Here is a 57671-nt window from a genome sequence, read left to right as displayed (position 1 = left end):
TTTTCTGTTCTTTAATTTGTTCCATAAAATAGCTCTATATCAAGAATTAAGTTTAATAATATATAAATATAACATTAAATTTATATTTAAACAAAATGATGTACGGTAAAATATTGATCATTTTTAATCAAGAAGATACTATTTCACTATTAAATTGTAGTGAAGTTAAATAAATTAACAAAATGAAAAATAAAGCTTTTACCCCATATTCTCCTACTAAGGTTATCGTAGATAGCCGAGCTTTTTTAAAGAATTTAAGAATAGCACAAGAAAAATTTGATCACACACGAATAATGGCCGTGTTAAAGTCGGATGCATATGGTTTTGGAATTCATAATTTAATTAGTACAATAAAAGAGGCAACGATTAGCTATTGCGGAGTGACTGAGAATAGTGAAATATTTACTCTGAGAGAATATGGTTATGAAAAAAATATTATGAGAGTTAGAACTCCCTCAATCTATGAAGTAAAAGATGTGTTGGAGAACTTTGATAGATATAAGGTGGTTGAAGAGGTTATCGGTAATGCAAATTTAGCAATTAAAGTAAATCATTTGGCTAAACAACACAACAGAGTTATTCCTATTCACCTTAATCTGAATTCTATAGGTATGGGGAGAAATGGACTTGACTTAAGCACAGTTAAGGGACTAAAAGATCTTTCCACAATATTGAGTTTAGAAAATTTAAAAATTATAGGTATTATGTCACATTTTCCTTGTGCAGGAGCAGATAATCTAGATGCTTCAAGAAAAGGGATTAGGCAATTTATAAAAGATGCTAATTTTGTAATCAAAGAAGGAAAATTTATAAGGAATAATATATTGTTACATGCAGCAGCAACTTCTGCGTCATTAAAATTGTCAGAATCTCATTTAGACATGGTAAGATTAGGCTCTTTCATCTATGGTGAAAAAACAGAAGATCAATCTCCTAACGAGTTGGAACCAGTACTTACTTTTAAAAGTCATGTAGCCTCAAAAATGTTTTTTCCACGGGGAAGTACTATAGGATATAACAGTTTAGTAACTCTTAATAGGGACTCTATTTTAGCAAATATTACTTTTGGAAAAGTTAATGGCATACCCTTGGATCTTCAACAAGTTCTGATACAGGGTAAAAGATTTAATACTATAGGGTCAATGTCAATGAATACTACAGTTGTAGATATAACAGGCTATGCAGATAGTATAAATGAGAATGATGAAGTTGTTATTGTAGGGAAGCAAGAAGGAGTGCTAGGAAAAGATCAAATCACATCACAAGAAATAATTGATAATGCAGGCCAAAAGAGCCTATCTATGTTAAATTATTACATTTCTATGGTGAATCATAAATTTTTAGAGTGAAGCCTATAGTCTAAGATATGAGGTTCAGAGAGTATCCCAAAATTTTTAATGATCATCATCGTAGCTAGCTTTATGAGATTTGCCTTCAATATATGATGTAAATGCAATTAGTAATGCTGAAACTACAAATACAATATGAATGGCTGCAGACCATGCTAAATCTCTATTTGATGTTTGAGATACTTCTAAGAATTTTTTAAGCAAAGATATTGATGATATCCCTATAATAGATCCAGCAATTTTCAGTTTTACAGCATTTGGAGAAAGTTTTTTTATCCAAACAGGTTGGCCGCCACCTTTTTTATCAAGATTCATTTTACTAACAAAATTCTCATAGCCACTAATTACGACTATTACAACAAGGTTAGCTACAAGCACTACATCACAGAGAGTCAGAGCAAGTATAATCAATTGGTCTTCATTAAAGCTCTTAAAAGAAGTAAATAGATGATATAGCTCATGATATATCTCATAGATAAAACCAAATAGAACTAGTGATAAAAGTAGGTATATAGGGGCTTGAATCCAACGGATACCAAAGATAAACATTTCGACAATTGATAATAGTTTGTTTATATATTTTCCCATTTAGATAATCCATGTTAATACAAGCTTATATAAATTCAAAGATATCTGAAAACAAAGTTAAAATCAATAAACACTGTTTTATAATAACAGGTTAGGTTGGATAGGCGCTAGCTAATATAGGATAAGTAAAAAAGATAAATTGCCCAATATTAACCAAGTAATGACAAATAATACTTACTTCAATTCTTTTGGTTTTAATATAAGCAAGGCCATAAATAATGCTTGCAACAAAGGCTAATATCGCAAAGTATATACCTGCAAAAATGATATGTATTGAGGCAAAAGCTAGAGAGGTTATTAAAACTGCTAAGGTAGGATTAATATAGTTTTGAATCTTTGTTTGAATAAAACCTCGCCAAAATATTTCCTCTGGAATGCAAGTAAATATTAAATTCACAAAAATAAAAATTAATGTGTAACTAGTTAGCTTAAAATCATACTTTATAAAACTAAATATATAACTTGTTGGTAATAATATTATTATTGCGAGCACCCCATATAAACAACCTAACTTTAGAGTAGATGTTATATTTTTTGGTTTATCTAAAAATTTAATTTCTGATGAAAATATTATTAGTATAAGGTATGTAAGTATTAATGAGTTGTAATTTAAGTATAATGTGAAAGGAATTGCATCCAACGAAATATAAGCATCTTTAATGATACAAATGTTATTAAAACCAGGCAAAATATGTATATAGTTAAAAAGTAAAAATATAGCAGTTATAGTAAATATAAGAATATCTATAACCCCTTTATCTTCTTGTTTAGAGTTTAGGTAAATTAGTATTGTTGATAGAATTACTATTAAAATCCCAATAAAGTCAATTATCCCACTTATAAGAGCTAGGACCAGTGAGATGAGAAATAAAAAAATTCCTACTTTTTTATATTCTTTAAACCATAAGCTAAATAGAGAGAGTAATATTAATACATAAGATGAATATATAAAATAAAAGTTCATTCATTGGAAGCTATTTCTTTAAGTAGTTCAACTATTTCAATATGATTATTAGATTTAGCATTATCAATAGGTTTTCTATTGCGTTTATCTTTAGCGTTAATATCAGCGCCTTTATTTATAAGATATTTAACAACATCTAAGTGCCCCTCTGTAGCTGCTAAATGTAGAGCTGTTCTATTATCATAGTCACCTTTATTAATATCAGCACCTAAAAGAATGACTCTTTTGATTTCTGATATATCTCCAGTGCTAGCTGCCCAAATTAGCTCAAATGTTAGGTTAGACTTTGCAGCCATACGGTTTTCTATAGGGTTGATTTTATTACTACAATCTATGTGATCATAATTATGGAAACTAAACTTATCCACTAGCCTTTTACTAAACTCAACTCCTCTTGCTGAATTATGATTAGAGTCTAAACGAGGTGAAAATAATGCAAAACCACCAACGTTTGGTATAGCGATAACTAAGGCACCAGAAACCCCTGATTTTGCAGGTAATCCAACTGAGAAAGCATATTCTCCAGAGAAGTCATACATGCCACATGAATACATCATTGATAAGCAGTTGCGTACAGTGGTTGGAGAGAAAACTTTTTTATTAGTTAAAGGGCATATACCTCCATTTGATATAGAAGCCATTATTTTTGCCATTTTCTTTGCATTTACTTGTATTGAACATGTCTGAAAATAGAAATCTAATGCAGTATGAATATTTGCACCTTCAGGAAATGCACCAACCTCTTTCATATAGTGTGCTAGGGCATAGTTTCTATCAGCCGTTTCTTTTTCAGAGTGGTATGTGGCATTATCAAAGCCAGTTGATTCACCTCCAGCAAGATCTTTCCAAACTTGAGTTATATATTCAAATCTATTAGCAAGATTCCACTCAGGTTTTATTAGTGAACATGTCATAATAGCGCCTGAATTTATCATGGGGTTATGAGGGAGATTATATTTATTTAATGCAATAGCGTTAAATGTTATACCACTAGGTTCTCTACCAACATGCATATGGACTTTTTCTTCGCCATTTAGTTCTGTAGCAATACAGTAAGTTATTGCTTTTGCTGTTGATTGTACGCAATAGGGTTGAAGATAGTCTCCTAGAGTAATCATCTGACCATCAACACTACAAAAAGCCACTGCAAAAAGGTCTGGATCAACCCTTGCTAATTGAGGGATATAATTAGCATTTTGACCAGATTCATTTTTTTTAGTTTCATTATATATTTCAATAATCTCCTTTTTAAAGTCTCTAAAATCAGGAATTATAAAGCCTTTATTAATCGACTTCTCAATAAGGCTAATACTATCAGAGCTAAAGTCTAAGAAAGTTTCAAAATCAATTTTATCAACACGTGAAAAGCTATCTAGCTTTGTTATAAGCTTTCGTATTCGTGGATCGTCTGTAAGAATACCAGACTCATCTAAAGCATCTAAAATAACGTTTTTAGTAATAAATCCATCTTTATCACAAATAACATTAAAAATATTTTTGCAATAGTCTTCAATAGTTGAGTAACTTGTCATTTTTAGACCTCTCAATTTATAGTAAGATTTTAAAGAATAATAATTGTGTGTATTCTACAGAAAAAAATGGTGTAGATAAGTGTTTTATAATAAATATTAGTTGATAGTCGCTGTTGCAAGAGCTATAGCTACTAGATATGGATCAGAGTTTGCACCTGGTCTTCTATCTTCAAAGTATCCATAACCTTTTAATGCTACAGGTCTTGGTATTCTAATAGAACAGCCTCTATCTGCATCACCAACTTTAAAAGTATTTATATCACAAGTTTCATGGTCACCAGTTAATCTTTCATGAAGATTAAAACCATAGCTTAAGATATCTTTTTTATGATTTTTTTCTAGGTTTTTAACTATATCTGCAATTGCTTGCTTGCCTTGTTGAGGGTCTCTAGTTTTCTTAGTAGAGAAGTTTGTATGCATACCAGCACCATTCCAATCACCCTTGATAGGCTTATTATCAAATGATATTACGATATCATATTCTTCACCTAATCTTTCTAGTAACCATCTAGCAATATGAGTATGATCTGATACATTTAATATACCTGCATCTTCTCCTTCAACACCTCTATAACCAATTTGGAATTCCCACTGGCCAGGCATTACTTCAGCATTAATTCCATAGAATAAAATGCCAGCATCTAAACAAGCTTGCATATGAGCTTCTACTAAATCACGACCGAAAGCTTTTTTTGCACCTGCACTACAGTAGTATGGGCCTTGAGGTCCAGGGAAGCCTGTAGTAGGCCATCCTAATGGGCGCCCATCTTTAAACATAGTGTATTCTTGCTCAAACCCTGCCCACATTTCATGATCTTCATTAGTGTTTGCTAAGATCTCTCTTAATTTAGCTCTATTATTTGTTTTATGAGGAGTTTCTCCATCTGGATTGTACACTTCACATAAAACGATATAACCACACTCTCTTAAAGGATCAATAACAAAATTGACTGGTTTAAGTATACAGTCTGAGTCATTACCTGTAGCTTGGTTTGTTGATGAACCATCAAAGCTCCACTCAGGGAAGTCTTGAGCGCTAGTAATTTCTATAAAAGGTAAAACTCTTGCTTTTGATCTAAGCTCAGGTACTGGATCTGTACCATCAATCCAGATATATTCCGCGGTTATTGTTCTCATTTTTACTTTAGCTTCCTTAACTTTTGTTGGCTCATATAAATAATATCAAGTGTCTAAGAAAAGTAAATGATAAACAACGGTAAGATTATTGAAAAATCATAATTTATGATAAAATACAACCAGAAATTAGCCAAAAAGCTGAAAAGTTATTTCGTTCAATTGTAGTTTTATATTTGCTTTTTTAGCACCTTTTATTGATAGATCTGTATCAAGACACATTTCTAAACATTTAGATATTGTATTTGAATTAATTCTGCTAGCTAAACTTGTATAAAATTTTTGTTTTGACGGCCAAATGTTATTATCTTTAAATATTTTTTGATGATATGTTATTTGTGTGTTTTTTAGTTGAGAAAGGATTCTTAGTTCTTTTTTTAGACACCATAACACTAATGGAGGCTTGTCATTTTCGTTTAAAATGTTGTTTAAGATTTTCAGAGCTTTAGTTCTTTGCTGCATAAGAATAGCTTCAGAAAGATCAAACACATCATAGTTTGCATGCTCATGAAGAAAAGGACGTATTGAGTTTTCATCAAAAGATGGCGTATTCTGCCTTGATAGAAGTTTTAGTATTTGCTTTGTAGCGATAAGATTACCTTCAGTTTTTTGTGCTAAAAGCTCTATCGCTTGTCTGGTGAGATTAAGGCCTAGGCTTGTTACTTCATTCTCAATGATATTTACGGCGTTTGTGAAGTTTGGCTGATATATTTTTATATGTACTGCTTTGTTTGCAAGACTTTGAAACCATTTTGCCGAGGTGTTTTGCTTTTTCATGCCACTAAAAACAAGTAAGTAGACATTTTCATCATCACGTAATAGATTTTCAGTTAGGGCGTTCTGAAGATTTTTTTGTGGTGGTTTTTCAAAATTAAATTGGATAAATTTATCCATTGAAAATAGGCTTAGACTATCTGTTTCATTATATAAAACATCAAGGTTTTGCTCATTTAAGTCATGATAAGATATTTCAAAATCTTTTTGTTTAAATGCTTTGGTTATTTTTTCAATAATATTATGTTTTTGTAGAGGTTCATCTCCAGTTACAATAAATAGCTTATAGCTTGTAAGGTCATTCTTTTTGAGAAAATCAAAGTAACTTAGTTCCATAATATTAAAAATTTTTAACTATTTCCATAACAAGTATTTAGTTTACTATATTGTATGCATATTAAAAATTTAAAAAGTGGTTTAGTTATGAAAAAGTTATTTGTGATATTAGTAAGTGTGGCGATGTTATTGCTTTCTGGGTGTGTAACAAAACCAGATAATATAGAGCCTGTCAAAAACTTCCAAGCAAATAAGTACTTAGGTAAATGGTATGAAATAGCCCGTTTTGATAATAGTTTTGAAAAAGGCATGACAAATGTTTACGCTAAGTATAGCTTAAATCCTGATGGGTCAATAAAGGTAGTAAATAGTGGTATTACTCCTTCTACAGGTAAGAGAAGTTATGCAAAGGGTATTGCAAAGTTTGTTGGAAATAAAAATACAGGATTTTTAAAGGTTTCTTTCTTTAAGCCTTTCTATGGCGCATATGTTGTATTTAAATTAGACGATAATTATAAATATGCGTATGTTGCAGGTGATAATAAAAACTATTTATGGCTACTTTCTAGAACTAAAACAGTTCCAGAAAATATAAAACAGGACTTTATTAAGAAAGCAAAAGAGCTTGGATATAATACCAATGAACTTGTGTGGGTAAAACAGTAGGCTATATAAATAGTTTTGATTTAAATAATTCTTCAAAAATGTAAAAATATACATACGATTTTTCTACTTTATAAGTATACGTGTCTCAATCATATAAATTTAATAAATTTGACTTAAGTTGGCTTGTCGTTAGTATAGGAATGGCAGTAGGGGCCGGAATCGTCTTGGTTCCCGTAAGTGTTGGTGTTGTAGGTTTTGCTGTTTTTATGGTATCAATACTAATAGCCTATCCAGGTATATATCTTTTTCAAAAGCTTTATATTCAAACGTTATTTGAATCTGAAAAACCTAAAGATTATAAAGAGGTAGTGGCGGAGCTGTTAGGGAATAAGTGGTCAGCCTTTTTAGGAGCTCTGTACTTACTTATGATGATAATATGGACAGTAATATATGCTGAGGTTGTTGCAAAATCTTTAGCATCATATTTGTATATGTTTCATCTAACGACAAATCCACATCTTGAGCAGAGTGCTTTATATAGTGCTATTTTAATGGTTGTTTTGATATTTTTAGGAGTTAAAAGCCAAAAGCTATTTGTGCGAATATCAACATTTTTGGTAGTTATATTAATCTTGGCAATTATCGTAGTTTCTATATCGTTAATTCCTTTATGGTCAACTAGTAATCTTTTAGAGCTGCCTGCTAATAGTGGGGAGTTTGTTGCTAAAAGTATTATAATGTTGCCATTTTCATTAACATCAATATTGTTTATTCAGTCATTAAGTCCAATGGTTATTGGTTATAGGTCTCATTATCGTTGTAAGGATAAGAGCTTTATTTTAAATAAAACTCTTAAAACGATGAGTATAGCATTTATTATATTAGTAATTATTATTGGTTTTTATGTATTATCTTTTTCTTTGGTTATTCCAAAAGCTCAAGCTTTAGAAGCAACAGCAAATAATCAATCAGCTTTTATATTGTTAGAGAAGCAGGGCCAATCAAATAATATATTGTATATTTGTGGAATTATTATTAGTCTATGTGCTATTTTAACCTCTTTTCTAAGTATCTTAGCTGGGATGGAGGAATCTTTAAGAGGTATCTTAAAAGAGAGATTTAAAAAGAATGGTTTAGCTATCGAGGGTAAAGACTTGTTTAGTCTTAATACTATAGTCGTAGTTATAATCTTTCTATTAACATGGCTTTCAATAGTCTTTAATGCTCCAATATATAAACTAGTACCTTTATCTGGGCCTATATTTGGAATATTAGGGTGTTTAGTGCCAGCATATATTGTGTTTAAAACACCAAATTTAAAGAAATATCGTACTAAAAGTATTTATTTTATTATTTTTATAGGAGTTGTTTTGGTTATATCGCCACTGTTAACATCGGCATTATCATAGATGTTTTAATTTAAAAGTAAGTCACTTAAGATATAATAGATTGTAAAATTTAAAATGTCCGTATCAAGGTTTTGTTAACAGAATTTAAGTAATGAGAAAAATAACAACAAACTATACTAAGCTTAAAGAGCTTTTAAAAGATAAATATAGCAAGAAGTTAGGGAGTCAAGATGGCGATACTAATTACTCGACTAACAACTACCCTGATATACTAGAGTCATTAGATGATCTTCCTTTTCTAATAGAGAGTTTTTTATTCTGTAATGATAAAGATATTTTTTCTAAGTATTATATTACAAATGAAGAAAGAAGATTTTTTATATTAGTTAAAGCGACTCTGAAAGAGTCTAAAGAAAAAATAATAGTCACAATATTCTCTGATCTATGTGATCAAAATGAATATAGAGATAAAATATTTCTTTTAAGAAATAAAGCTAAAGAAGAACACAAACAATCAACGTATACATATGTTGTGAGACAAAGTGTTCTTAGTGAGATATTACATAGTTTAGATACAGATAAAAACTATGAAAATGAAGAGTTGATTTTACGCTTTGACACTCAGATCAAAGAAGCTATAGCTATGAAAGTGACAGATATTCATTATCGTGTTGGGAAATCTCAAGCTAGAGTAGAATATCGTCTTCATGGTGAGATACAGTACTATACCAATCTTAGTAGTGAACTATGTACTAGCATGATTAGAGCATTATATAATGCTAAAGGGTCAGAAGGACAAAAGGATCAACAGTTTAATCCTAAAGCTAGACAGCAAACAATTATAGAAAGATATATTAATGGAAAGAAATATAGGCTTAGATTTGCTAGTGCTCCAGTAGAAAGTAGCGAAATGAATACTAGCCAAAATGAAGCTATAGACGAGTTTATAGTATCTTTTAGGATACTGTCTACTGATAAGTCAGCTATTCCAAACTTAGATGTACTCGGTTATAACAAATACCAAAAGCAGTTATTAGAGTCTAGCCTAATGATAAAAGATGGGGCAATTATATTTGCAGGCACAACTGGTTCTGGTAAATCAACATCTTTAGCGAGTCTTATTTATAAACTTATTAGTAATTCAAAAAATAAGATTAGAATATTATCTGTAGAGTCTCCGGTGGAGTACATTATAAATGGCGTGAGTCAGCTAATTGTTCATGAGTCAGCAACCATGACTGAAGAGCAGATCTCACTTGAATATAATAATGCTCTTAAAACATTAATGAGACTAGATCCTGATGTTATGATGTGTAATGAAATCAGAAATAAAAACACAGGGGATTTCTTCCAAAAAGGTGTTCAATCTGGCCACCTTATGTTGACAACAGTACATGCTCAGAGCACTTTACAGATAGCAAAGAGACTAATAGCTATTGGTATGGATAGAGATGTCGTGTTGACTACATCTTTTGCTAAATTGCTAATATATCAAAGGCTAGTGCCAATGACATGCAAAAAATGTGGAATTACGGCAAGTGAGTTTAAAGAGTTTGAGCCGGATAAGTATGAGTATATATCTGAGGCTTTAGATAATATTGTATCGTATTACAATTTGTCAGAGTCGATTCTTGATAAAGTTCGATATAGGAATCCTAATGGATGTGAGAGTTGTGCAGGCTTAGGTATCAGTGGCAGAAATGTTGTAGCTGAAGTTTTACAGCCAGATGAGCAAATTATGCAGTACCTTGAGGATAATGCCATTTTAAAAGCACGAGAACATTGGCTAAAAAATTTAAATGGTGTAACAATTGTTGAGCATGGCTTACAAAAAGTGTTTGATGGAGATGTATGTCCATGGGTACTACATGGAACAGTAGGTTCTTTTGAACAGGATTTTTCTATTGGCATAAAGAATACTAAATGGTTATATGCAAAACAAGCTTAGTTTTGTATTATATGGTTACAAATCTACTTATAGGTGATTAAGATCATTGTTTGGTAAAAAAAGAAAAGATAGTTTATATTCACAGTTTAAAATTAATCTTTTAAAAATGCAGTTTAGTGGGGCTGTGAGAGCAGATTTTTATAAAACTATGGCAATGATGCTTGGCTCTGGGTTTGATATTGGTGAGTATCTAGAGAGAAGAAAAGCCTCTATTATCAAATTTAAACGTAAATATTTTGATAATGAGCAATATTTAGTAGAGATAATAGATGATATTTTATTTAGATATAACTCTCTAGGTTTTACATTTTCAGAAGCTATAAAAATATATATAACTAACCATGAGTATATGATACTTAGCTCCTCTGGTGATGGAAATATAGAGCAGTCATTAGAAAATATGATAAGTATTTCAGCAAAACTTAATGAGCTATCTTCAGCTATTATCAAAAGTATGATGAAACCTATATCTTTGACTGCTGCTATTATTGGTTTAATGTATTTTTCAGCAACAAAAGTTATGCCAATTATTGTGAGTAGCATACCGGCAAATAAATTGCCTGCTTTTACAATGTCTTTTTATAAATTCAATAAAGGTTTTCTAGATTTATTACCATTTTCAATAGCAGGAATTTTCTTGATTGTTTTGGGGTTTTATCTTGTGCTTCCTAGGTATAAGGGGGGATTAAGACGCTCATTGTTTGATTTCTTTCCAGTTTTTTCGGTTTACAAGAGTATCGTAGCGATTAGGTTTATGATTTCACTATCACTTTTGTTACAAAATAAGCAAACCTCTTTGAATAAAGCTTTGATGATTATGCATGATAGAGCCAAGCCATATTTGCAGGATTTTATTAAGATGATAATTATGAAGGTATCTCAAGGTACAAATCCTGGGGAAGCGCTGTCACGAGTATCTTTATTTAATCGTAGGATATCTAGTATGATAGATATTTATACAAATAGTGGTAAATTAGAAATAGGATTAAAAGATCTTTCTTATGAGTACTTAGAGGCTCAAATGACAAGTATTAAAGCAAAGTTTGGGGCTTTGAATATTGTAGTAATGCTTTTAACATCATTGTATATATGTGCATTTATGTGGTCAATATATGCTATAGGTATTGGAGCTACGGGATCTATGTAGAATAAGTTATTAAAGGATATTTTTAATTCGAGAGGATAAAAATATTTGAGTACCTTACGAATCATGAGGTTTGTTTTTTTTAAATATATATGTTATATTTATTATCTGTATATTAATATAAATTATAGGGGAGCTATTTAATGAGAAAAACAAAACAAAAAGGCTTTAGTCTAGTTGAATTAATGATAGTTTTAGCAGTAATTGCCTTTTTAGTAATTGCTATTATGACAATTTCTAAAGTTATTTGGGGCAAAACTGACGCGTCATCTATGGAAAATGACATAACAATCCTATCAGAGGATATCCATTCTTTATATTCAGAGACAGGGGGAGATTATACCGGGCTTAATAATAAGATCTTATTAAAGCAGGGTATAGTACCATCAACACTAATTATCAAAAATTCTGATAATAAAATAGGTACGGTATGGCATTCTAGTAATAGTAAGTCACTACTAGACGTTTCTAGTAATAACGATGATGGTGGAAGTGGGTATAATATAACGTTACATCAAATTCCAAAAGGTGGTTGTGTTGACTTAGCAACTCACTTTATGAAAAGTGCAAACATCAAAATTGATAATCAAAAAGCTAGTAATGTTTCTGATATAGCAACCGCTTGTCATGATAATGCTAAATTAGTTTTAAACTTTTCTTAAGACGCAATAACATTTTATCCTTTAAATAGTTAAATATTATGAGAAAAATAAGAGGTTTTTCACTTCTTGAATTAATAATATCTATTTCAGTATTATCTTTTATTATCGCTATTTTATTTGTTTTATTTAAGCAAAGCTTCAAAGATGATTATGTAAATAATCTTTCATATAAATTTGCTGAATATGTCTCAGCAGTTAAAACTAGGGTCCTAGAAGATAAGAAAATACAATCAGGTTTATATTCAGGAACTAAATTTGTAAAGTCTTCTAAAGGTTGTAAGGGTGGTTTAGCAGATAGATCTTACCTTCCTTGTGATTTAAGTATTAAAAGTCACTTGCAAACGAGTATTAAGAAGCAAGATGGTGTTTTAAAGATAGAGGTTAAGTTGAGTCCAAAGAAAAAAAGTAAACTTGAGTTGGCAGATTTATTTTTAGATACCCAAGACTATTTTGAGCAAATTGATTCAGTGACATCTTCAAAAGCAGCTGTTGCATTTAGTGTCAAGGATGATAGTTTGCTTGCTGATATAGTTGTGCCTTATCAAGGAGATACTTGGATAGATATCTATGGTGAGAATAAGCCTTACGCAAATTTATATTTTAGTTTAGATGCCTTAAGTCGAAATATAAGAAATTTATTTGCAATAAAGCTGATTGCAAACCCGGAGAATAATAAATCAACAATAGCGTCATATATGGACCCTAATCAATCTGTTTTAGCTCCATTAACAGTAAAATTCCCACAAATTAGTTTAACATCAGAAAATAGTGAAATTGGAGATAAAAGGACAAGCACAATTAATTTTGAATATAATTCATTAAATTTTGCTACTAATAATAATAGTTATCTTTATTTAGGTTCTAAGAAAAAAGCTAATGTTTTTATGGATGATTTTTATGTTCCTTTTCTTGTTCATAAAGTGCCTTTTAGTCAGCTAGATAATTATGCTGTAAATATACTTTATGTTAATACGCGCAAATTTGTTAAAGCTGACCACCCTTCAATAAAAATTCCTAAAGGCAAGTACCAGAATGAGTGTAAAGATGGTAGTTTAGTGCTTGAAGCAAGTCTTTTAAATAGCCTAACAAAACTATCACCAATAAGTTTACAGAAATATAGTGATGAAATTAAAATAGACAATGTTAGTGATGTAAGTTTTTTTAAAAAAGATACTATATACGCTATGCCTATATCGTCACAGAGAAATATAACAGTCAATCAGAATAACTTTAGTATTAATATACCTGATGATATAGTATCGGGACAGCTACAAATCGTTGTGTATTGTAATCCTAATTAATTAAAGATATTGTATAAATTATTAGATAGCTATATAAGAAATGAACCAGATTAGAAATATAAAGAAAATATCGCAAATTAAAGGTCTATCTTTACTAGAAATATTAATAATTTTGGGAGTGATAACATTCTTTATATTTCTTAATTATAGATATTATGCGAGTGTCGAGCTACGTAGAGAAGCCGATCAAACCACTGAGCAGCTGATACAATATGTGGATGCAGTTGAGACATATTTATCATTAAGTACATCTAGGCCTACCTATCAAAATGGAGTGAAGTGGCTTAAAGTTAGAAAACTACTTCCTAAAAACTATGAGTTAAAATCATTTTTTCTTAAGAAAGATAGTGTAGAAGCATATGTTACAAGATTATCAAGAGATAGCCTTGTTGCAAATATAAAGATAGGACCTTTTAAATATAAAGATAAGTCCAATGCTATTGCTGAGCGAGTATCTGAATTATTAAATAATCATTTCTTAGCGGACAAACTGTCAAGCGGGGTCAGTTCTATTTTAGCCAAGCAAAATTTTATTAAAATAAAAATAGTGTTTCGACAGCTAAAAGACCCTTGGCTAAGAGTAGATGGGGGTAATAGTATGAAAGGTGATCTGACTTTCAACGGACAACAAAGTACCATCTCAAATATGACAGATTTGGACTTTGTAGGTGGAGGTATGGCAGCCATTACATCTGTAAATACTGATAGTAAGGGTCAGCAAGAAATAACGATGTACGGCGAGCCAACCTTTAATATCTCCTCAAATAATATATATTTTAATACAAATAAGAATATTGAGTTTGATATTTTACATGCAAATATTGGAGCAGATGCTGAGAAGGTCTATTTCTCATCAGATAATAAAATTAAATTAGGAGATGTTAGGTTTGATGTATTTGAAAAGCAGAGTGAAAATCAAAGAACTTATCTGAGTGATTTTTTATCACTTTTTGATGCTCAAAAAATTCAGAAAGTGACATTAACTCGTGATAAGCCATCCATGACAATTTCATCAACTTGTAAAAAAAATCAAGAATCCTCGTTATTTGTATATGTTACAAATTATAGCCAAAATACTCATAACTATGGCTGGAGTGATTTGCGTATTGATTTACCTATTGTTTCTGATGATAACTACGTTGGTAAAGGAGTTCAGGTTGATAAGGTTGGTAAAGGCTTTAAGGTAGAAATGTTGAAAAATAAGCAAGGTGAGTATTATTATAGTAATGTGGAACTTTCTGCCATATTAGTTTGTAAGTATTTAATTTATGGTGGATAGTTTGATGTTTAAGTTTGCTAAGAAAAAGGGATTTTCCTTATTAGAGATAATAATAGTCCTTGCAGTTTTATCTTTCTCACTTTTAATTTTTTATAGAATTTTAGTAAATGTGAATATCAATAAACAAAATCAAGCATTAAGCCAACAAATTTTGAGATATGTGTCTTTAGTTGAAAAAGAGGTTTATTCGCAAAAGAATTTTGAAAGTATTAGAGCAATTAATTTTAAAAATAAGTTAAATTGCAAAGTGAATCATAATGGTTTAGATAAAATACAGTGCATGATAGATATTAAATCTGAGTTACTAAAAAAAGGTTCGATGTTGACATTATTTAACCAAAAAGAATCAAATCTTCCAAATCAAAACCAAAGTATAGTAGTTGCACAACTAAAATTTGATATTGATAATGATAAGACTAAAGAGGGTGATTTAGATGCTAGCCTAGTTATGAAATATCTTAATAGGCAAAATTTTGTAACTATCAACTTTAAAACGAAAAAGAGTATAAGGCTAAAAGATAAGCATATTGTGATAATAGAGTTAGTCGGTAAAACAAATGCCGATAACTGGCTTGATGTGTCAGGCAAAAACTCTATGCAACAATCATTAGAATTTTTGTCAAATGATCAACCTCACTATATAAAAAACGTAGCAAAACTTCTATATGGAAACCAGTCAGTTTCTTATATAAAAGGCCAGGGAGAGACAGATATACTATCGTCATCTCTTAATTTAGACTCAAAAACACGAACATCAATAAGCGCTAAAAACCTAAATGTAAACGCTAATAATATTAACTTTAATGGTTTAAATCAAAAGAGTGAGGTTGAGATAGCAAACAATCCAGGTGAGCGTGGTAATGAGCTAGCAATGTATGATCTTAATGTTAAAGAGAAGGGTTCTAGTAAGAAGTTTTCTCAAAGTAAGATTGTAAAAAGAAAAATAGTTATTTTAGGTACTAAAGAGTATGATAATGTTTCGCCTGATAAGATTCTTCCGGTGCAGAGGTATAATGAGAAGTGTGATGAGAATACTGGTGGTGAATTTAAGCTAATTGTAAACATACTAAGCTCTAAAATATATACTTCAAAATATATAATCAAAAGAAAAAAACATGCTTCAAAGACAGTTTATACGCCGAAAATTACAAATTCTGATAATAATATTCCAAAGACTGAGTCTGGTGTTTTAGTGACCTATACCCATGGTATGATTCTTATTAAAGCAATAAATGGAATCTATAATATTCAAACAATATCAGTATGTGACTATTCTAAATCTTGATAACTGATTATAGTATGTTTTAACAAGTTTGATAATTGGTTATATTGCGATGAATCCATCAAAGGAAAATGTATCACAAAAGAGTTATTATGGATGCGTTATAATAGAAAGAAAAGCTTAGAGTAGCTAATCAATTTGATTCTATTGTATCTTTATCTAAAGACTGGGAGTCAAAGAAATGAAAAACCACATTTTTGAAGTCATTGACTGTAGTTTCAAATACTTTATCATCCTTAATGATAAGATAATTAAAACATAAACCAATAATATATGTATCTAATAGGTGTAATAAGCGTTGCTTTCCCTCCTTGGAGAGGCTGGGCGTAAATTTAGCAGGAAAGTTAGCTGTCCACTCATCAAGTGAAGTTTGAATAATATTATTAAATTTAGCTCTATATTTTTTATTATGTTGACAGTGCCCAACAAAATAAAAAATTAAAGCAGCATATTCAGGAGATTCTTTTAACAGGTTAACAAAGTAGTCAATATAATCATTAATGAAATTTTTAAGATTTTCAAATTTTTTTAGAGTAGGTTCTTTTTTAGACACTACTTCGCTGGAGGTTTGTTTTATAAAACAATCAAGGATATATAAATATAAATCTTCAATCTTTGGGAAATAATGAAAAAATTTACCTTTGCTAAATCCACAGGTTTTAATGATTTTAATAGAAGATATAGCATGGAATCCTTCATCTTTGGCTATTTTATATGCTGCTTGAAGTATTTCTTTTTTTGTTTCTTCAGCTTTACTCTCTTTTTTTGCTGCAGTCATAGATTCTTTCCGTATTTATTTCCTTTGTATGAAATGGTGTTATGTTTTCCGATATGTTTTTCAGAAAAAATTATCCTTAATTTATCATAGTTAGATAGAAAAATCTCTATGCGTTATAAAAATATTTCAAGTTAACTTTATTAGAAGGGCAGTGAGTAAAACGACAAAACAGTTTTCTTCATAAAAAGCTTTCATTTTATTTAGTTATGAGGTGGTATAAACTTCACTTCAGAATAGACCGCTCGGTCTAGATGTTTTTTGAAGTGTGTGAATCTGTAAATCTAAAATAGGGAAAATATAATATGAAAAAAAAATTAATAACAATCGCTGTATCTTCAGCTCTAGCGTTATCAACAGTTAGTATTGGTGTTGCTGATAATTTAAGCCAAGCTTCTAATTCAGTAAACTCACATTCACAAGTTTCTAAATATCATAATATTTCAATAATAGCAAAACAATCTCCAAACAATCCGGCTGAATATAGTTTTGGAATTGATATTAAAGGGACTAAGCTAGAAACTTATGGTATGACAAGCCGAAAATGGTTTATTGATGATAAATATGTTTCTGGTTCAGACATTCATGACTATATATTCAAGAAAGCTGGAGAGCATACTGTATCTGTCCAAGCGTCATCAGTTGTTGAGGGTCAACCACCAATATCTTACTTTACAAGTACTACAATAAATGTAAAAACTAGTCGACCTACAGAAGCGACATGGACAGTAGATCCATCAATAGGGACAACAGCATCTGCAATAGCAGCAGAGTTTAATTCAGCATCAGAGAAAGAACAGGCTGGTAAGAGTATTAGGTTTAAAGTAACTGCTGAAGGGAATAAGCTACATTTTGTATGTAATCCAGGAACATTTGTTACTCCTGCAGCTGCGAATCTTCCAGCGGGCTCTGAAATTAATACAAACAAAACACCAGACACGATAAAGGAAATTGTTCCAGGTGTTCAATATATAAGTAAAGGTGCACTTAAAGGTTCTTTACTAGTACTAGATTTAGGACCCGGACAGGCTTCAAATGCTTACAAAGAACATGATACATCTAAGTCATATGAATGGGCATTTAACTGTCTTAAACCACAAGCAACTCAAGCTACGTATACAGTAGATCCATCTACTGGAGCAACAGCTGCTGGTGTTGTTCATGAGCTATATAATCATAAAACTGATGATCCAGAAGTACCGGGAATAGGTGAAGGCGTTGCTTCTGCTGTAGCTAAGGGTAACAATATAGTATATACATGCAAGTCAGGATATCATATTTCTGAAGTAGCGGCTAACCTACCTGTAGGTAGTCAAACACATAAGAATGGTGATTTGAGAACAGAAAGTATATACCCTATGGTTGTGTATGTCCCTGGTTCTAATTATTATGGCGCTGAAACATTTAGATCAAACTTTGCATCGAATGGTCATAAAGCACCTGCAGGAGCTCACCTGTGGGGAGTCGACTGTATAAAATAAAATTTTATCTAATTTTTAAAAAAACAAACCAAAAGAGTTGCTTTTTGTTTGCTTGTTAGGTAATATTATCACACCTTGATAGACCGACCGGTCTATCTTGTGTAAGATTGTAATAAAATACATAAATTTTAAAAGGGAAAAACTATGAAAAAAAAATTAATAACAATTGCTTTATCTTCAGCTTTAGCATTATCAACAGTTAGTGTTGGTGTAGCTGAAAACTTTAATCAGCCATTTAATTTACCTGGCTCACAGCATGGATATAATAATCTTACTATAGACACAAAGCAGTCGCAGACTAATCCAAATGAGTATACTTTCAAAGTGATTAATCCTGAAGGAAATGTTCATTGGTCTATTGATGGGCATAACCTTGATGTGGATGGAAGTTCTATAACACATGAATTTACAACTCCTGGTTCCCATAAAGTGTCAGTGAACTCGGTAGAAATGAAGCCATATAGTGGTGGAGTTGAAATGTTTACAGGTAGCACTACAGTGAATGTAAAACCATCAACTCCAGCAAGTTTACCAGATCTTACTACGCAAACAGTTACTCCTATCGGTGTGAATCAATCTATTTATAATGTAACGGCAAATGTTTCTGGTACGAAGGCACAGGCTTCTGGTTGGAAATATTATTGGGTAATATCTATAAATGGTAGCAAACCTAGGGTTTCTGAAGCTAACGTAGTTAATGGTTCAGCTCAAATACAAATGTATGTTAATTATGGTGTTAAACAAAATGTTTACTTTAAGGCTGTTGGTCCTAATGGAAATGTTATGCAAACAAAAGCTAAAAGGTTAGATTTTAACTCTGTAGAGCAAGATCTAAAATTAAAAACTAGCAGATATGAGCATAACCCTAACGGACATAAGTATGATGTTTACGAGTTAGTAGTTAACTTAGAAAAAAATTCAGTACTTACTCCTGGCGATCATGAAAGTTTTAAAGGATATACTCTTTATAAATATAAAGAAATGCCAAGCGGTAAGACTGTAACAGTAAAGGATCCAATTAATTATATTAAGGATAAGAACCAGTTCTTATTTGGAACTTATGTAAGTGCTAAGCGTCCTTCTGCTTCGGTTCAGTTTGTTTTTGAAAGTGTTGCAAAAGCACCAAATGGTCAACCTTTAAAGACTATAACGTCAAACGTTCAAGTCCTTAAATATAAGTCTGCTAAGCATGCTACACAAGTAACTTACTCAGTACCAGCAAATGCTAAAGAACCAGGAAAAATTGCTGAGTTAATAGCTACGGAATTTAGTGAGAGTGCCCTTAGACAGTCAGCGCATATACAGAGTGCGAAAGCAGAGGGTAAAAATATTGTATTGAAATGTTCTCCTGGATATTATGTAACGCCTGCAGCTGCTAATTTAGCTGTTGGAGAGTATACTAATTCGAATATAAGTAATAAGCAAAATGTGTATGGCACTCAGAGCTTAACAGTATCATTTAGTAAATTATCTCCTTCAGGACTTTTGGGTGAAACGAATGATAGATATGGATTCGCTAGTAACGGAGCTTCACAAGGTGGGAATTATAATTGGGCTCTTAACTGTGTGAAACCTTTGGCATAATTCAAATAGTATAGGTAATCAACATGTTTAGCAGAGTAGATCAATATATTGAAATGCTAAATGTGCTGAGAGTACAAGTGCTAGCCAACAACAATTTATATTTCACTTCTAAATCTTCTTTTGAAATCTCTCTATTTAGTATATTTTGCTGAGTATAACTAACCTTAAAGTAGAGTTTAGTTATTTCTCTAAATATATTATACTATTCCTTAGTTTGGGTAATATAGAGTTTGATGTCAAGTGTAGATTTAATGTTTGTAATTTATATCTATATTTGAATAATTTTGAGAATTAAATTTAAAGAGTTAATATTGTGCGAAAAATTAGGAATGTTGTTTTATTATCTTGTGTGATAGTTTTTGTAGCTTCATGTACTACAAATAAAGCACAAGAAAAAGCTTATGAGCAGGGTGAAAATTATAAACCCACAAAAGTAATCCAGGTAAAAGTTAAAAAAGATACTATAACGACTCCTAGCTCGCCAAATATTAGTGTTGAGTGGGTAAATTCTGATAATGTTTCTTTGTATAGTCAAAAAGGCATTACCGAGCAGTATAAGCCTCAAGATGTTATAAAAAAGGCTCTAGATAGAAGCTATCAGGTCAGGATCTCTGAGCTACTACAGAAACAAATAAATGCTAATAAAAAAATATCAAAAACAGTTTCGTATATAAATCTAAAGGATGGCATTATAGCGTATGCTAAAAATAGAAAAACAGCACAAGCACTAGCTAATAAAGATAGAGAAGTATTTTTTGGCTTTAAGGGTGATAGTGTTAAAGACACTCTTAATGTATGGGCAAAAAGTGTTGGGTATTCTATTATTTGGAATGTTGATTTTGACTATAAGATTTCTCAAGATTTTACAGCATATGGTAAGCTTACCGCCGAAGGAGGAGCTCTAGAGCAAGTGCTAATGTCACTACAAAGTACAGATAATCCAATCCGTGCTACTATCAAATCAAATCATGCTATCTTGATACAGACGCTTGGTTATAAAATGTCAGCAGCTTCTTATTAAGTAAGGATGTATAAACTGTGAAAAAAATTAAAACTTTATTAATTTTGACAACTACCATATTTTTTGTTTCATCTTGTCAAAATATGGAAGAGGCTGAGAAGCTTACTAATAAAGGTATATCTAATGCTGAAAAAGCTATGCAGCAGTCAAGAACTAAAACAAGATCATCTTTGATAACTAGAGAAGATCAGATTTTAATAGCTACAAAAAGCTACAAAGTATTAGAAAAGCATGAAAAGCTTCCCGCTGTTTTTAATAAAAAATTTACATTTAATATTTCCAAAGAAACTCCTATTAATAAAATACTAGGCGAACTTGCTGTAAGTAGTGGTATTGGAATGCAGCTATCTGGAGATGCTCGTGTATATCTAGGTTATATTGATGAAAGTTCGAAGAAGCGAACTCGACCAGATAAGAGTATTTCTAGTTTTAAAATATCGTATGCAGGTACTTTAAAAGGAGTTCTTGACTATATTGGCAATACCGTTAATTTAAACTGGGAATATCATAAAGATACTAATCAAGTTGTGTTTTTCCGCACTCAGACAAAAGTCTTTCAAATGAATATGTTACCAGGAAAAACTACAACTAAGACTGATATATCATCAGCCGCAAGTGTTAAAAAAGGAGATGGGCAACAAAGTTTTAATACTAGTTATGATTATGGTACTTATGATTCTTGGACGACAGCTGAAAAAACGATAAAGAAAATACTAGGTTCTGAAGGAGAGGCTATAGTTAGTCCAGCAATGGGTACTATAACTGTAACGGCAACTCCTTTTATTATGACGAAGATTGAGAAATATATTGATAAAGTTAATCAAATTGCAAAAGAAAGAATAGCTGTAAAAGTTGAGGTTTATAACGTTACAACTAATGATTCTACAAAGCTTGGACTAAACTGGGATGCCGTGTTTAGTGCCACAAGCAGTAAACTGCAATGGAAATCAGAGGTTCCTGATGTTACTCCAGATCCTTTTGGCACAGTGCTGACAGCAGCTCAATTACCTGGTTTTACAGCAGAATTTACTAATGGTCCATTTTCAGGGACAAAATTAATAGCAAACTCATTAAATTTGCTTGGTAGAACTTCATATGTAACAGGAACTACTCTTTATACAGTTAGTGGTAAACCAGCTCCTATTCAAGTAGCAAGAACAACAGACTATGTGAAACAGGTACAGATGACTATTTCTGGTGTGGGTGGATTAGCAGAGGCATCGGTTCAGCCAGGAACAATAAATACAGGCTATTCGATAGTTGTAACACCTAAGATACTTGATGGTAGTCAGATGTTGGTAAATATAAGCTTGAATATGTCAAACCTAATTAAGCTTAGAACCTTTGAAGTTTCAAGTGTCCAAGCTCCTAGTGGTAGCTCAATTAGACAGCCATCTCAGCGAATAGAGTTACCGGATGTTCAGAATAAAACATTTATGCAAACAGTGCCTTTACAAACAGGTCAAACAGTTGTTTTAGCTGGGTTCCAAGAGGAGCTTGATAGAGACTCGACAAACTCTGTAGGACCAGCTTGGACTTGGTGGTTCTTGGGAGGCAAAAAAGCAACAACTAAAGAGCTAAGAACAACAGTTGTTATTGTTACTCCATATATTATAGAATAGGGTCAATATAATGTTTTTGCATGATAATATTATTTGTGGTTTAGATTGGAAATTAAATTTATCTACAAAAAAATCAGTATTGCAAAAGCACAAGAATCATTATGGTCTGTACATAGATTCTTTAAATACTTATGCTATTAGTGATTCTATTGATTTTTCTCAAAAAAAGATATCAGCAGCAGCATTCTTAGCAACTAAATACAGTAATTGTCTAGTAGTTGCACAAGTACCGAATCAAGAAGAGAATTTTTGGGTATGTTTTATTGAGGATGGTTATATCGCTCCAATTGGGTCAGTTATTAATGATATTAACCTAAGAACTTATATGCATAAAAAGAAATATAAGTTGAGCAATGAAGATGTTTATTACTCTGGAGATATGGTAGTTTCATTAGAAGAGTTGGTAGAGTTATTACCTTACTTTAAAGAAAAAATAGCTATGAGTCAGGATAAAGGGGATGAGTATCATTTAATGATAGATACAAGAGCTCCTGAGTTTGCTAACTTTTTTAACAACGTTAATTATGTTGAAAATATTTTAAATTCAATTTCCCAGGATGTATTAACTTCAAACATAAAAGTTTTAAAAAAGATAACTTTACGTAAGTTTTCACATAAGAGCAAAAAACTATATATTGGTATTCCAATAGTTTCTGTGATTTGTATTTCTCTTTTAGTTTATTATTATATTTCATACGAGAACTCTCTTGAACAGGAGAAGAAAAGACAGCAGTTCATGGCGTTTCAACAAACGATGATGGCCGAGAGAAAGAAAAAAGAGTATAACGAATTTGTTGAGAAGTTCAAAGTCAAAAGTATAGCAAGGACAATTTTAATTACTAATTTGTTGTTAGAGAATGAGAGGCCTCTTGTATATGGCTGGCAAATTAGCAGTGCTACTATATCCTTTGGTAGCACTGACAAAAGTAATAATAGCGACATAGAAACAGATACAAACTCAAATAACTCCAAAGATGATCTAAAGCTTGAGCTTGTTTATAAAAGAAGAAGCTATTCAAATATTGATCAAGTCCCGAGAATAAAAAGAGTTCTACAAGCAGACAGTTATACGATCAGTAAGGATAATAATTATGCTTCGTTTATAATGCACAATAGCTTATATGATGTCAATCAGAAGATTAATAAAGTCTTTTTGAAAGATAAGAAACAAAGAAAAGATAGTATGGATTATTTAATCTCTGAATTACAAAGTGAAAATATTAATTTTGAGATTTTGGATAGTAATTCATCAGATAAAAAAACAAAACTAAAAGCTATAGAGTTCTCTGGGTACTCTAGAAGCCAACTTTTTAAACTTTATCTGATAGTTAAAAATGTTAATAATGTCGTAGTAGATAAGATATCACTAGATTTTGATAAAATAGGGAATGTAGACTCTTGGAAAATAACAGGTGAATTTTATGCTTAAAAAAATAGTGATTGTTTTAAGTGGTTTAAGTTTTTTTGCGATATCTAATGCTGAAACACAAGCACAGAAAAATGGTATTGATAGTCTTAATAGATACATTGAGCAGACAGATAAATATACAAGGGATATAGAGTTAGAAAAACTCAAAACTCAGCTTAACTCTTTGAGATTGCAGAATAAGCAGTTTCAGGATAAATTGGGCTACTCTTCACAAATAAGTACACCTTCAGATATGCCTGCAGTTTCAAGTGAAACTACTAAAGAATCAAACTTTGAAGAAGATAGGGATTCATCAAGTTCTAAAGGTAATCAAAGTCAGCTAAATTATGAGTCTAATTCTGATGAGAATAATTCTTCTGACTCTAGAGAAGCATTAAATCAGAGTCAGACTAATAGTAAGCACTTATCTGTTGACCCTAAGGTAAAAAAGAAGCTTAAAAAGAAAATTGCTTATTCGGCTAGTGCTGTGCCATCTAATTACAATTTAATAAAAGTTACTGGATTTGATGATGACCTTTGTGCTGAGTTAAGTGCTGGAGGAGTTTCTTTAGATGTGCATGTTGGTCAGAAAATATTTAATCAATATGAAATATTAGAGATACATGAAAATTATATAAAAATTGAGAATCTTTCATCATCAACATATAAAAATGTCTATATTAAAGGCTCTTCTAGTAATCAGAGCGGATATGGAGGATATGGAGGTTATAACTAATTGAGTAAAAGAAGTTTCATATTTTTATATTAAGACTTTTGTTTATTTAATGTCTAAAATGTCTCATTCCTGTGAAGACCATTGTTATACCCGCTTTATTAGCAGCATCGATAACTTCTTGATCATTTTTAGATCCACCTGGTTGAATTACCGCAGTTGCTCCAGCTTTGATACACTCTTCTAAACCATCAGCAAAAGGAAAAAAAGCATCAGAAGCAACTGCTGAGTTTTTAGCGCCTTCGTGAGCTTCGGCTTTTGCAGCACCAATTCTAGCAGAATCTACACGAGACATCTGTCCAGCACCAATTCCAACTGTTTGAGTCTCTCGGGCATATACAATAGCGTTTGATTTGACATATTTAACAGCTTTCCAAGCAAACATTAAATCAGCCCATTCTTTATCTGTAGGAGCTCTATCTGTAACAACTTTACAGTCATTAATATCAACACCACCGTTATCATAAGATTGTGATAGTATTCCACCATGGATGTTTTTGCTGATCATACGCGATGATTTTGTGTCAAAAGCTTTTCCTGTTTCTAGTACACGTAAATTTTTCTTAGCAGCTAGGGTATCTAAAGCCTCTTGAGTATAGCTAGGTGCGATTATTACTTCTAAGAACATTTTTCCTAAAGATTCAGCAAATTCTTTATCAACTTCACAGTTAAATGCAACAATACCACCAAATGCTGAGATTGGATCACAAGCAAGAGCTTTTTTCCAAGCCTCATAAGCATTTTTGCCAGAAGCTATACCGCAAGGGTTTGCATGTTTGATAATTGCACAAGATGGTTCAGAGTATTCACAAACCATTTCAAAAGCGCCATCAGCATCATTTAAATTATTATATGATAGCTCTTTACCTTGTAGTTGTTTAGCATTTGTAATGCTTACACAATCTGTATCTGTAGAGTATACTGCAGCTTTTTGATGTGGGTTTTCACCATATCTTAGGACCTGCTTAAGAGTACCTACTGAGAAAAGTTTTTCTGGATATTCTTCATCTAGCTCTTTGCTAAACCAATTTGCAATATGACTATCATACTCAGTAGTATGAGCAAAAGCTTCTTTAGCAAACTCTCTGCGTGTTTTTAGAGTTGTCTCTCCATCATTTTGAGTCATCTCATTTATTACAGTTTCATATTGGTTTGGGTTTGTAACTATAGTTGTATGTTTATGGTTTTTTGCACATGAGCGAACCATTGATGGTCCACCAATATCAATGTTTTCGATACATGTATCAAAATCAGCACCAGATTTAACAGTATTAACAAAAGGATATAAGTTAACAACAACCATATCTATTTGACCAATATTGTTATCTTGCATTGCTTTAAGGTGTTCTGAATTATCTCTATCTGCTAAGATGCCTCCATGGATAAGAGGGTGAAGAGTTTTTACTCGGCCATTCATAATTTCTGGGAAGTGAGTATGCTGTGATACATCTTTGACATTAAGACCAGCTTCTTTTAGGGCTTTCGATGTTCCTCCTGTTGATAGAATCTCTATATCGTATTTAGCTAATTCTTTGGCAAAATCGACAATACCTGTTTTATCTGAAACAGATATTAGAACCCTTTTTATCTTCGACATGTATTTATTCCTTGTTTTTGATGGTTAAAGCTATGGTTTGAATAGCTATTATAACAATTATTAATAACAAATATCTATTCAAAATAATTTTGCTAGACTATATTTTACTAGCAAAATGCTCGCTAATATATTACCATAATATACATCTAAATTTTAATCTCAGAATGTTCAGTTTAATATGTCGAAAATTGTAATCGTTGGTGCTCAGTGGGGCGATGAAGGTAAGGGTAAAATAGCAGATACTTTAGCAGAAAAATCTGACTTGGTTGTACGTTACCAAGGCGGTAATAACGCAGGTCATACATTAGTTGTAGATGGTAAAAAAACTTTTTTGCATCTTATCCCATCTGGTGTTTTACATAGCCATACAAAATGTGTAATTGGTCATGGTGTGGTTCTAGATCCTGTTGCTCTTGATGTTGAGATTACACGTCTTCAAGAAGCTGGAATAAGTATCTCAGCGGATAATCTTTTTGTTTCTGAGTCTTGTACTGTTATTACTTCTTATCATAAGCTATTAGATGCTGTTAGAGAAAGCAATACTACTGAAAAAATAGGCACAACTGGTAAAGGTATTGGTCCTGCTTATGAAGATAAAGTATCGCGTAAGGCGATTAAGTTTAAGCACTTATTTGATAAAGATCTATTAAGATCAAGATTAGAGATATCATTAGCTGAAAAAGAGACATTATTTAGAGATTTATATAAGGTGGAATATCCATCAATAGAGGAAGAGTTTGAAAGACTTTACTCTTTAGGACAAAAACTTAAACAATATTCAAAAGATACTTTTTCAATTATAGATTCTGCTATCTCAGAAGGTAAAAACATTGTTTATGAAGGTGCTCAAGGTGTACTTTTAGATGTTGATTATGGAACATACCCTTTTGTAACGTCATCAAATACTTCTGTTGCGGGTGTTTATTCTGGTGCTACAACAGCAGGTAGTAATTTAGATCATGTGATCGGGATTACAAAAGCATATACTACAAGAGTTGGTGAGGGGCCTTTCCCTACGGAGCTTTTTGATGATGTGGGAGATTTTATCCAAAAGAAAGGTGGTGAAATAGGTGTAACTACTGGAAGAACACGTCGTTGTGGTTGGTTAGATTTACCATTACTTAAATATTCTGCAAAATGCTCAAACTTAACGTCAATTGCTCTGACAAAAGTTGATGTATTATCAGATATGGATACTCTAAAAATTTGTATTGGTTACAAATATGAGGGTAAAGAGATTTATTGTGCATACCCTGGTATTGATTTATATAAGGTTGAGCCAATATTAGTTGATCTAGAGCCATTCTCAATTGATGAAACGGTAACTAAAGATAATATGCCTAATGCTCTTGTAACATATCTAAAAACTATAGAAAACCATATTGGTATTCCAATATCTTCATTAGCATATGGACCATCTAGAGAACAAATTCTATTCTTTGAAGATTATTTCAAAAAAGGTTAAATTTATGAGTTATTCTGCAGAAAATACTGACGTTTATATAACATCACAACAGCTTGAAGATGCTGTTACTAAACTAGCTGAAGAGATCAATCAAGATTATTCAGGTCAAGAGGTTACTCTTGTATGTGTTTTAAAAGGATCTTTTATGTTCTTTGCGGACCTGGTGAGAAAGTTAAGAATTGACTTAAGAACACAATTTATTACTGCATCATCTTATGGTTCGGGAACAAAGAGTTCTGGTGAGGTAACTTTGACAGAAACATCTCTTAAAGAGGAGTTCGTTAAAGATAAAAATATTATAATAGTTGAAGATATTGTTGATACTGGACATACTTATCATAAGTTAAAAGATGGTATTAATAAGTACAACCCTAAGACTTTAAAGTTTGCAACTTTATTATTTAAGCCTGCAAGGTTAGAAAGAGAAGTTGATCTTGATTATGTATGTTTTGAAATCGAAGATAAATTCATTGTTGGCTATGGTCTAGACTTCGATGAAAAGTATCGTGAGCTTCCATATATTGGTCTTATTAAGTAAATTCTCTAAACCCTAGAATGGGTATCCACTATTAAATGTTTCTCTAAGAAAATCTTCTGCTAATTTCCAAGCTCTTTTATTTGATGTCGCATTAAAAACTGCACCAAATTCAGGATCATTAGCATTTGGGTTTGTAAATGCGTGATATGTATTACCAAAAGTGTGCAATTGCCATTCAGCTTTACGTTTATCCATCTCTTGTTGAAACTTGTTAACTCGCTCAGGAGGTACCATTGGGTCATTGTAGCCGTGCAACACTAGTATTTTAGTATCGATATTTTGTTCTTTGACAATAGTAGATTCAAGTAGACCATGAAAACTTATTACTGCTTTTAATGGCACGTTAGATCTAGCCATATCTAGCACACATTTGCCTCCAAAGCAGAACCCAATTGCTGAGATATTTGACTTATCTACTTTCGGTAGTTTCTTAACAACGCTATATGCTGTTCTAAGTCTTGTCATAAGAGCATATTTATCTTCTAGCAATGAATTCATTAAACTAGCATTTTCTTCTTTTGAAGAGCCTACTTTAGCGTCTCCATAAAGATCTATAGCAAAGCCAAGATAGCCTTTTTTTGCCATTGCAATTGCTTTGTCACAAGCAAACTTATCTCGACCAGCCCATGTTGGTGCTATTAGGACAGCAGGTAAGTGTGAGCCTCTCTCAGGGTATGCGTAAAATCCTTTTAATAATACACCATCACCACGATATTCAATTTCTTTGGTTATTATCATTTTATATACAGTTTTATAATAAAGTTAGCATAATTATAAACGTATAATATCAATAAAATAAATAGTATTTATAGTTAACAAGGTTATAGATGTTAATAAATAAAAGTATATGTGTAATTAACGAGTTTATATAATGCATTATTAGGTCGTGTTAATATGAGGAAATATACCTCAGATAGAAGTGATTTAAATAGCCTCTGATTCGTAAATATAGGAGCATCTAGTATGTAATAGATAAGCTCTGGGAAGAAAAATGCTAGATAATTAAATACATTTTTTAAGAAAAATACTAAACTACTTGAACTTTAGAATACCTATAAAAGATTGACATAATACGTATATAATGACGAATTTTAAAAAAATTAAAGATAAGATTTATTCTAGTAAAGTTAACTATTTTATTTTTGCAATTATAGTTATAGTTCTACTAAAAGTCTTTGTTAATGATTTATTAGCAATTATAGCTTTTGTATATTTTATTATTAATACTAATTTGATTAAATCAAAGCTACATAAATTAAAAAATAAAAAAGTTGCATCGGTAGCATTTGTTGTTTTTGTATTGGTAATATTTGGTGGAGCATTTGTTTTTTCTGAGTCTGTTAATTATGTAGCAGCTAAAAAAATGGCGGGATATATTCCACAGCCAACTGTATCAACGAGTGAGACTGCTAAGCAGTCTAATTGGAAAAATATATTTAATACTATTGGACAAATAAGCGCATTACAGGAAACAAAAATTTCATCACAGTCTAGTGGTATAGTTACTAAGATTAATTTCTCTAGTGGTAAAGATGTTAAGAAGGGTGATTTACTATTTGAACTTGATACTAGTCAACTAAAAGCTGAGCTTAAATCTAAGCTAATAGCACTGAAGCTTGCAAAGATAACAAGTGATAGAAATTTACGTCTTGTTAAGGAGAAAGCTGTTTCAAAAGAGGAGGCTGACCAGGCTGAGTCAGCTTATTTATCTGCTTTAGCAGATGTGCAAAATGTTGAGTCTCAGATTGCATTTAAGCAAGTTAGAGCGCCTTTTAGTGGTAGGATTGGAATTAGAAAAATTAATCTTGGAGATTATTTTAAAAGTGGAGACAGTGCAGGCACTTTAACTAATATTACACCAGTATATATTGATTTTCAGGTTCCACAAAATAGGGTTGATGATATTAGCCTTGGTGATAAGATTGAATTTACGACAGATGCAATAAAGGATAAAACTTTTACTGCTAAGATTATAGCTATTGATTCATATGTTGATCCTTCAAATAGGTCAGTTACAGTAAGAGCTACTTACAGCAATAAAGATAAAAAGGTTTTACCTGGAATGTTTGTAAGTGTATCTGTGAACTTACCTACTGTAAAAAAAGCTATAGTAGTTCAAAGAAATGCTATTAGTTATAATATTTATGGTCAGTTTGTGTATGTATTAGAACCTCAAAAAAATAAAGATGGTTCTATTAAAAAAGCATCATGGACTGATTTATCAAAAGGACAGTTAGGTACGATTCATTCTAATAAAATATTATATAAGGCAAAACAAGTAGAAGTTAAAGTCTTATATACACACAATAATTTGGCTGTCGTTTCAGGAATTAGAGTGGGAGATATTATAGCAACCTCTGGTCAGAATAAGCTACAAGATGGAGACTATACAATTATCAATAATAATATCAAACTGAACAATAATGTACTTGATACACAAGGTAATACATAATGAAGTTTATTGATATATTTATAACAAAGCCGGTATTATCAATATCACTAAGTTTAATGATATTGATAGTTGGTATAGGGTGTTATTTTAACTTACAGGTTAGAGAATTTCCTTACGTAAACTCTGCAAATATTACTATTACAACCTCATATTATGGTGCTGATCCAAGCACTATGCAAGCATTTATAACACGTAAATTAGAGGCATCTGTTTCAAAGGCTGATGGTATTGATTACATGACATCATCCTCAACCTTAGGAACTAGTACAATTACGATATATGTGAAATTTGGTTTTGATCCAGATACTACATTATCTCAAGTAGTACAGTATGTAAATGCGGTATCAAATCAGCTACCGGCAAATGCTCAGTCACCGAATATACAGCTAAATCCAGCAGATAATTTTCCAGCACTTGTTTTAGCTTTTACAAGTGATACATTAACGCCATCAGCAATCTCAGCTTATGTAGATAATGTTTTCACACCTAAGATTATGGCAGAAGGAGGTGTTTCATCTGTTAATTCATGGGGTGATAAGCCATATGCAATGCGTGTTTTCCCAAATACTAAATTGATGGCAAAATATGGCGTAACGACATCTGATATTGCTGCAAGTATAGAAGCGAATAGCTTAATTACAGCAGGAGGAAATTTAAAAGGACCTTATTTAGATTATGTATTAAGTCCTAAAACAAGCTTAACGCAAGCAAAAGATTATAGAAATCTTGTCATTAAGAAGTCTGGGAAACAGTTAGTTAGACTGGGAGATGTTGCAAAAGTAAGTCTTGGATCACAAACGTATAATTACTCCGTTAAGATTAATGGTAAAGATGCAGTTCAGGCAGGTATTGTGGTGGCATCTAATGCTAATCAACTAGATGTTGTTAGTAATATTATTAAACAATTGCCAGACCTTAAGAGAACGATGCCAAAAGGGTTAAATGTATCGGTCGCTTATAATAGTTCAAAATATATCCGAGACTCCATTGATGAAGTTATAAAAACATTAGCTGAAGCAATTATTATTGTGTCGATAGTATTATTTTTATTTTTAGGGTCATTAAGAGCAATCATAATACCTTTGATTGCTATACCTTTATCAGTAGTTGGATCTTTTTTCTTAATGACTTTGATGGGATTTTCTATTAATCTTTTAACTCTGCTAGCTGTAATTTTAGCAATCGGTTTAGTGGTTGATGATGCAATAGTTGTTTTAGAGAATATTTATCGTAATATTGAAGAATATAAGCTATCTCCTTTTGCAGCTGCTATAAAGGGGGCGAGAGAAATAGCTAATCCTATTATTTTAATGACACTAACTCTAGTTATTGTTTATATACCTATTGGCTTTATGAATGGTTATACGGGGAAACTGTTTACAGAGTTTGCTTACTCATTAGCTTCTTCAGTGATTATTTCAGGCATTGTTGCATATACTTTATCACCTATGCTGTGCTCAAAGATTCTTAATGAAAAATCTATGGATACCAAGTTTGCAATATTTCTTGGAAAGTTATTTAGATATATTACAGCTAAATATAAGGCTTCTCTTGAGTTTGTATTAGGGACAAAAAAAGCAATTATCATTTGTGCTGTTATTATATTATTGAGCTGTTTTTATATGTTTTCAAATATCAAATCTGAGTTAGATCCGGCTGAGGATCAAGGCTTTATAGGGGTTATGGGTCAAGCTCCTTCAACTGCGGGACTTAACTATTTAGATAAATTTAGTTCAGCATTATATAAAGTTCTTGATAAAGAGCCAAATAAAAAAAATGTATTTGAGCTTGATGGAGTCATGAGTTCCTCTATAGTTTTTCAAGGGTTTATTATGACTGACTGGAGTAAGCGAAAAACTACTGAAGCAGAGGAAGCAGCAAAAATACAGTCAGATATATCTATGATTCCAGGGTTGAGTTTATTTGTGATTCAACCTCCTTCTTTACCTGGTATTCCTCGGGGACCGTCAATGCAGTTTGTTATAGAAACATCATATGACTACCCAGCTCTAAATAGTATTGCTAATAAAGTAGTTGAAAAGATGAAGAAAAGTGGATTATTTGTTTTTGCTAATAGTGACCTTATCTTTGATGATGCAAATATTAATATTAATGTTGACAGAAATAAAGCAAATATTATGGGTATAACTATGAGTGATATTGCTAGGACTTTAGGTTATTCATATTCAGAAGGGTATTTAAATTATTTTTATTTAGATGGGTATAGCTTTGAAGTTATACCAAGATTAGTTAGAAAGCAGATACAAACGACTGAGCAATTAGGTAATATCTATATAAAAACAGATTCAAATAGTAATAATACTTTAAGAAATCAGGTTCCGTTATCGTCTATCGTTAATTTTAAAACATACGGACGTCCATCAAGTTTGAATACGTTCCAGCAACTAAATTCAGCTACGATATCCGCGGTGACAGCTAGAGGTATAACCACTAGTGATGCCATAGCATATATGAATAAGTTAGCTAAAACTCTGTTACCTAAAGGCTATTCTTATACTTATTCTGGTCAAGCTAGAACATATCTTCAGAATGGTAATACCATGATGATTGCATTTGCATTTGCGATTGTTATGATATTTTTGGCATTGGCTGCTCAGTTTGGAAGTTTTATAGATGCGTTAATTATTTTGGTTACGGTACCTATGGCTATTTCAGGAGCTTTACTACCTTTATATATTTATCAGAATTTCAACGCTAGTTGGGCGTCTCTTAATATATATACAGAGCTTGGTCTGATAACATTAATTGGACTAATTTCTAAGCAGGGTATTTTAGTTGTTGAGTTTGCTAATGAATTACAAATAAAACAAGGTATGAGTAAGTATGATGCTATTATAAAATCAGGATCACAGCGATTACGTCCTATATTAATGACGGTTATGGCAATGTCGGTTGGAGTAATCCCTCTAGTAATCTCATCAGGCGCTGGCGCTGTTAGCCGTAATTGTATTGGAATAGTTATTTTTAGTGGTTTAATTATTGGGGCAATATTTTCATTATTTGTTTTACCTGTTATTTATATGCTACTAGCAACTGATAAATCTGCTGTTGTGAAAAAACAAAAAGAGCAACGTAATATTATTGATAAACTCAATGATGAAATCTGAGTTGAATTATAAAAATTCTTTGCTAAAAAAATTGAGTCTAAATCTACTTTTTAGTTCTTAATTTAAGGACAGATTTTCACTATTTTCTAAATTATAGTTAGCTTATTTTTTGTAATACTTATTAAATATAAGCAACAAATAATTGTAGTTATAAAGAAACTAATTGGTACATTTATATAATAAGCAGCAATTATCCCAGACCAAACTGTAAGTACAGAGATTATAGTACTAAGAGCAATAGGTTTATAAAAGCCATCAACCCATTGTGTTGCGATTGCTGCAGGACCAATAAGAAGTGAAAAGACTAATAATATTCCTACAACTTGACAAGCCATAGATACAGTTATAGCAATACAAACAAAAAGAAGAATAGATAAAAGTTTATTAGGAACTTTCTTAGACTCGGCAAATACTGGATCGATAGAGGATATAAATAATGGCCTTGCAATCATTGCAAGAGTTACTATTGTGAAGATAGCTAGCCCAAATAAAATATATATCTGCTCAAGACTAACTGTAAGTATATTTCCAACAAGTATTGACATTACAGAGCCAGAGTAGCCACTTTGATATAAAAATAAAAAGTATGTTCCCAACCCCAGGAAAAATGTTAAAACGATTCCAATAGCGATATCATTTTTTTTGATCTTATCACCAAAAGCACCCATAAGGATCCCTGCGATTAGGTTTATGAAAAGCTGACCAGTCATAGCAGAGAGATTAAGTAAGACAGCACCTGAAGCGCCTGTTAGACTAATATGTCCCAAAGCATGTGAAGCAAAAGATAGCCTTCTAATAATAACAAAAAAACTAATGATTCCACATATAATGGCTATTATAGTTCCGGCAACAAAAGCATATATCATAAAAGTATAGTTAAACACAGATATCCTCCTGTAGGCATGGCATTTCATTACAATAGTGACACTTACCATCTTTAAAATGAATAAAGGCATCTAGCTGCGAACTAATTTCTTTCATATCATGAGATATTATTAAAAGGGTAATATTCTCTTTTTTATGAATCTCTTTAAGACAAGCGATAAACTTTTGTTTTGCATCAGGGTCAAGGTCAGATAATGGTTCATCTAAGAGTAGTACTTTGGGTTCATTTATAAGTGCTTGAATTAGATATATACGCTTTTTTTGTCCGCCTGAGAGGGTTTTGAAAGGGTTGTGTATATAGTCTTTAGTTTGTGTTAGCTCAATAAGATATTCGAGCTTCTTTTTAAACTCACTATTGAATAATGGTAATCCCCAAGATTTTGGCTTATAACTATATTTTATTAGAGTGTATCCGGATGTTTTTTCTTCAAAGTTTATTTCTCTTTCTTGAGGAATATAGCTAATACCATCGATATCTATTTTTGAGTTATTTATAGTTATTTCCCCTGAGATGCTTGGTATTTTACCTAAAAGAGTTTTTAAAAAAGTAGACTTGCCAATACCATTTTTACCAACGATACCTACCCATGAATTAGTTGGGATCTCTAGATTTAGAGGGGATGTTATTGGTTTATTATATCCAATAACTAGATTTGAGCATTTTATCATTTTATATTCTTAGATTGTTCTAGAACGGTTGCGGTTGCTTGTAATGTGTTTATCATCCAGTCAATAGCATTATCAGTAGTAGGCATTGTTTCTGTGATACCAACTACAGGAATCTCATTTTGACTTGCGACTTCTAAGATCTTATGTGTAACGTTATCAGTAACTTGTTCATTATAAAATAGGACTTTAACTTCTTTGTCATTAAAAAGCTTTTGATAGTTTATCATCATCTGTGGGCTTGGTTCAGAGTCATTCATTATTACCCATTGGAATGCTAGACCTTTCATATCTAAACCTAGAGCATTTGCCATATAGCCAAAAAGAGGTTCTGTTGCTGTAACAGGGGTGCCTTTATAGTTTTGTCTTATTTGCTTAACTAACTCATATACTTTTTCATATTTATGATTAAAAGTTGCATAATTTTTCTCATATAGGCTTTTATCGTTAGGATCTTTTTTGATGAAAACATCTTTTAATTTAGTTGCAAGTGCAGGAAATGTTTTAGGGTTATACCAAAGGTGAGGATTTATGCCAAATTTTGAGGTTTGGGGATAGCTCTCAAGATCTTGTACCTTAATGATTTCAGCATTTGTATTGCTTTTTAAAATAGGTTGTATCCAAGAGTCATAATCTGCGCCATTGTATATAATTACATCAGCATCAGCTAGTAGTTTTGCATTTTTAACAGAGGAGATAAATGTATGAGGGTCTCCATCAGCATTGTTAATTATATTTGTGACTTTAACATTTGTGCCACCTATTAGCTGAGCCACACTACCATATTGGTTTTCAGCAGCTACAACATCTATATCATGAAACCCTTTAGTCGTTAAGGGCTTTTCATTAGGTAGGAAATTTATAATCAATAAAGCAAGTATAACAATAATTACAGCAACTATTAAGATAATCTTTTTCATGGATTTCTATTTTTGTTAGAAAACATTACGACAAATAATAGAATAAAAAAAATATATAGTAAAGAAGTATGTTTTAGTCTTTAGAATCTTTTATAAATAATGCGATGATAAAAGAAAGAATCATTAGCACAGGGATAAATATTAGAGTTATTTGGAATGATTGTAATGGTGTATATCCAAGGTTTTGCTTTAGATGGGTAATAATGCCACCCGTCAAAGGTTGCAATACTCCACCACTTAATGGTAAAAACATATTAACAACAGCTAGACCTGTCGCTATTTGGGTTGCTGATACTGTATTTCTAAGTGCTGAGTAGTTAAGTACATGAACAGCTTGAGATGCTCCAAATAAAATACATAATATGAAGGCTATAGTTATATTGTGATTAATAAATATTAGATATGTTACAACAAAAAGCCCAATTATTGGTGAGATCATTAAAAATCTTCTTTCACCATCTTTTATTGAAGCTAGAATTCCCCATAACGGGCTAGCAAGACATACTCCGATAAAAATTAAAGATGTACAAAGGCCAGCTACTTCTTTGGGAAAGCCATATAAGGTTAAATATCTAACTCCCCATAGATCAGCAAATAAAACTGTTGTGCCATAGATAGTAAAACAGTAGAGTCCATTCAGCCATATTTGTTTATTCTGTATAACAGATATTATATCTTTAAGTGTTTCATTGCTTTGTTTTTTCTGTATATTTTCTTTTCTGTATTCAGGATGTATTCTTATAGCAAAAATACTAAATAGCAAAACAATAAACGATATTATAAATATCATTGCCATAATTTGAGAAATACTCAGATAGTTTGATAGAAACACTAAAGGTGCTGCAGAAAGAGTAGCTCCTATATATAGTATAAATTGAGTTAGGCCAGTAAAAGCAGGGAAAAGTCTATTTGGTAGCCATATTGCTATAGATTTGATAGCACATAAGATGGCAAACCCACCACCAAAACCAGCAAGAACTCTATATATAATCAAAACCTCTTCAGAATGAGCAAATGAAGCAACAAGCATAGCAATAGAGAAGATACTAGAACTAGCGATCATAACTTTTTTAACACCAAACTTATCAACAAGAATACCCGCAGGTATTTGCGATATCATATACGCCCAATAAAATGATGAACTAAACAAGGCTGTAGATGCTATAGTTAAGTTATATGGTTCATTTGTGAAACCAACGAGCAAAGCTCCGGTTGATGATCTTACAAAATATTCTAAAGCATAGAAGAAGGCACAGATAAACCATATGCTTAAGCCTAGCTTTGTTGCTCTTTGTTTATACATGAATTTATATTTCCATAAAAAATAGTTTATTAAATTAGTATATATAAAATAAAAAATTATGAAAATATATAATTAATTAGTTTGATTTAGCGGGAACTATTCTAGTGTTGTTACCTAACATATATACAGTTACAAGGTCTCCTACTCTAAGATTGTTATTATCTTCTTGTAATATTGCAAAAGTCTTTCCGTTATTTAGCTTTATAGTAAACTGATATCCTTTTGATGAAGTGATAGCTTTTTCCGTTGCACCACCTGCAATGCCACCAACTATTGCACCACCTATGGATCCAGCGATACTTGTAAATATGTTTCCACTATCAGCAAGAGCTCCTCCAAGGCCTCCTGCTAATCCACCAACTCTAGCACCAGCATTATCAGAGCCTTTTATATTTACTTTTTGGATGTTTAGAATCTTGCCTTGCTCAACTTGTGATACTTGACCAACCGAGTTCGCAGAGTAGTTTGGATCAGTACTTGAGCAGCTTGTTAATAAAAGTAAACTAAATAAAAAAATACCTAAATAGATGATTTTTTTCATTGATATTCCTTATTTTGAAAGTCTATTAGCAATCTCAGAGACCCTTTTTCCTAGGGTTTTACATATTTTTATCTCATCTTCTGACATTGTTTTATTAGGTGAGAAAGTGTTTAGATGAGAAGCTCCATAGGGTGTACCTCCTGTTTTAGTATGTTCAAGGGCTTGTTCACTATATGGCACGCCAACAATTAAACAGCCATGGTGCATAAAGGGAATCATCATCGAAAGTAACGTGCTTTCATGTCCGGCATGCATCCCAGAAGCAGCAGTAAAAAATCCTACAGGTTTTCCAATAAGACTGCCTTTAAACCATAAATCACTATTTATCTCTAAAAAATATTTAAGAGGTGATGCCATATTACCAAAATATGCAGGGCTACCAACTATAAGTCCATCACAGTTAGCTAAATCCTCTTTTGTAGCATATAAGTCACCATCTTCGGGGATTATAGGATCTACTTTTTCGGTTTTTGCAGAGATATTTGGTACGGTGCGTATTGTTGCTGTAGCTCCTGTAGCTTCAACTCCTAGAGCTATCGTATGAGCCATTTTCTTTGTACTTCCACCTTGGCTGTAGTATAGTATTAGTATGTTTTTCATGTTGCTTATTCTATGTTTAGTATTCGATTGTGTAAAAAATATTTAATCATCTTCCAAAACTATTGGCTTTGGGTATTTAAGGAATATTTTCGTAAAGAGTGCCCAACAGTGGCAGCATCTATAACATTAGCTAGTTTGTTTGCTATCGTACCAGCTTTTTTCATTATAATAAATATTTTGAATGCTTTTAATGCATTTAGTTCTCTTTCTGATAATATTCAGAACTTTTTATTTGATAATATGTTACCTGCAACAGCGACAACTGTTCAGCAATATATTACATCTCTATCTGATAAGATGACTAGCCTGCCTGTTACTTCAGTTATTGTTTTATTAGTGGTTATATTTTTAATGATTAAAAGATTAGAAATTACACTAAATAAGATATTTTATGTAAATAAACAACGTCCTATAGTGCAAAGCTTGTTGGTTTATTGGGCATTAATGACAATGGGACCATTACTAATGGGGTTTGTCTTTATATCAACTACTTATGTTCTTTCAATGACATGGTTTTTTAAGGGCGTTGGTATTGAGCAGTATTTATTAAATTTCTTATCACTTATTTTCTTAACAGGTGGTTTTTTTGTAGTTTATAAGATTCTGCCTAATACAAAGATTAACTCTAGGGTTGCGTTATTTGCAGCATTTTTAGTAGCTATAGTTTTCTCAATAGCTAAAAAGGTTTTTTCTTTATATATGTTTTATGTACCAACATATTCTGTTATTTATGGATCACTTTCTTTAATTCCGATATTTATTCTCTGGGTTTATATTACTTGGCATATAACATTGTTGGGTGCTGTTATGATTAGGGCTATGCAGTATATGAAGATTACTCTAGACTTTAAGAAAGAAGTAAGAAGAGATGATTTAAGTATAAGTGTTAATATTCTTAAAGATCTACATATTATTCAGCGTGAGCTTAAAAATGGTATGAGCATTTCTGATATTTATAAAAGTGCTGCGGTTGCTGATTATGATAAAGTTAAGCAGGTTTTATATGATTTAGAGAAGGCAAATATTATTAGAATAACTGCACAAGATATTTGCTATTTAAACTGTGATGTTTTTAATTTAAGTTTACATAAGGTGTATTTAGCATTTAATCCAACAATTAACTTTAAAACTAGTTCAATTAGAAAGATTAATACGATAAAATCAGACCTGTATAAAGATCTTGATATAAAATTGTATGAATGTTTCTAAAAAGGTTAATGAACTATGCTATTTAAAATTCTCGACTACTCAGCACTTATTATAAATGTTTTATATACAATATATCTAGCTAGATTAAGAGTTTGGTCTTGGTCGTTAGGTATTGTTGGAGCTGTGATATTACTTTTCTTATTTGCGATGAAGGGTACTTACTCATTGGTCTTACTGCAAGTTGTATATGTGATATTTTTTAGCTATGGTTGGTATAAATGGAGTACACAAGGTGTAGATAGTGATGATGTTATTAAATGGATGAAAGCTTCCGATTATTTTAGGTATATACTTTATACAATTGCATTATGTATCTTTTGTTTGGCTTTTAACTATTTTACAGGCTCAGAGGATATTATATCAACTGGCTTGTTGACAGGTATTACATTTACCGCAATTATCATGACTATAGAGAAATTTATGGAAAATTGGGTGATTTGGATAATTTCTGATCTATATTTTGTCTTTGTGATGTATCAGCAACAATTATATGGCCAAGTTTTACAAAACTTTATTTTTCTTCTTACAGCTATCTATGGATTCTATTTTTGGTATAAAAATACAAAAACTATTGCGGAATCTGCATAATGATTGTCAAAGTCGCATTAGCTGTTCCTCCAGCATATGTGCTTGATTATAGTACTGATAAGAACGATGTTAGATTATTTGATCGAGTATTAGTCAATGTTGGTAAACGCCAATTAGTAGGTTTTATAATTGCGAAAGATATTAAAGTTGATTACGGAGTTGAAAAGGTTAAACCAATAGTCAAATTTATAGATGCTCCTATAAGTGTTGATATACAAAATTTGATAACTTGGATTTCTCAATACTATTGCTGTGATCTTTACAGTGCAATACGCTTAGCCTTACCAAATGATTTTTTTAAAAGTGAGATTATTAAGCCTCAACAAGATACATATGTTTACATTGATTCTAAAAATCTAGAGAGTCATAAATTGACACCTAAACAACAAGAGCTAATTAATGCCTTTAAACAAACTGACTTTATCAAATATGAGGATTTAAAACAATTAGGCTCTACTTATGTTATTAATAAGCTTTTTGAAAAGGATATCCTTAAAAAGTCATATAAGTTAAAAGGATCTTCTAAAAATATAAAGCATGACAAACCTAAAGATTTATCTGAGGAACAAAATAATGTATTAAGCAGTATATTATCAGGTTCAGGCTTTAATGTATTTCTTCTTTATGGGGTTACAGGTAGTGGAAAAACAGAGATTTATCTACAAACTATAGACAAATATTTAGCTGATTCAAAGCAAGTGCTTGTAATGGTTCCAGAGATAAATCTAACTCCTCAGACAATAAAACGTTTTGAAAGTAGATTTCCTAATAAAAATATCGTTGCACTACATTCTAAATTAAGTGAAAAGGCAAGGCTCACAAATTGGTTAAAGATTAAACAAGGTGAGGCAGATATTGTTATCTCAACAAGAAGCGGAGTGCTAGCTGATTTTAGAGATTTAGGCATTGTTATTATTGATGAAGAGCACGATAGCTCTTTTAAGCAACAAACGAGTACTATTAGGTATAATGCTCGTGATATTGCTATATTTAGAGCTAGTCAGTTAGGTATTCCTGTGATTTTAGGAAGTGCAACACCATCAATACAAAGTTACTACAATAGTTTGACTGGTAAGTATAAATTGCTTAAGTTACAAAATAGAGCATTAAATAACTATAAAACTCCAATTCAACTTCTCGATCTAAAATCAAGCATAGTTGATAATGGTATTAGTAATACTCTTTTTAATCTTTTGGAACAGAATATTACTGACCATCAACAATCTTTGGTTTTTATAAATAAGTTAGGTTTTGCTAAGGCATTAGTTTGTAATAGCTGCGGTGAGGCTATTGAGTGTGATAGATGTGATAAACCATATACTTTACACACTCACCCATATCAATACTTAGAATGTCATTTCTGCGGCTCGCGTAAACCTTTAGTTACTGTATGTACAAGCTGTGGTAAGCAAGATTTGTTTACTTATGGAACTGGTACCGAAAAAGTTCAATCACGTTTAGAAGCTAAGTTTCCATATAATAAGATTGTTCGTTTTGATCGCTCAAATATAAAAACTATTAGTGATCTTCATAATATCAATCAGATGATTAATGATAATATGGTTGATATTATTGTTGGTACTCAGATGATCGCAAAAGGTCATCACTTTGAGAATATCACTTTAGTTGGTTTAATAAATATAGATGCCGGGTTATATAGTACTGATTTTCATGCAATAGAGAAAACAGCACAAATGATAATTCAAGTATCAGGGCGAGCAGGTAGAGCAGATAAGCCTGGTGTAGTGCTGCTGCAAACGTATCAACCAGAGAATAAGCTTTTAGATTTATTAGTAAATAACGACTATTTAGAGTTTCTTGATTATCTTTTAGAGCAAAGGAAATATGCAAGTTATCCTCCTTATACATATCAAGCTCAGATAATAGCAGAGTCTAAAAAAGAGCAGGAAATTTTGAGTTTGCTAAATGATGTATATTCAAGATTAAAGAACTGTGAAAATGTGCAAGTATCTAAACCTCTACCAGCATTACATTTAAAAAAGAATAATGTCTATCGCTATAGTCTGCTACTTACATCAAAAAAACGCGCTGAAATAAATCTGCTGATAAAATGGGTGAATCAAAATATATGTTGCAATATTAGAAGTACGATTAAAGTTTACTTTGATATAGACCCTATTGAGCTGGGATAGTTTTATCAAAATAATTAATTGCTTCAACGTTATAAATTCATAGTATGCGGGCATATATCTTTTAGTTAACTTACTTTGCTATGTAAGATTATAGTCTGAGAATATTATTAGTATAATGAGTCTTCGAGGGTAGCTATTAAGCCTAGCTTCAAATCTACGGCTTAAATTTTGAAATTATCTAAATTCTTAGGATATATTAACAAAGCCATTTAAATAAATAGCTTCGCAGAGAAAGAAATAAGGAGAAAGAATCATATGGGCATAGTATATGTTTATCTTTATATTATTAGTTTTATTGCATCACAGATTTTAGTTTATAAGATAGGGCAAGACTATAACGCTTTTTTTGTTTTATTCTTAAGTTGTACAATAGCTATAGTTTTTTTTAATTTGGTTGAAGGATATAAAGGGAAGTTACGTGAAAATTTTAGCTTTGTATTCGGAACAAAGAGAAAAGAATTTATTATAGTTTCAATATATGTTTCATTGATGTGGGTTTTTAGCTATCTTGCAACAGTTGAGTCCTCTGCTCGATTTAGTATAACAATAGATTTTCTTGCAGCTTTTGCTTATGTGAATCTTACGTATAGAAAGTTATCGTTGTTAAACTTTATTGGATCAAGCTTATCAGTCATTACTATTATTCTTTGTGTAATCTTTATGCCAGAGCATTCAACTATGGGTGTGATTAGTGGTGTTTTAGCAGGTGTTTTTACTGGTATGTATCGTGTTACAGCTTTTAACTTTTCTAGTAAATATAATTTATCTAGTACAGCTATACTTTCTCTGAGGCTTTTCTTTTTATGGATTATTTCATTACTATTATGGCTAACTTTTGGTGATCATATTGTTACAACTATTGTCTCAATAGGTTCGATAAAAATTATTTCAATATTTATTCTTATGGCTATGTTGGGAATGATTCTACCTAGTTTCTTTAGTCAAGTTGCATTGTATAAACTTAAACCTTATATATACTCTCGTTTTGTTACTACAGTACCTGTTATTGTTTTAGTTTTTCAAGGAATTGTGATGGGAGATTGGACTATTCCTACCTTTATTATTTGTTTGATAGCAACTATTATTTTAAATCTAGAATCGTTATTAAGTAAAAACTAGATAATATAGTTTTATAAGAGTAGAAAAAATTATTTGTTATGAGTTAGCATATGCCTTAAAAATCTTTGGATTATCCTTTAACCATTGATCAAATTGATTAGCTAGTTTTTTACCATTAGAGGTTTTATTAAACATAAATGCTTTGAAAGAGCTACTTTTATCTATTTGTACTGGTATTTGGCATACTTGTGGATTAATAGAGTGTTGATATTTTATTTCCACACTATCTGTAATCATTATATCTGGATGGATATTACCAAAGCCATTAGTTATAGATTTTACAGCTTTTTTATTATCACTTATTATTAGAAGGCTTGCTTTTTTAAGGTTCTGCAATGCAAATTTTTCATTAGTACCACCTCTATTTTCGATAACTAGAGTTTTAGGATTATCTATATCTTTAAAACTCTTATATTTACTTAAGTTTTTGCACGCAGTCATTGCTGCTTTTCTTGATGCTTCTAAAGGTGTTGAGAATAAGAAGCTATTTTTACGTTGAGGAGTTATTGTCATTCCACCTACAAAAACTTCAAATTTATTAGATTTAAGATCATTTGCAGCTGTTTTCCAAGTAGTTTTAACGAACTTAACTTTTTCATTTTTAGCTTTAGCAAATTCTTTTATAAGTTGTATATCTTTACCAGTAAATGTATTGGTCGATTTATTGTAGTTAGAAAAAGGTAAGTAATCACCAGTAGTACCTACAACAATATCACAATAGCCAAATGTGAAAAGGAATATACTAAGAATTGATGTATAGAAGAGTTTTCTCATAATAGTTTAATTTTTAAATTAATTGATTATAAGATTCTATACTAATAGAAAGATGAAAAAAATATTATAATAGCAAAAGAAGTAAATTATTAATCTTCTTTTTTATCCATTTTACCAGCAACGAAGCAACCTACGCCAACTGCTACAAATGCAGAAACTATCCATACTAAATAAAACATAATAAATCTCCTTTTTTATTAGTACATCTCATGTGAGTTAGCTTTTATTTCTTCAGCAGATGTTCTACGGCCGTTTGCCCACATTTTCTTATATACGAAGAACGTATAACTAAATACAATCGGAAGTATTATAAGAGCAGCTATAAGAATGCCTATTAATGAAGTTTGACTACTACTAGCATTAAATATAGTTAAACTATATTTGTAGTCACCAACATTAGATACCATAATGAATGGGAATAGCGCAAAACCAACTGTTAACACAGCTCCAAGTAAAGAAGCTAAACTTGCTAAGAATGCTGAGCCATCTTTATCCTTATTATTAAATACAATAATAAGGATAGCACCAACAAAAGTTAAAATAGGTGCAAACCACATCCATATATGAGCATGGTTAAAGTTATAATACCAAGAATGATCTGTTGTTATTTTACCTGCTGTATAAGCGTGGTTTAAGGCATCTGAAGCATATGCGAAGCCTGGGTTAGTGCTATATTGATAACCAGGGATAAATGCTATCCAAATAGCAGCAACAATTAGCAATACTATATATATAATAGCTGTAACGTTACTGATCTTCTTAAATCTATCTCTTAGTACACCTTCTGTTCTAAGCTTTCCATAAGTAGAACCGTGCATTAGTGCCATATTTAGAGCAAATACACCAAATAATAAAGCAAAAGGCGTTAATAGGTCTAGTAATGTAATCCACATAGATTGATACTGGCCATTTGTTACAGTACCGTAAATTAGTCTAGCTGTATCATCATACGAGATTGGGAAGCCAAGGTATAAGTTACCAACAGCAACACCCATAACAACTATAGGAATGATACTACCTAAAACAAGCATCCAATCCCAGAAATTTCTCCATTTGTCGCTATCTATTTTCTTTCTATACTCAAAAGCAGGAGGTCTTAAGAAAAGGCCCCATAGTACAGCTAATATAGCAATATAAAGTCCTGAGAAACTTGTAGCGTATACTTGTGGCCAAATAGCAAAAAGTGCACCACCAGCAGTAATAAACCAAACCTGAGAACCATCCCAAGTAGGGCCTACAGTATTTATGATAGCTCTTTTTTCATAGTTATCTTTACCAACAAACTTAGCAAGAATACCTATACCAAAGTCAAAACCAACTGTTGCAGCTACTAGGAATATAAGAACTCCAACAACTAGCCAAGAGATAACTTGTAAAACATCTAATAACATTTATCTCTCCTTATTTATCTTTGTTATTTTGTTCAAAATGATATTTACCAGAACCTAACGAACTAGGTCCTAGTTTTGCATATTTGAACATTAAGAATAGTAATACTGCAAATAGAGAAGTATCTATTAGCAAGAATATCAGCATAGAAGTGCCAATATCAGCAGCTGTTAGAGCTGATGAACTGATGCTTGTAGGCAGCTGATGATAAACAGTCCATGGCTGACGGCCATGCTCAGTTACAAACCAACCGCAGACACAAGCAATAAAAGGTAATGGAATTGCCCAAGGCATAACTCTTAGGAATAGCTTACCAAGTTTAGTATTATCAAGGGAGTTTCTAGCTAAGAGAACTAAACCAACCAACATCAGTAATAGTAGCAACATGCCTATACCAACCATAATTCTGAAAGTCCAGAAGATACTAGCGACATCAGGAACCATATTAGTAGCAACTTGTTCTACTACTTCTGGATTGTTAGCTAATTTAGCAATTGTCGCAGAGTCAGCTTTACCATATTTCTCTTGAGCAACTTGAACAAGTAGCTTACCAAAGCCCATATATCTTTGGTATTGAGGATTATTGTAATTTGCATAGCTACTATCAGGAGTATCACCTTTACGACCTGACTCTCTCCATTTTAGAAGATCAGCATAAGCAAGACCACCATCTTTAATCATTACAGTAGCAGCAGGAACTTTCTCATATTTTTGAGGATTAGCAGCAGCTACAGCAGGAGAAACATCAGCTGTTTCACCTGTTTTAATATTTCTGTAATAAGCTAGGTTAGGATCTCTCTTACCATTTACCATCTCTCCGTATAGGATAGCTTTAACACCAGGAACTTGAGCTGTTGTAGTGTGTGTTGCTATTAGACCAAGAGCCATAGGGATTTCTATGTTAAAGTTATTCTTTTGTTCTTTTTGGTCTGGGAAGCCTACAGCATTAAATGGTGCTGGAGTTGGTGAGGTATCCCATTCAGCTTCAATAGTAGCCATTTTTAATGGTTGTACTTTCCAGGCATCTTGACCGTTAGCATCGCCGAAGAATATAGCCATAATGCAAGCAACTATACCAAAACCTAAGCCAACGGCTAAAGATCTCTTAGCAAAACCAGTGTCACGTCCTTTAAGTAGGTAGTATGCACTAATACCTATAACAAAAGTTGCACCAGTTGTGTATCCAGCTGTAATTACGTGACCAAAGTTTGATTGCGCAGTAGAGTTTAAAAATACATCTAGTAAGCTTACAGTTTCCATTCTCATAGTTGAAGCTACAAATTCAGATCCTACAGGATGTTGCATATAACCGTTTGCAACAAGAATTAATAGTGCTGAGAAACTTGAACCGATTGCTAAACAGAATGTTGAAAGTAAATGTTGTTTCTTCGAAAGTTTATCCCAACCAAAGAAGAATAAGCCAGCGAAAGTTGACTCAAGCATAAATGCAGCCATACCTTCAATAGCTAGAGGTGTACCAAATATATCACCTACTGACTGTGAGTAGTATGACCAGTTAGTACCAAATTCAAATTCCATGGTTAAACCAGTGATAATTCCTAGAGCGAAGTTTATTCCAAGTAATTTACCCCAAAACTTCACCATATCTTTATAAACTTCTTTACCTGTTCTTAAATACATCAGTTCCATTGTGAATAAAATCCACGTTAGACCTAATGTTAAAGGAACAAATAAGAAGTGAAATGATGCTGTTAGACCAAACTGCAATCTTGCTAAGTCAACAGACATGAGCGTTGGTAACATAATGCTGCTTCTCCTTATGATATTCGAGTAACGAAAGGTTATTTTTTTTTTAAAAATAGAACATTGGAAAGAAAAAATCTTGTGCGATTTGAGTAGTCACTTTTTCTAACCTTTAACTATACAGGATAATTGTAACATATAAATTGCCTAAATCAAAAATTAATATATGCCGGAAGCATTGAAAATAAAGGTTTTCGCTATACTAAAATGGTATAGTTTTAAGGTTGTAAGTGTAGCCTAACTTTGTATTGTTTTAAATATAATTATTTGATTAGATTTATTTTCTGAATAAATAATTTTTCATCAAATTCTTTCTTATCAATTTTTACATATATAGCATTTTCTTCTAGACATATTACAGACTCGTAAAGACCCTCTTCTACTGCAATGATTTTATTTAATTTTTCTGCAAGTTCTGATGTTATTTTGTCTAGTTTATAGACCCTTGTATTTAGGTAGGTAGGTTCAGCCATTATTAATGTAACCAAAAACCATAGAAAGGCTAAGATTGTACAAAATGTAAGCACCCCAGTGATGTTGAATTTATGAAAAATGATTCCACCTAAGACTCCTCCGATAAATATACCAAAGAACTGGCAGCTAGAGAAGATACCCATAGCTGTTCCTTTACTTCCAACAGGAGCAATTTTTGAAACCCATGAAGGTAGGCATGATTCTAAAAAGGTAAATGCTGCAAAAAAAAGTGTAAGAATAAGACTTAAGATTATAGTGTGCTGATAACCTATAATCAAAAGACCTAAACAGATACTTAAAAGTAAAACAGCAACAATAAAGAACTTTCTCATTTTGTGTTGAGTCTCAGCAATCATGACAAATGGGAACATTGCGACGAAAGATATAATCAGTACAGGAAGGTATATCAGCCACTGGTAGTCAGCAGATATTTGTAAAATATTTGTTAGGATTGGAGGAATGACTATAAATAATGCTGTAAGAGTAGCATGTAATGTAAATATGCCATAGTTAAGCTTTAATAATTCTTTATGCGTTATTATGTCTTTAATAAGTGTTAAAACAGGTTTTGCTTCATGGTGAAAGCTAGGTTTTTTGGGAGTTGGAATTGTTGTTAAGATAAATATGCTGATAGCTCCACATATCGCAGTTAGCCAAAAGATACCTGATAATCCAATAATGCTATTTAGTATTGAGCTTATCATCATAGCTATTAAAAAAGAAAACCCTATAGACATGCCAATTAATGACATTGCCTTAAGGCGGTTTTCTTCTTTTGTTGAGTCGGCAACTAGTGCTGTTAGTGTACTGCCTATTGCACCAGCACCTTGTATTGCACGACCAATAATTATTCCATAAATACTAGTCGAGCATGCTGCAACAATACTACCAATAATAAAAAATACTAAGCCAACTAATATGATAGGCTTGCGTCCAAACTTGTCTGATAAAATACTAAGTACAATCTGTAGCATGGCTTGACTTAGCCCATATATCCCAAGAGCTAAACCTATTAGGAAAGGTGTCGCATATTGTAAATTATTAATATATAGACTAAATATCGGGAAAATAATAAACAGTCCAATCATTCTAAAACCATATATTAAAGAGATATTTATAGTTGTTCTTAATTCTTTGTTATACATGTGAAATTATTTATCGTAATAAAAATATTGATGAGTATAGCGAATATGTTTCCGTATTCAAATACTAAAAAAATTATTAATTAATGAATTTTTTTTCGTATTTATGTAATATGGAGATATCTACCTAGTAGAAAACATGTTTAGTGATTAAACGATTTATATGTAACTGTAATTTATAAGGGAATGTATTAATGAACTGGAAAAAATACTTACTAATATTTACAAGTATAGTAGCAATGCTGTCTTTATCTGGCTGTAAGGGCGGTATTTGGAATCCAATGGGTATAATCACATCGCAAGAGAAACATTTGCTAATATTTGCGACTGTTCTTATGCTTTTTGTGGTTATTCCAGTTATTATTTTGACACTGTGGTTTGCTTGGAAATATAGAGATGGAGCTAATTCTGAGTATAAACCAACCTGGAGTCACAGTAATAAGCTAGAGATAATCTGTTGGGGTGTGCCATTTGTAATAATCTTGATATTATCAATTGTTACATGGAAAACAACACACACACTTAGTCCTTACAAACCATTAGAGTCAGATAAAAAACCAATAGAAATAGATGTGGTTGCTCTAAACTGGAAGTGGATGTTTATATATCCTGAATATGATATAGCGACTGTTAACTATATACAGATACCTAAGGATCGTCCAGTTAATTTCAAAATAACTTCAGCTGCTCCAATGAACTCTTTCTTTATACCTGAGCTAGCAGGGCAGATATATGCAATGACAGGTATGACAACACAATTACATGTAATAGCTAAACATGAAGGTAAATTTAGAGGATTCTCTGCAAACTATACAGGTATAGGTTTTGCTGAGATGCAGTTTTATGCCAAAGTGACTGACCAAGCTGACTTTAACAAATGGGTTATAGAAGTTAAAGATGGCAAACATCAATCATTGACATGGAATTACTTCTGGAAGGATCTTGTAAAAGATTCTATAAATAATCCAGTTGCATATTATTCTCATGTTGATAAGAATTTATTTAACCATATTGTTATGTCATATATGATGCCAAACTATAAGCCAGAGAATATGGCTAATGCGATGCCTATGAATCATGGTCATGCAATGCATAGTAGTATGCATCATCATTAGTATGTAATTAGTAAAATAGTAGTAGTTTATAAATAGGAGAAAAATATGCTAGAAGCATTGATAGGGAAACTAAGTAATCCTCATTTAGTGTTTCCATACCTATATGAGCCAGTAAGCCAGCAGTTAATTATACTTGTGATGTTTATTGGTGTTGTAGTCGGAGGTGTGGCACTATTAGGTGGTATTACTTATTTTAAAAAGTGGGGCTACCTATGGAGAGAATGGTTTACAACTGTTGATCATAAGAAAATAGGTACAATGTATACCATTGTGGCATTAGTCATGATGTTTCGTGGCTTTGTAGATGCTGCAATGATGAGAACTCAACAAGCATTAGCTTCAGGCGATAGTACAGGTTATCTAATTCCTGAGCATTTTGATCAGATTTTCACAGCTCATGGTGTGATAATGATCTTTTTTGTAGCTATGCCTTTAGTCTTTGCATTAATGAACTGGGTGATTCCTCTTCAAATTGGTGCTAGAGATGTTGCTTTTCCATATATGAACTCTTTGAGTTTTTGGCTATTTGTAGTAGGGGCTATGCTAATAAATGTTTCTTTATTAGTGGGTGATTTTGCACATGCTGGATGGCTTGCTTATCCACCTTTCTCTGAGATAACCTATAGTCCAACAGTCGGAACCGATTATTATATATGGGGTCTACAAATATCTGGTATTGGTTCACTAATGACAGGTATTAACTTCTTTGTAACAATTATCAAAATGCGTTGCAAAGGCATGACTCTAATGAAAATGCCAATATTTACATGGGCGTCTTTTTGTTCAGTTGTTCTAGTGATAGCAGCGTTTCCTGTGCTAACAGTAACTTTGACATTATTAACTTTAGATAGATACTTTGGTACGCACTTCTTTACTGTTTCTGGAGGAGGTGACCAAATGATGTATGTAAACCTTATTTGGATATGGGGACATCCTGAAGTTTATATTCTTGTGTTACCTATGTTTGGTGTGTTTTCAGAGGTTGCGGCAACTTTCTCGAAGAAACCATTATTTGGATATACAACAATGGTATGGGCTAGTATAGCTATTACTATACTGTCATTTACAGTCTGGCTTCACCATTTCTTTACAATGGGAGCTAGTGCAAATGTTAATGCTTTCTTTGGAATTATGACAATGATTATTGCAATTCCAACAGGGGTTAAGATCTTTAACTGGTTATTTACTATGTATAAAGGTCGTATAACATTTGCAACGCCTATGATGTGGCTTATAGGTTTTATGATAGTTTTCTCAGTTGGTGGTATGACAGGTGTATTGTTATCAGTGCCAGGCGTTGATTTTCAAATGCATAATAGCGTGTTTCTAATTGCCCATTTCCATAACGTTATTATTGGTGGTGTTGTATTTGGTGCGTTTGCAGGTCTTACTTTCTGGTTTCCAAAAGTATTTGGTTTTAAGTTAAATGAGCGCTTAGGTAAATGTGCGTTTTGGTGTTGGTTAGTTGGTTTCTTTGTTGCATTTATGCCTTTATATATATTAGGTATGATGGGTATGACAAGAAGACTTTACCATTATTCTGCTTCAACTGGATATCAGCCTTTATTAATAGTTGCATGGATTGGTGCAATGATTATTGGTTTAGGTATTTTATTCCAAGTTCTACAAATTCTTGTAAGTATCAAGGATAGAGAAAAGAATCGTGTTGGTTCAGATGCTTGGGGTTATGGACGTACTCTAGAATGGGGTATTCCATCACCAGTACCTTTTTATAACTTCTCGCGTGATCCAATCGTTGAAGAGCGTGATGCTTACTGGGATCATAAAGAAAAAGGTTTAGGAGTTGATAATAAGCCTCTTACTGATGAAAAAGAATATGAAGATATTCATATGCCAAGAAATACTTCTGTAGGAGTTATTATTGGAGCATTTAGCTTTGTATTTGGTTTTGCTGCGGTATGGCATATCTGGTGGTTAGCAGCAGTAGGAGTTGTTGGTATGATAGGTACAGTTCTATACAGATCTTTTGACTATGATATTGACTACTACGTGAAAGCTGATGAAGTTAAGGATGTTGAAAATAAATACAATCAACAAGGAGAGTTACGCGTATGAGTACAGTAACTGCAGATAATCATCACCATGAACATCATTTTGATGGTTCTAAGAGTGTATTTGGTTTTTGGATTTATATAATGAGTGACTGTGTGCTTTTTGCAACACTATTTGCAGTGTTTGCAGTTTTTCATGAGCACACTTTTGGTGGGGTAGCTTCACACGAGATTTTCAATCTACCTTTTGTATTCGTTGAGACTATGCTTCTACTAGTAAGTAGTTTCACATTTGGTTTGGCAATGCTTAATCGAAACTCTGATAGTATTAATACTGTTATAAAATTTCTATGGATAACTTTCTTTTTAGGCTTAGGATTTATCTGTATGGAAGTTTATGAGTTCTATGAGTTAGTATTAGAAGGTCATACTTGGTCATCAAGTGCATTTTTATCATCATTCTTTGTACTTGTTGGAACTCATGGATTACATGTGACAATGGGTCTTTTATGGATTGTGAGTATGATATTTCAGCTTAAAAAGTATGGTATGAATCCTATGGCTAAAACAAAACTAACTTACCTTGGTTTGTTTTGGCATTTTTTAGATATTGTATGGATATTTGTATTCTCAATAGTTTACTTATTAGGAGCAGTATAATATGGCTAAAGAACACTTATATGATCAAGATACTGGCGCAGCATATGGTACTTATAAAAGCTATATAATGGGTTTTGTACTATCTATAATAACGACAACAATAGCTTTTGTGCTAGTTGGCTTTAGTTTGCTATCACCTGTTGCATTGTGTATTGCCGTAGCAGTCTTAGCTATTGCACAGCTTTTTATTCAGTTGGTATATTTCCTTCATCTAAACACAGATTCTAAAGCTCGCTGGAATTTAGTAAGTGCTATATTCGCAGCTATTATTGTAGTGATAGTAGTCGCAGGTACTATGTGGATCATGTTTGATTTATACGACATGATGATGTGATTCATTTTAACCAGCTTTCTTTTTTATTATGTCTTTTAAAAAATATTTTCAATTAGCTAAGCCAGGTATTATCTTTGGCAATCTTATTACTCTTACTGGAGGCTTTCTGCTAGCAACACATAGAGAAATTGGATTTGAGCATTTAGCATTATTTTTCTATGTGATGGTGGGTGTTGCCTTGATGGTTGCAGCAGGGTGTGTCTTTAATAATATTTATGATAAAGATATTGATAGTGCTATGGCACGTACAAAAAAGCGTCCTTTAGTTACTGGAGATATTTCAGTTATACAAGCAACGATTTATGGCTCGATACTATTGATACTTAGCTGCGCCATTTTATACTATCTTGTTAATCTCTTGACTCTATGGATTATTATAATTGGCTTTATTGTATATGTGGGTGTCTATACAGTATCTAAACGTATTACTATCCATGCTACTGTCTTAGGAGGTATTTCAGGAGCTATTCCTCCTGTGGCTGGTTATACTGCAGTTGTGAATGGCTTGGATTATAATGCTTTAGCTTTGTTTCTTATTTTATTTTTCTGGCAGATACCGCATTCATTTGCTATAGCTATGTTATATATGGATGATTATAAAAAAGTATATCTACCAATGTTGCCTTTAGTTAAAGGTGTTAGTTATACCAAGAAAATAATGTTGGTGTATCTTGTGTTATTTGTCTTATCATGTAGCTTGCCAATGCTGTTAGGAACGGCAGATTTGTTGTCTTTTGCGTTTTGTATGTTTATATCTTTATATTGGTTATATAAGTCTATTAAGTCTTATATTGATGATGAGGATAGAGTTTTTGCAAAAACAGTTTTTAAGTTTTCTATTATTGTGATCACGGTGATTTGTCTGACTTTTGGATAAGGCAGACCTATATTGATAGAAATAAGTTTGATTAGTTCTTTTTGTTTAAGTTTCTATAAGTTATGGTGTTTTTGCTGCTAATACTATTTTAACTCAATATTAATTAATATATTTTTAATGCATGCTGGTTTATTTGCTTAACTATTTTGAATAAAAAAATATTATTTAGTCTTTGTTTATTAATATTTGTTGATGCTATAGGAGCAGGCTTAATATTCCCTATAATGCCAGAGTTATTTTTTAACTCACAATATGGGTTAGCTAGATCTAATACTTTTTTATCAAGTAATATGTTGTATGGATTATCATTTGGACTATTTCCTTTAGCCAGCTTCTTTGGGATGCCTTTGCTAGGATCATTATCAGATCAATATGGTAGAAGAAAAATAATACTATTAGGTTTAGTAGGTATCTGTATGAGTGATTTATTAGCATGTATCTCAATTTTAATAAGAGATCCATATATATTTTTATTATCTAGATTAACTATGGGATTTTGCTCAGGTGCTTATATAGTGGCTGAAGCTGTAATAGCAGATCTAAGCACAACTATTAAATCAAAGATGAATAATCTTAGGTGGCCAATGTTAGCTTTTATAGCTGGATTTGTATTAGGTCCATTAATAGGAAGTAGCTCTATTATATTTGAAGGGATATATTCATTGACTATTCCCTTTACTATAGCTTTTTGTTTATCGTTATTTAATTTAGTTATGATATATTTATCGCTTAGAAATATTCGTTTAGATAAATCATCAGAAAACCCCAAAGTATTTAAGTTTCAAATTAAAACGATTATTCATGTATTTACAGATAAATTACTAAAGCTTTTCACTATAAGCTATGGCTTATTTCAGTTTGCTTTAGGAATATTTATACAATCAATATCATTATTTTTGGCAAATAGATTTAATTATAGCACTAAGATTATAGGAATATTCTTCACAGTAATGTGTTTAGGTTTAGCACTAAATATATTGATAATTCAACCAATTCTAACAAGATATGTAGAAGTTCGTAAACTAATTATATTTAGCATAGTAATTATATCGATAATGCTTTTGATACAAGGCTTATCTATTTATATAGATAATGGTGTAAATATTAAAGTAATTATATGGATCACGTCTTTAGTGCTTTATATATTTATACCATTTTCCAATACAGGATATATGGCTGTTTATTCTGATTATAGTAGTGAGAATGAACAAGGTAAAGCCATGGGTAATTTAGGTCAGATAACCTCATTGATGATGTTTATATCATCGTTTTTTATTGGATTTTTAGTGTTAACACACGAGTCAATATTATTAATACTAGCAGGGATATTAGCCTTGATAGGCGCATTGTTATTATATATACAATTCTTGGAGAGAGATGTATGAAAGAGATAAAAGAGTTACCAATATCAGAATATCAAAAGAGATTTTTTTTAGAGTGGGCTATTGATCCAGAAAGTACAAAATATAACTTTTCTTTGGTATATAAAATAAAAGGTAATCTTAATAAAGAAGCTTTAAAAAAAGCTTGTGAGAAGTTTATTCAGGATAATAAAATTGTTCATGCGAGATACTCTGAAGACGGCGAGAAATGCTTTTATGGAAATTATGTAATAGATGATTTCTATAAAGAGTTCTTAGCAGAAAGTGCAAATGAAAAAGAGATATATAAGCAGTTAAGAGAGTTATTAGATAGAAAATTTGACTTAACTAAAGATGTTTTGCAAAAATTTTATCTTTTAGAAGTTAATGAAAATTTACATTACTTTATTTTATCTGTAGCTCATATTATTTCTGATGGTACATCTGGAATTCAAACTATTAAGCAAATTAGCAAAAGCTATAATTGTATTGTTAATAATGTTAAAAGTGATACAAAACTAGCATCTTTTATTAATGTAGTTAAAGTTGAGAAGGAGTTTTTAACTAATGAATTTAATAAGGAAGCAAAGGGATTTTGGAAGGAGTTTATTGGTGATACATCATTAAATATTAATTTGCCATATAAAAATAGTACTAATATTAATATAGGGAATAAGTCTAAGGATTTAAATTTTGCTTTTGATGAAGCAAAGACAAATGAACTTAAGAGATTAGCAAAGTCATATAAAGTTACACCATTTATATTAATATCAGCTGCATATTCTATAGTATTATCTAAGTTTTCAAATCAGGAAGAGTTCCTATTAAGCTATCCTGTTAATATGAGACCTAAGGAATTTGAAGATATAATAGGATGTTTTGTAAATAACATACCGTTAAAAATTAATCTAAAAAATATAAAGTCAGTGCCTGACTTACTAGAAGATATATCAAAGCAACGTAAAGATGTTAGAAAATATCAGGGTTATTCAATGACTTATATAATGAATGATCAAAGGGAAAACAATACATATATTCCTAGTAACTACTTTAACGTTAGTATAGCTCAAACCAATTTAAATACTTTAGGATTTGAACTAGAAAATTTGGAAGTGACTCCAGTAGATATAAGTTGGTCATGTGAATCAATTAGTGAATTAGTGTTATTATATGATGAATATTCATCAGATAAAATAAAGTTCAGACTTACGAGCCCAAAAGATTTGTTTTCTGAAGAGTTTATATATCAATTTAAAGAAGCTTTTATTAGATTGATAAATGACGTTTTAGATAAACAAGATTTAGATATAAAAAGCTATTCTATTTTATCAAAAGCAGAGTATCAAACAATAGTATATGCTTGGAATCAAACAGATAAAGAATATTCTAAGGATAAGACGATATACCAACTGTTTGAAGAGCAAGTTGAACAGAATCCAGATAATGTAGCATTAGTATTTGAAGATAAACAGTTAACTTATAAAGAGTTAAATGAAAGATCAAACCAATTAGCTAGGTATATAAGAAAGCAGTATAAGGAAGTAACGAATCAAGAGCTTAAACCAGATACATTGATTCCATTATGTTTAGAGAGAAGTATGGATATGGTTATAGGTATACTTGGTGTTATGAAGGCAGGTGGGGCATATGTTCCTATGGATCCTGAATATCCTGAAGAGAGATTTAAGCATATACTTACAGATACGCAAGCTAAGTTGGTTATTACACAGAGCCATTTGGAGAATAAGCTTCATTATATAGCTAGTGATATTGGCTTAATATATATGGATCCA

At 31.7% G+C, this 57671-nt stretch carries 50 protein-coding genes (1 of these 50 running past the window's edge); 30 read left to right on the top strand and 20 right to left on the bottom strand.

Annotation, left to right across the window (positions count from 1 at the left end):
* A protein-coding gene (locus F3D62_RS04960; RefSeq protein WP_150467145.1) for an APC family permease crosses the window boundary here: on the bottom strand, positions 1 to 25 show its start. 1556 nt of this gene lie to the left of the window's left edge; 25 of the gene's 1581 nt are visible here — the first part of the coding sequence; its start codon is at positions 23 to 25; its stop codon lies beyond the left edge, outside the window.
* A gap of 157 nt (positions 26 to 182) precedes the next feature.
* On the opposite strand from F3D62_RS04960, the gene alr reads away from it, so the two are divergent.
* Positions 183 to 1349, top strand: a complete 1167-nt coding sequence (alr, locus tag F3D62_RS04955; RefSeq protein WP_150467144.1) for an alanine racemase — start codon at positions 183 to 185, stop codon at positions 1347 to 1349.
* A 45-nt stretch (positions 1350 to 1394) separates the two neighbouring features.
* Here alr and F3D62_RS04950 read toward each other — a convergent pair whose 3' ends face one another.
* The 5 genes from F3D62_RS04950 to holA all read right to left on the bottom strand — a co-directional run bounded on the left by F3D62_RS04950 (position 1395) and on the right by holA (position 6677).
* Positions 1395 to 1937, bottom strand: a complete 543-nt coding sequence (locus F3D62_RS04950; RefSeq protein WP_150467143.1) for a TIGR00645 family protein — start codon at positions 1935 to 1937, stop codon at positions 1395 to 1397.
* Positions 1938 to 2028: 91 nt separating this feature from the next.
* A complete protein-coding gene (locus F3D62_RS04945; RefSeq protein WP_150467142.1) occupies positions 2029 to 2901 on the bottom strand; it encodes a CPBP family intramembrane glutamic endopeptidase in 873 nt (290 codons plus the stop codon).
* Positions 2898 to 4433: a glutaminase A gene (gene glsA, locus F3D62_RS04940; protein WP_150467141.1), complete on the bottom strand. Its 1536-nt coding sequence runs from the start codon at positions 4431 to 4433 to the stop codon at positions 2898 to 2900. Before glsA ends, F3D62_RS04945 begins: the two co-directional genes overlap by 4 nt.
* A gap of 96 nt (positions 4434 to 4529) precedes the next feature.
* Entirely contained in the window at positions 4530 to 5570 is a 1041-nt protein-coding gene (locus F3D62_RS04935) for a glutamine synthetase beta-grasp domain-containing protein (RefSeq protein WP_150467140.1), read from the bottom strand.
* A gap of 126 nt (positions 5571 to 5696) precedes the next feature.
* Positions 5697 to 6677, bottom strand: coding sequence for a DNA polymerase III subunit delta (gene holA / locus F3D62_RS04930; RefSeq protein WP_150467139.1), 981 nt, complete (start codon positions 6675 to 6677; stop codon positions 5697 to 5699).
* Positions 6678 to 6764: 87 nt separating this feature from the next.
* Here holA and F3D62_RS04925 point away from each other — a divergent pair, with 87 nt between their 5' ends.
* From F3D62_RS04925 to F3D62_RS04890, 8 genes are all read left to right on the top strand, one after another.
* A complete protein-coding gene (locus F3D62_RS04925) occupies positions 6765 to 7283 on the top strand; it encodes a lipocalin family protein (protein ID WP_150467138.1) in 519 nt (172 codons plus the stop codon).
* A gap of 140 nt (positions 7284 to 7423) precedes the next feature.
* Positions 7424 to 8632: an aromatic amino acid transport family protein gene (locus tag F3D62_RS04920; RefSeq protein ID WP_150467334.1), complete on the top strand. Its 1209-nt coding sequence runs from the start codon at positions 7424 to 7426 to the stop codon at positions 8630 to 8632.
* Between the two features lie 91 nt (positions 8633 to 8723).
* The gene (locus tag F3D62_RS04915) at positions 8724 to 10520 is read left to right on the top strand and encodes a GspE/PulE family protein (RefSeq protein ID WP_150467137.1); all 1797 of its coding nucleotides are present in this window, start codon (positions 8724 to 8726) and stop codon (positions 10518 to 10520) included.
* A 46-nt stretch (positions 10521 to 10566) separates the two neighbouring features.
* Complete coding sequence (locus F3D62_RS04910; RefSeq protein WP_150467136.1) at positions 10567 to 11667, top strand: type II secretion system F family protein; 1101 nt, start codon at positions 10567 to 10569, stop codon at positions 11665 to 11667.
* Between the two features lie 140 nt (positions 11668 to 11807).
* The gene (locus F3D62_RS04905) at positions 11808 to 12326 is read left to right on the top strand and encodes a type 4 pilus major pilin (protein ID WP_150467135.1); all 519 of its coding nucleotides are present in this window, start codon (positions 11808 to 11810) and stop codon (positions 12324 to 12326) included.
* 38 nt (positions 12327 to 12364) lie between these two features.
* Positions 12365 to 13627: a prepilin-type N-terminal cleavage/methylation domain-containing protein gene (locus F3D62_RS04900; RefSeq protein WP_150467134.1), complete on the top strand. Its 1263-nt coding sequence runs from the start codon at positions 12365 to 12367 to the stop codon at positions 13625 to 13627.
* Positions 13628 to 13667: 40 nt separating this feature from the next.
* Positions 13668 to 14906 carry a hypothetical protein gene (locus tag F3D62_RS04895; protein WP_150467133.1) on the top strand — a complete coding sequence of 413 codons (1239 nt, stop codon included), beginning with the start codon at positions 13668 to 13670 and terminating at the stop codon, positions 14904 to 14906.
* A gap of 4 nt (positions 14907 to 14910) precedes the next feature.
* Positions 14911 to 16191, top strand: coding sequence for a type II secretion system protein J (locus F3D62_RS04890; protein ID WP_191092539.1), 1281 nt, complete (start codon positions 14911 to 14913; stop codon positions 16189 to 16191).
* A gap of 130 nt (positions 16192 to 16321) precedes the next feature.
* On the opposite strand, the gene F3D62_RS04885 is transcribed toward F3D62_RS04890, so the two are convergent.
* Positions 16322 to 16966 carry a TetR/AcrR family transcriptional regulator gene (locus F3D62_RS04885; RefSeq protein WP_150467131.1) on the bottom strand — a complete coding sequence of 215 codons (645 nt, stop codon included), beginning with the start codon at positions 16964 to 16966 and terminating at the stop codon, positions 16322 to 16324.
* 302 nt (positions 16967 to 17268) lie between these two features.
* Between F3D62_RS04885 and F3D62_RS04880 the strand changes: the two genes are divergently transcribed.
* The 6 genes from F3D62_RS04880 (at position 17269) to F3D62_RS04855 (ending at position 24815) form a co-directional block, all read left to right on the top strand.
* A complete protein-coding gene (locus tag F3D62_RS04880) occupies positions 17269 to 18444 on the top strand; it encodes a hypothetical protein (protein ID WP_150467130.1) in 1176 nt (391 codons plus the stop codon).
* Between the two features lie 144 nt (positions 18445 to 18588).
* The gene (locus F3D62_RS04875) at positions 18589 to 20028 is read left to right on the top strand and encodes a hypothetical protein (protein ID WP_150467129.1); all 1440 of its coding nucleotides are present in this window, start codon (positions 18589 to 18591) and stop codon (positions 20026 to 20028) included.
* Positions 20029 to 20341: 313 nt separating this feature from the next.
* Positions 20342 to 21049 (top strand): TcpQ domain-containing protein, encoded by a 708-nt coding sequence (locus F3D62_RS04870; protein WP_191092538.1) that lies wholly within the window; start codon positions 20342 to 20344, stop codon positions 21047 to 21049.
* A gap of 17 nt (positions 21050 to 21066) precedes the next feature.
* A complete protein-coding gene (locus tag F3D62_RS04865) occupies positions 21067 to 22671 on the top strand; it encodes a hypothetical protein (protein ID WP_150467127.1) in 1605 nt (534 codons plus the stop codon).
* 10 nt (positions 22672 to 22681) lie between these two features.
* Positions 22682 to 24100: a hypothetical protein gene (locus F3D62_RS04860; protein WP_150467126.1), complete on the top strand. Its 1419-nt coding sequence runs from the start codon at positions 22682 to 22684 to the stop codon at positions 24098 to 24100.
* The gene (locus F3D62_RS04855; RefSeq protein WP_150467125.1) at positions 24093 to 24815 is read left to right on the top strand and encodes a hypothetical protein; all 723 of its coding nucleotides are present in this window, start codon (positions 24093 to 24095) and stop codon (positions 24813 to 24815) included. The genes F3D62_RS04860 and F3D62_RS04855 overlap by 8 nt, the downstream gene beginning before the upstream one ends.
* Positions 24816 to 24861: 46 nt before the next feature.
* On the opposite strand, the gene purH is transcribed toward F3D62_RS04855, so the two are convergent.
* Positions 24862 to 26409, bottom strand: coding sequence for a bifunctional phosphoribosylaminoimidazolecarboxamide formyltransferase/IMP cyclohydrolase (gene purH, locus F3D62_RS04850; RefSeq protein ID WP_150467124.1), 1548 nt, complete (start codon positions 26407 to 26409; stop codon positions 24862 to 24864).
* 178 nt (positions 26410 to 26587) lie between these two features.
* Here purH and F3D62_RS04845 point away from each other — a divergent pair, with 178 nt between their 5' ends.
* Complete coding sequence (locus F3D62_RS04845) at positions 26588 to 27874, top strand: adenylosuccinate synthase (protein ID WP_150467123.1); 1287 nt, start codon at positions 26588 to 26590, stop codon at positions 27872 to 27874.
* Between the two features lie 4 nt (positions 27875 to 27878).
* Positions 27879 to 28412 carry a hypoxanthine phosphoribosyltransferase gene (hpt, locus tag F3D62_RS04840; protein ID WP_150467122.1) on the top strand — a complete coding sequence of 178 codons (534 nt, stop codon included), beginning with the start codon at positions 27879 to 27881 and terminating at the stop codon, positions 28410 to 28412.
* A 12-nt stretch (positions 28413 to 28424) separates the two neighbouring features.
* On the opposite strand, the gene F3D62_RS04835 is transcribed toward hpt, so the two are convergent.
* Positions 28425 to 29150: a dienelactone hydrolase family protein gene (locus F3D62_RS04835; RefSeq protein ID WP_150467121.1), complete on the bottom strand. Its 726-nt coding sequence runs from the start codon at positions 29148 to 29150 to the stop codon at positions 28425 to 28427.
* 343 nt (positions 29151 to 29493) lie between these two features.
* Between F3D62_RS04835 and F3D62_RS04830 the strand changes: the two genes are divergently transcribed.
* Both F3D62_RS04830 and F3D62_RS04825 read left to right on the top strand, forming a co-directional pair.
* The gene (locus F3D62_RS04830; RefSeq protein WP_150467120.1) at positions 29494 to 30864 is read left to right on the top strand and encodes an efflux RND transporter periplasmic adaptor subunit; all 1371 of its coding nucleotides are present in this window, start codon (positions 29494 to 29496) and stop codon (positions 30862 to 30864) included.
* The gene (locus tag F3D62_RS04825; RefSeq protein WP_150467119.1) at positions 30864 to 33992 is read left to right on the top strand and encodes an efflux RND transporter permease subunit; all 3129 of its coding nucleotides are present in this window, start codon (positions 30864 to 30866) and stop codon (positions 33990 to 33992) included. Before F3D62_RS04830 ends, F3D62_RS04825 begins: the two co-directional genes overlap by 1 nt.
* Before the next feature lie 86 nt (positions 33993 to 34078).
* Here the strand turns inward: F3D62_RS04825 and F3D62_RS04820 are convergent, their stop codons facing one another.
* The 6 genes from F3D62_RS04820 to wrbA all read right to left on the bottom strand — a co-directional run bounded on the left by F3D62_RS04820 (position 34079) and on the right by wrbA (position 38907).
* Positions 34079 to 34906 (bottom strand): metal ABC transporter permease, encoded by an 828-nt coding sequence (locus F3D62_RS04820; protein WP_191092547.1) that lies wholly within the window; start codon positions 34904 to 34906, stop codon positions 34079 to 34081.
* Positions 34869 to 35546, bottom strand: coding sequence for a metal ABC transporter ATP-binding protein (locus F3D62_RS04815; protein ID WP_150467117.1), 678 nt, complete (start codon positions 35544 to 35546; stop codon positions 34869 to 34871). The genes F3D62_RS04820 and F3D62_RS04815 overlap by 38 nt, the downstream gene beginning before the upstream one ends.
* On the bottom strand, positions 35543 to 36463 hold the full coding sequence (locus tag F3D62_RS04810; RefSeq protein WP_150467116.1) for a metal ABC transporter solute-binding protein, Zn/Mn family: 921 nt from the start codon (positions 36461 to 36463) through the stop codon (positions 35543 to 35545). Before F3D62_RS04810 ends, F3D62_RS04815 begins: the two co-directional genes overlap by 4 nt.
* Before the next feature lie 73 nt (positions 36464 to 36536).
* The gene (locus F3D62_RS04805) at positions 36537 to 37766 is read right to left on the bottom strand and encodes an MFS transporter (RefSeq protein ID WP_150467115.1); all 1230 of its coding nucleotides are present in this window, start codon (positions 37764 to 37766) and stop codon (positions 36537 to 36539) included.
* A 76-nt stretch (positions 37767 to 37842) separates the two neighbouring features.
* Entirely contained in the window at positions 37843 to 38307 is a 465-nt protein-coding gene (locus F3D62_RS04800; RefSeq protein ID WP_150467114.1) for a hypothetical protein, read from the bottom strand.
* Between the two features lie 9 nt (positions 38308 to 38316).
* Entirely contained in the window at positions 38317 to 38907 is a 591-nt protein-coding gene (gene wrbA, locus F3D62_RS04795) for an NAD(P)H:quinone oxidoreductase (protein ID WP_150467113.1), read from the bottom strand.
* Positions 38908 to 38919: 12 nt separating this feature from the next.
* Here wrbA and F3D62_RS04790 point away from each other — a divergent pair, with 12 nt between their 5' ends.
* From F3D62_RS04790 to F3D62_RS04775, 4 genes are all read left to right on the top strand, one after another.
* Complete coding sequence (locus tag F3D62_RS04790; RefSeq protein ID WP_150467112.1) at positions 38920 to 40116, top strand: YhjD/YihY/BrkB family envelope integrity protein; 1197 nt, start codon at positions 38920 to 38922, stop codon at positions 40114 to 40116.
* Positions 40117 to 40131: 15 nt separating this feature from the next.
* Positions 40132 to 40704, top strand: a complete 573-nt coding sequence (gene pnuC / locus F3D62_RS04785; protein ID WP_150467111.1) for a nicotinamide riboside transporter PnuC — start codon at positions 40132 to 40134, stop codon at positions 40702 to 40704.
* Positions 40704 to 42857: a primosomal protein N' gene (priA, locus tag F3D62_RS04780; RefSeq protein ID WP_150467110.1), complete on the top strand. Its 2154-nt coding sequence runs from the start codon at positions 40704 to 40706 to the stop codon at positions 42855 to 42857. Before pnuC ends, priA begins: the two co-directional genes overlap by 1 nt.
* 255 nt (positions 42858 to 43112) lie before the next feature.
* Positions 43113 to 43976 carry a hypothetical protein gene (locus tag F3D62_RS04775; RefSeq protein WP_150467109.1) on the top strand — a complete coding sequence of 288 codons (864 nt, stop codon included), beginning with the start codon at positions 43113 to 43115 and terminating at the stop codon, positions 43974 to 43976.
* Positions 43977 to 44012: 36 nt separating this feature from the next.
* Here F3D62_RS04775 and F3D62_RS04770 read toward each other — a convergent pair whose 3' ends face one another.
* The 5 genes from F3D62_RS04770 to F3D62_RS04750 all read right to left on the bottom strand — a co-directional run bounded on the left by F3D62_RS04770 (position 44013) and on the right by F3D62_RS04750 (position 49522).
* On the bottom strand, positions 44013 to 44750 hold the full coding sequence (locus F3D62_RS04770; RefSeq protein ID WP_150467108.1) for a transporter substrate-binding domain-containing protein: 738 nt from the start codon (positions 44748 to 44750) through the stop codon (positions 44013 to 44015).
* A gap of 89 nt (positions 44751 to 44839) precedes the next feature.
* On the bottom strand, positions 44840 to 44929 hold the full coding sequence (locus F3D62_RS04765; protein ID WP_150467107.1) for a cytochrome bd oxidase small subunit, CydX/CbdX family: 90 nt from the start codon (positions 44927 to 44929) through the stop codon (positions 44840 to 44842).
* An 18-nt stretch (positions 44930 to 44947) separates the two neighbouring features.
* Positions 44948 to 46141, bottom strand: a complete 1194-nt coding sequence (cydB, locus tag F3D62_RS04760; RefSeq protein WP_150467106.1) for a cytochrome d ubiquinol oxidase subunit II — start codon at positions 46139 to 46141, stop codon at positions 44948 to 44950.
* A 10-nt stretch (positions 46142 to 46151) separates the two neighbouring features.
* The gene (locus F3D62_RS04755) at positions 46152 to 47903 is read right to left on the bottom strand and encodes a cytochrome ubiquinol oxidase subunit I (RefSeq protein WP_150467105.1); all 1752 of its coding nucleotides are present in this window, start codon (positions 47901 to 47903) and stop codon (positions 46152 to 46154) included.
* A 263-nt stretch (positions 47904 to 48166) separates the two neighbouring features.
* Positions 48167 to 49522: an MFS transporter gene (locus F3D62_RS04750; protein WP_150467104.1), complete on the bottom strand. Its 1356-nt coding sequence runs from the start codon at positions 49520 to 49522 to the stop codon at positions 48167 to 48169.
* A 191-nt stretch (positions 49523 to 49713) separates the two neighbouring features.
* Here F3D62_RS04750 and cyoA point away from each other — a divergent pair, with 191 nt between their 5' ends.
* The 7 genes from cyoA to F3D62_RS04715 all read left to right on the top strand — a co-directional run.
* Positions 49714 to 50634 carry a ubiquinol oxidase subunit II gene (gene cyoA / locus F3D62_RS04745; protein WP_150467103.1) on the top strand — a complete coding sequence of 307 codons (921 nt, stop codon included), beginning with the start codon at positions 49714 to 49716 and terminating at the stop codon, positions 50632 to 50634.
* 45 nt (positions 50635 to 50679) lie between these two features.
* The gene (cyoB, locus tag F3D62_RS04740) at positions 50680 to 52710 is read left to right on the top strand and encodes a cytochrome o ubiquinol oxidase subunit I (protein ID WP_150467102.1); all 2031 of its coding nucleotides are present in this window, start codon (positions 50680 to 50682) and stop codon (positions 52708 to 52710) included.
* Positions 52707 to 53306: a cytochrome o ubiquinol oxidase subunit III gene (gene cyoC / locus F3D62_RS04735; protein WP_150467101.1), complete on the top strand. Its 600-nt coding sequence runs from the start codon at positions 52707 to 52709 to the stop codon at positions 53304 to 53306. Before cyoB ends, cyoC begins: the two co-directional genes overlap by 4 nt.
* A gap of 1 nt (position 53307) precedes the next feature.
* On the top strand, positions 53308 to 53640 hold the full coding sequence (gene cyoD, locus F3D62_RS04730) for a cytochrome o ubiquinol oxidase subunit IV (protein WP_150467100.1): 333 nt from the start codon (positions 53308 to 53310) through the stop codon (positions 53638 to 53640).
* 28 nt (positions 53641 to 53668) lie between these two features.
* A complete protein-coding gene (gene cyoE / locus F3D62_RS04725) occupies positions 53669 to 54517 on the top strand; it encodes a heme o synthase (RefSeq protein ID WP_150467099.1) in 849 nt (282 codons plus the stop codon).
* Between the two features lie 146 nt (positions 54518 to 54663).
* Positions 54664 to 55902, top strand: coding sequence for an MFS transporter (locus F3D62_RS04720; RefSeq protein WP_191092537.1), 1239 nt, complete (start codon positions 54664 to 54666; stop codon positions 55900 to 55902).
* Positions 55899 to 57671, top strand: a 1773-nt coding sequence (locus F3D62_RS04715) for a condensation domain-containing protein (RefSeq protein WP_150467097.1), incomplete at its 3' end; no start/stop codon positions are given. The genes F3D62_RS04720 and F3D62_RS04715, both read left to right, overlap by 4 nt.

This window comes from Francisella sp. SYW-9, assembly GCF_008711465.1.
Taxonomy (GTDB): domain Bacteria; phylum Pseudomonadota; class Gammaproteobacteria; order Francisellales; family Francisellaceae; genus Francisella.
The sequence above is the reverse complement of the archived record's forward strand: the minus strand, read 5'-3'. Positions and strand labels throughout refer to the sequence as shown.

Coding starts and splice junctions, on each gene's coding strand:
- alr (WP_150467144.1), top strand. CDS start 183: ATGAAAAATAAAGCTTTTACCCCATATTCTCCTACTAAGGTTATCGTA.
- F3D62_RS04950 (WP_150467143.1), bottom strand. CDS start 1,937: ATGGGAAAATATATAAACAAACTATTATCAATTGTCGAAATGTTTATC.
- F3D62_RS04945 (WP_150467142.1), bottom strand. CDS start 2,901: ATGAACTTTTATTTTATATATTCATCTTATGTATTAATATTACTCTCT.
- glsA (WP_150467141.1), bottom strand. CDS start 4,433: ATGACAAGTTACTCAACTATTGAAGACTATTGCAAAAATATTTTTAAT.
- F3D62_RS04935 (WP_150467140.1), bottom strand. CDS start 5,570: ATGAGAACAATAACCGCGGAATATATCTGGATTGATGGTACAGATCCA.
- holA (WP_150467139.1), bottom strand. CDS start 6,677: ATGGAACTAAGTTACTTTGATTTTCTCAAAAAGAATGACCTTACAAGC.
- F3D62_RS04925 (WP_150467138.1), top strand. CDS start 6,765: ATGAAAAAGTTATTTGTGATATTAGTAAGTGTGGCGATGTTATTGCTT.
- F3D62_RS04920 (WP_150467334.1), top strand. CDS start 7,424: ATGGCAGTAGGGGCCGGAATCGTCTTGGTTCCCGTAAGTGTTGGTGTT.
- F3D62_RS04915 (WP_150467137.1), top strand. CDS start 8,724: ATGAGAAAAATAACAACAAACTATACTAAGCTTAAAGAGCTTTTAAAA.
- F3D62_RS04905 (WP_150467135.1), top strand. CDS start 11,808: ATGAGAAAAACAAAACAAAAAGGCTTTAGTCTAGTTGAATTAATGATA.
- F3D62_RS04900 (WP_150467134.1), top strand. CDS start 12,365: ATGAGAAAAATAAGAGGTTTTTCACTTCTTGAATTAATAATATCTATT.
- F3D62_RS04895 (WP_150467133.1), top strand. CDS start 13,668: ATGAACCAGATTAGAAATATAAAGAAAATATCGCAAATTAAAGGTCTA.
- F3D62_RS04890 (WP_191092539.1), top strand. CDS start 14,911: ATGTTTAAGTTTGCTAAGAAAAAGGGATTTTCCTTATTAGAGATAATA.
- F3D62_RS04885 (WP_150467131.1), bottom strand. CDS start 16,966: ATGACTGCAGCAAAAAAAGAGAGTAAAGCTGAAGAAACAAAAAAAGAA.
- F3D62_RS04880 (WP_150467130.1), top strand. CDS start 17,269: ATGAAAAAAAAATTAATAACAATCGCTGTATCTTCAGCTCTAGCGTTA.
- F3D62_RS04875 (WP_150467129.1), top strand. CDS start 18,589: ATGAAAAAAAAATTAATAACAATTGCTTTATCTTCAGCTTTAGCATTA.
- F3D62_RS04860 (WP_150467126.1), top strand. CDS start 22,682: ATGTTTTTGCATGATAATATTATTTGTGGTTTAGATTGGAAATTAAAT.
- F3D62_RS04855 (WP_150467125.1), top strand. CDS start 24,093: ATGCTTAAAAAAATAGTGATTGTTTTAAGTGGTTTAAGTTTTTTTGCG.
- purH (WP_150467124.1), bottom strand. CDS start 26,409: ATGTCGAAGATAAAAAGGGTTCTAATATCTGTTTCAGATAAAACAGGT.
- F3D62_RS04845 (WP_150467123.1), top strand. CDS start 26,588: ATGTCGAAAATTGTAATCGTTGGTGCTCAGTGGGGCGATGAAGGTAAG.
- hpt (WP_150467122.1), top strand. CDS start 27,879: ATGAGTTATTCTGCAGAAAATACTGACGTTTATATAACATCACAACAG.
- F3D62_RS04835 (WP_150467121.1), bottom strand. CDS start 29,150: ATGATAATAACCAAAGAAATTGAATATCGTGGTGATGGTGTATTATTA.
- F3D62_RS04830 (WP_150467120.1), top strand. CDS start 29,494: ATGACGAATTTTAAAAAAATTAAAGATAAGATTTATTCTAGTAAAGTT.
- F3D62_RS04825 (WP_150467119.1), top strand. CDS start 30,864: ATGAAGTTTATTGATATATTTATAACAAAGCCGGTATTATCAATATCA.
- F3D62_RS04820 (WP_191092547.1), bottom strand. CDS start 34,906: ATGAAATGCCATGCCTACAGGAGGATATCTGTGTTTAACTATACTTTT.
- F3D62_RS04815 (WP_150467117.1), bottom strand. CDS start 35,546: ATGATAAAATGCTCAAATCTAGTTATTGGATATAATAAACCAATAACA.
- F3D62_RS04810 (WP_150467116.1), bottom strand. CDS start 36,463: ATGAAAAAGATTATCTTAATAGTTGCTGTAATTATTGTTATACTTGCT.
- F3D62_RS04805 (WP_150467115.1), bottom strand. CDS start 37,766: ATGTATAAACAAAGAGCAACAAAGCTAGGCTTAAGCATATGGTTTATC.
- F3D62_RS04800 (WP_150467114.1), bottom strand. CDS start 38,307: ATGAAAAAAATCATCTATTTAGGTATTTTTTTATTTAGTTTACTTTTA.
- wrbA (WP_150467113.1), bottom strand. CDS start 38,907: ATGAAAAACATACTAATACTATACTACAGCCAAGGTGGAAGTACAAAG.
- F3D62_RS04790 (WP_150467112.1), top strand. CDS start 38,920: ATGTTTAGTATTCGATTGTGTAAAAAATATTTAATCATCTTCCAAAAC.
- pnuC (WP_150467111.1), top strand. CDS start 40,132: ATGCTATTTAAAATTCTCGACTACTCAGCACTTATTATAAATGTTTTA.
- priA (WP_150467110.1), top strand. CDS start 40,704: ATGATTGTCAAAGTCGCATTAGCTGTTCCTCCAGCATATGTGCTTGAT.
- F3D62_RS04775 (WP_150467109.1), top strand. CDS start 43,113: ATGGGCATAGTATATGTTTATCTTTATATTATTAGTTTTATTGCATCA.
- F3D62_RS04770 (WP_150467108.1), bottom strand. CDS start 44,750: ATGAGAAAACTCTTCTATACATCAATTCTTAGTATATTCCTTTTCACA.
- F3D62_RS04765 (WP_150467107.1), bottom strand. CDS start 44,929: ATGTTTTATTTAGTATGGATAGTTTCTGCATTTGTAGCAGTTGGCGTA.
- cydB (WP_150467106.1), bottom strand. CDS start 46,141: ATGTTATTAGATGTTTTACAAGTTATCTCTTGGCTAGTTGTTGGAGTT.
- F3D62_RS04755 (WP_150467105.1), bottom strand. CDS start 47,903: ATGTTACCAACGCTCATGTCTGTTGACTTAGCAAGATTGCAGTTTGGT.
- F3D62_RS04750 (WP_150467104.1), bottom strand. CDS start 49,522: ATGTATAACAAAGAATTAAGAACAACTATAAATATCTCTTTAATATAT.
- cyoA (WP_150467103.1), top strand. CDS start 49,714: ATGAACTGGAAAAAATACTTACTAATATTTACAAGTATAGTAGCAATG.
- cyoB (WP_150467102.1), top strand. CDS start 50,680: ATGCTAGAAGCATTGATAGGGAAACTAAGTAATCCTCATTTAGTGTTT.
- cyoC (WP_150467101.1), top strand. CDS start 52,707: ATGAGTACAGTAACTGCAGATAATCATCACCATGAACATCATTTTGAT.
- cyoD (WP_150467100.1), top strand. CDS start 53,308: ATGGCTAAAGAACACTTATATGATCAAGATACTGGCGCAGCATATGGT.
- cyoE (WP_150467099.1), top strand. CDS start 53,669: ATGTCTTTTAAAAAATATTTTCAATTAGCTAAGCCAGGTATTATCTTT.